Raw genomic sequence first — 52,948 nt, forward strand, 5'->3', positions numbered from 1 at the left:
CTCGGAGATACTTGTGGTCCAGGCCGTCCACCCGTTCTTCGGACTGTAGCTCGTCCCGTCGTGCTTATAGCCCTGCGCGCGGTTGAACTGCCAGTACCATCCGGCTGATGGTTCGGTATTGTCGTTTACGGCAGCTGCCTGGCGGTCGGAGCCCAAATTCTGAGCTAACCAGCACATCAAAGAGCCAGATATCTCTGTACTGATAGCCTCATATTTAACAATCTTATTCTCCGGTGCTCCATTGAGGCCGGCAACATGAATCGCATCTATAGGTTTGCAGATTTTGAACCTTACCGAAAGCGCGCTATATCCTGTACCGGCACTATTTGTCGCAAACGCCCTTACATAGTATGTCCTCCCATCCTCCAACCCATTTATTGCCGCCGTAAAATCTCCCAGGCCGGTCGTATCAACCTCCACGACATTATCGTTGATCGTTGGATTCCCGGTAGCATTCCATACTAATCCTCTCTTAGTTACAGGAGCGCCGCCATCTGGCGTCACAGTAGCTGTTCCAACAGCAACACTGTCGGTCATTTTAATGATCGTAACATTGCTTACCGCGGGCGGTGTAATCACAATATCCTCTCTTATACATCGTAAAGACCACCCCCTGTCAGCTTTACTGTAACTTGCCACTTTAGCAGTACCTGTTGCTGCACTAAACTCCAGATACGAGCCTGTAGTTGCGCTGGCCTGAGTTGCACTCCAGAACATTCCATAGCTTCCGCGGTCTACCAGTGCTCCTGATTTCAGTTGACCGCCATAATGCAGTTTTAGTTCAGAAGTGTATGCATTTTTAGCCCCCCATCCGCCACTAGCTACCGCGTTCGTCCATTCTGTTGCTGTCGGTATTCTCCAGCCCGTACTCAAAAGCGATCTGCATGGATCAGAGACAGACGTCCAGTTCGAATTTTCATTGATTGCTGCAACCCAGCCGACATTCGGAGTCAATATGGAACCATCGTGTTTGTACCCTTGAATCCTGTTAAACTGCCAATACCATCCTGCGGAGGCTTCAGATGTATTAGTTGCAGCATCTGCTACCTGATCGGCACCCAGATTCTGAGTAAGCCAGCAACTTGCCGCTCCTGAAAGTGTACTGTTAACAGAATGATATTTGATCTTTTTAGTAACAGGAACACCATTGAATCCTGCACTGTGCAGAATTTCAAATTCCTGGGGACAAATCCTGAATGTTGTTACCTGCGGACTATAATTAAGGCCAATGCTATTCTCAGCATATGCTCTTACATAATATGTCGGACCCTCTTTTAAGCCTTCTATTATCCCGTTAAACGTCGAGTCTGTCGAACCAGATGGTATCCTGTTATCATTAATAGTAGGATTGCCTGTCGTATTCCACACAATGCCTCGCGCAGTTACCGGCGATCCTCCATTAGTTACTATGGAGGCGATCGCTTCTGCTGTACTATCAGTCATTGTAGTAGTGGAAATAACCACATTACTCAATGTCGGCGGCATCTTCACTGCTGCATCTCTTAAGCATCTGACCGAGAACCCATAAGCCTTATCATGAGCAACCATTGCGCTGCCCGCGTTGTAGAACTGAAGATCCCAGCCAGCCGTTGCACTGTTCCTGGTACTGCTCCAGTAGTTACCCTGAGTACCGCGTCCGCCAAGTGCGCCGGTATTGTAAGCAAGATATCCGGCATTATGTAGTTTTAATACGGAATTATAAGCGTCATTGTGAGTATTCCAGTTCTGCGGCGCAGCATCTGCATTCAGCCATTCTGTATAAGTTGGCATACGCCAGTCGACACCCAGCATATTATTACATGGATCATTAACAGGAGTCCAGTCACTTGCCTCGTTGATGGATGTGAGCCATGCAACAGGGGTACGGACACTTCCTGTATGCTGATATCCCAGCATCCTGTTAAACTGGAAATACCACCCGGCAGAAGGTTCAGTACCATCTGTTGCTGTTGTTGCTTCCCTGTCAGCTCCCAGATTTTGGGTGATCCAGCACCGGGCTGCGCCGGTCATATAAGTACCGGTAGCATGATATGTTACTTTCTTTGTCACGGGCGCTCCCTTCACTCCTGCAGTATGCTGAATGTCAAAAGAAGCCGGGCAAATAACAGTCATCACCGCATTGAAACCTGTACTGTCACTATAAGCAGTCCCGGCGCTGTTTGTTGCATACGCCCGGATGTAGTAAGTTTCTCCTTCCTTCAATCCGGTAACTTTCCCGGTAAAGGCGCCCGTTCCACCGTCTGTATCGGTCATCACATGATCTGCCAGTGTCGGGTTTCCTGTTGTATTCCAGCAGAAGCCACGGGCGGTAACCGGCGCGCCGCCGTCTGACCCAATTGCAGCTGATGCATTTGCTGATGTAGCGGTCATCGTGAAAGGATCAACCCTTACATCTCCCACAGAAGGGATTGATATTTTAATCGAATCACGGAGACATCTTACGCTGAATGCATATGCCTTGTCATGACTTAAAACCGGATTAGCAGACGAATAAACGGGAAGATCATACGCTGCCGTAGTATTTGTTTGAACACTGCTCCAAAAATTACCTTGCGTACCCCGGCCGGCCAATACCCCGGTAGTATTATTAAGATATCCTGAATAATGAAGTTTAAGAGGAGAGGTTGCAAAAGGAAGTCCCCCGTTACTAATCACATTTGTCCACTCCGTGCTGGTCGGGATGCGCCATCCCGAACCCAGGAGTGAAGTACATGGGTCTGTAGCGGATGTCCAGTTACCGGTTTCATTTATAGAGATCCAGCCGGTAAGAGGCGTACGCAGGGTTCCGTCATATTGATATGCCTGTGTACGGTTGAATTGCCAGTACCAGCCAGCTGATACATCAGTCGCATCTGCAAGTGAGGCCGCCTGCTGATCGGCCCCCAGATTCTGTGTCAGCCAGCATGCTGCCTGGCCGGACAAGGTACTGCTCACCGAATGATAGGTTACCTTTTTGGTTACAGCAGCTCCATCGATACCTGCAATATGCTGAATAGTGAACTCGGGAGGGCAGATCTTAAAGCTGCTTGATTCCGGGCTGTAACCGGTACCAATGCTATTCGTTGCATATGCCCTGACATAATAAGTCGGGCCTTCTTTCAGTCCGGTCAGCGTCTTAATGAATGTTCCCAGGCTATCTCCTGCAGCTATCTTGTTATCGCTTGTCGTCGGATCACCAGTAGTATTCCAGCAAAATCCGCGTTCGGTGACCGGCGATCCTCCATCAGGGGTCACGGTTGCTGTTGCATCGACCGTGCTGGAAGTCATTTCCGAAAAGGCCACTTTACTTACGGATGGTTTCGACAGAACAACGGTATCCCTTAAACAGCGGAGTGTAAACCCGTGCCACTTATAGCTGCTATAGTTGGCATTTGCACCGCTGCTGAACTGCAGATAATTAGCGGTAGTCGGAGCAGTAGCCGTGCTGCTCCAGAAAATCCCGTAAGTTCCCCTGCCTGCAAGTGACCCGTCTGCATAGTTGAGGTAGCCAGAGTAGTGCAGTTTCAACGGAGTAGTAAACGGAATCCCGCCGTTGGCAATAACATTGGCAAACTCTGTTGATGTCGGGATGCGCCAGCCAGCTCCCAGCAGGAGATTACATGGATCATTTTCCGGCGACCAGTCGCTTGTCTGCGTTAAGCTCGTCCAGGCCGTTGCAGGGGTCCTGCCGGTGGCATACTTGTATCCCTGCGATCTGTTGAACTGCCAGTACCAGCCAGCTGAAGCTTCTGTAGCATCATTGACAGCAGTCGCCTGCTGATCAGCCCCCAGATTTTGAGTAATCCAGCATCTCGCCGCTCCCGAATACATGGCGCTTACCGAGTGATAGGTAACCGTTTTAGATACAGGAGCACCATTGAGTCCCTCAACATGCTGAACCGTAAATTCAGGCGGACAAATCTTAAAACTTGTCACAACCGGGCTGTAGCTCGTTCCCTGGCTGTTAATGGCATATGCCCTTATATAATAAGTTGGTCCTTCCTTCAGTCCATTCACCGGACTTATAAAGCTTCCCGTTCCGGCGCCCATTGGGATCTGGTTATCGGTCATCACCGGATCACCAGTCGTGTTCCAGCAAAAGCCCCGCTCCGTTACTTCTGCCCCGCCATCTGGAGCCACCGTGGCTGTAGCGTTAATTGATGAGTTCGTCATATCAGAAATCACCACATTGCTTACAGAAGCAATGGTAACCTCAATCGAATCTCTTATACACCGCAGAGAGAATGCATATCTTGCCTTTGGATTACTATGGACGTAACTGACCGTTGAGTTAAATCCTATATTACCCCCGTTGGCAGTACTGGCCTGGTTACTGGTCCAGTACTCTCCGGTAGACCCTCTGTATACAAGTCCGCCGTTATCGAGATAACCTGCGGCATGCAGCTTCAATTCAGAATTGAATGTATTAGTATAATTATTCCAGTTTTGCGGAGCCCCGTCTGCATTTGTCCATTCCAGAGTAGTCGGGATCCTCCATCCTGTGCCGATAAGCATTCTGCATGGATCATTTTCCGGTTTCCAGTCACTGTCTTCTGTTATGGAAGAAACCCATGCAAGCGGATATCGTGCTGTTGTATACTGATATCCCTGTATACGGTTGTATTGCCAGTACCAACCAGCCGCGGATTCTGTTGCATCAGTCGCTCCTGTAGCCAGCTTATCAGCTCCGAGATTCTGCGTCAGCCAGCAGGCAGCCTTACCGCTGATATTGCTGCTTACAGAATGATAGGTGACGGTCTTGGATACAGGGGCGCCATTTAAACCTTCTACGTGTATCACATCAAAAGCAGACGGACAAATCCTGAAACTTGTCACTACCGGGCTATATGCGATCCCGGCACTATTGATTGCGTATGCCCGGACGTAATAAGTAGACTGGTCATTGAGGCCTTTCAATGGTGTTGTAAAGCTTCCCTTGCCGGCTCCCGCCCGGATGGTATCGTTAGCAATTGTCGGGTTACCACTTGTATTCCAGCAAAGCCCCCGTTCGGTAACTTCAGCCCCGCCGTCGGTCACCACAGCGGCAGTTCCGTCACCGGAGTTGTCCGTAAGGTTGGACATGACGACATTGCTTACCGTTGCACGGACTGCTTTGGTCACCAGGCTGTCGAGATTACCGTAGGCCGTTCCTTTATTATTAACTGCAAAAGCTTTTACATAATATTTTGTACCCGGCGATAATCCGGCAAACTGATTTGTATAGTATCCTGTATCACTTACGCTGTTCGTCAGCCTGGTCAGCGTATTGATATCAAGGTTTTTACCGATCCCCCAAATGATCCCCCTGCTGAGAATCGGCATTCCTCCGTCATCCGTAATATCACCACCACTGGTGGCTTTTACGCTATCAACCGCAAAAGGAGGTACAGTTATCAATGTTGGAAGCATAACAGGAAGTGTAGTAAACTGTACCTGGCTTCCATAGCCGGTACCCACAGCATTGGTAGCATACGCCCTGACATAGTAAGTTGTGTTCGGGCTCAGTCCCTTCATTTTAGCGAGGAAGCTCCCGATTGTATGAACAGTAGTGTCCACAGTCTTTGTTGAAAGTGAAACATCCGGATTACTATAGATGCTCCAGACTATCCCGCGTGAAAGGATCTTTGAGCGACCGTCATCAGTCACTTCGCCTCCACCTGTTGCAGTAGTTGCAATAATATCCGTAACAGGGCGCGTTGCCGTAAGTGTCGGGATCCCATTCGTCTGGAAAGTGCGTTCTATTCCGTAAGCTGTACCGATCTTATTAACGGCGTAAGCTCTGACATAGTAAAGCGTATTCGGTTTAAGTCCGGAAAGAGTAATCTTCCATGTATCAGTCCCATCGCCGTTATACGTGCGGCTGTCGTCGACAGTTGGATTCGTGTGCGTTGCCCAGCACATCCCTTTAAGTGTAACCGGAGCTCCGCCGTCGCTGGTAATTTCCCCCCCGGTTTTAACCGAAGTCCCGGTCACATCTGTCAGTTCAATGGTATTCAGAACCGGCGCCGTCGGAAAGATGGTAATGGTCACCTGGTTGCCGTATGCAGTACCAGCGCTATTTGTGGCATATGCCCGGATGTAATAGGATATGCTCATCGTCATATTAGTGACAGTACTGTTGAACTTCCCGGTTCCTGAGCCGTCAACTGTTTTGTTTACCACAACTGTATCCGGATTGAAGTTTGGATCTGTGCTCCAGATCACCCCGCGCTGAGTAACAGCAGCTCCGCCATCCTTCATTACCTGGCCTCCGGTAAGGACACTTGATTTGGAGATGGCTGTGGCATAAGACGTAGTAACAGTAGGTAAGGCCGGAGGGGTAGTAAAGCTGACCTCATTCCCATAAGCCGTCCCCTGGTTATTGACAGCATAAGCTCTGACATAGTATTTTGTAACAGGATCGAGCCCGGTCAATGAACTGTGGAAGTTATTTCCGGACCAGTTATCGTAAGTAGTTTTTGTATAGAGCCCGGTCGTTGGATTTGGACTTGTACTCCAGCAAACACCCTGATTAGTCACTGATGTCCCGCCATCGCTGAGCAGCACACCGCCCGAAGATGCAGAATACCCTGTTGAAGACGGCAACGCCGGCATAGTGGTAAGTTTGGGCAGGTCGAGTGTTGTAAAGCTGATCTCATTGGAAGCATAAGCGATGCCGACACTGTTAACAGCATAGGCCCGAACATAGTAAGTAGTCCCGCGGCTAAGACCTGTCATTCCGCTTGTAAAGTATCCAATGCCGGCTCCGGTCTGGATCGTTTTGTTATTCACCACAGTATCAGGCCTGAAGCCTTTTGTTGTACTCCAGACAACACCGCGGGTAGTAACGGGTTCGCCTCCATCATCGGGTATGTGCCCTCCGCTGGTTGCCGTCAATCCGTATACATTCCATGCTTCACGTGTTGTAAGAGTAGCCAATGTTGGAGGATCCGTAATGAAGCTCAACAGGTTCCCATAACTCACTCCGGCAATATTCCTGGCGTATGCCATTATATAGTAAGTAGTATTTCCCTTAAGTCCGGTTAATCTGCTCACAAAAGAACCGGAACCACCACCGTCATTTGTCCTGTTGTAAACAACTGTATCTGGATCGAAATTCGGATCTGTGCTCCACAAAACACCCCGCGAGCTTATCTCCGCTCCTCCGTTATCTGTTATATTCCCCCCGCTGGTAGCCTTAGTTGGTCCGTTGGCAGAAGCATAAGCGGTTGTGATACTTGCTAATGTCGGGGTCTTAAAGCTCATTTCCTCCCCATAAGCAACACCTACCCCATTGACCACATATGCCCTGACATAATACACAGTAGCAGGTGTCAGTCCCGTCATGTCTGCAGTAAACTTTCCTGTGTAATACCCGGTCTGTGCAGTCCTGTTCTGTACCACAGTATCCGGATTAAAGTTGCGTTCTGTACTCCATACAATCCCCCTGGTGGTCACCGGAGATCCGCCATGGCTTACGATCGTACCCCCGCTGTTTGCCCTGGTCGAAGATGTTGCAACGGGCTGTGTAGTGACAATTGTTGCAAGTACCGGAGGCCGTGTAGTGAAGCTTTCAACCTGACCGTAAGCAGTGCCGACGCTGTTGGTTGCATAAGCCCGTATATAATACGTAGTGCTTCCCATCAGTTCGGTAATAGTTCTGGTAAAACTGCCCGAGCCCGGGCCATTGGAAAGGTGTTCTCCGGCTATTGTTGGTGTATCACCCGTACTCCAGCAGATCCCGCTTTCGATAATGTCCGTTCCTCCATTTGAAATAATACTTCCGCCGGTCTTCACCCCCACACTTGTAATGGTGGATGGATCGGGAGGCAAGGTTGTCACAACCGGGATATCAAAGGTGGTAAAGCTGACTTCATTAGAAGCATAGGCAATACCGGCACTGTTAATAGAATAAGCCCTCGCGTAGTAGGTTGTTCCCGGCTTAAGATTTTTGAGGGTAGAGGTGAAATTGCCAGATCCGGACTGGACGGTTTTGTTAGTAACCACTGTGTCGGGTATAAATCCGGAAACAGTACTGTAAACGATCCCTTCAGTGGTAATGACGGCACCTCCGTTACTCACAATTATCCCACCGCAAATAGCAGTCGTTCCACTCACACCGCTCCTTCCCGATGAAGTAGTAAGCGTTGGAATGACAGGAGGTGCAGTTATAAACGTTTCAACCTGACCATAAGCTATACCAGCATTATTTATGGCATATGCCCGTACATAATAAGTGGTACTTCCCATCAGGTTTCCTATAGAATGCAGGAACTGCCCGATACCAACACCTCCGCTCGTATGCAAGTCATAGACGTTGGGGTTGCCGGTTGTATTCCAGCAGATCCCGCTTTCGGTGACTAAAGCACCGCCGTCACTAATAATATTCCCGCCGCTTCTGGCATTTGTACTGGTAATCTGATCGGCAGGCAAAGTCAATATTGTCGCAATAGTGAAGGTCGAAAAGGTGATTTCATTCCCGTAAGACACTCCAACATCGTTTATTGCATACGCCCTCACATAATACTTCGTGTTGGGCATCAGTCCGTAAAGAGTCCCGGAGAAAGCGCCTGTTCCCATACCATACGCAGCATGAGCGCCGGAAGTATCCGGATTCCCGGTTGTATTCCAGCAGAAGCCCCGTTCGGAAACCAAAGCACCACCGTTTCCGGTGACATTCCCTCTACCCAGAGCAGATACCCCTCCTATATTGATAACATCCGTCGTTGTGACAGTCGGAATAACCGGAGGCGCTGTTTTAAAGCTATCAAGGTTCCCATAGGCTATCCCGACACTATTGATAGCATACGCTCTTATGTAATATTTGGTACTTCCCATCAGTCCGGACAGCTTTATAGCATACGAACCGGCTCCTGCCCCATTGCTGATATAACTGTCTGCAATTGAAGGACCTGGAGAAGTGCTCCAGCAAACACCCCTGCTTGTTACAGGCTGACTGCCATCATTGGCGATATGGCCTCCGGTCATAGCTGTCGTATTGGTAATACTTGTAGCCGGAGTAGTCATGATAGACGCTGTCGACGCCGCGACGAGGCTGTCGAGATTACCGTACGCAACCCCGAAACTGTTGATCGCATATGCCCTGATGTAATATTTTACGCCTGGGGTGAGCCCGGTAATGTGACTGGAGTAAATTCCCGTTCCTACACCGCTCAAAGCTTCGGAGGTTTTTGTAGGCAGATCCACTGCAGGATTCTTCTCTGTACCCCAGCATACCCCTTTCGCTTCGATCACGTCATCCCCGGTCGAGAAAATTTCGCCTCCTGAATAAGCGTCAAAGCCTGTAACATTCTCAGGAGGCAGCGTTCTCAGGACAGCAAGAGAGGTTGTCCGAAAGCTATTCTCCGCGCTTAGTCCCATTCCTACGGTATTGACAGCATAAGCCTGAGCATAATAGGTAGTATTAGGAGTAAGCCCCGTCAGTTTTGCCATAAATGTTCCAATATCTGTCGGGTTATGATTTGGAGCAACTACGTAAATGTAATTGACACGATCTGTAGTATAGCGGATGCCCCGTTCCGTTACCGGATCCCCTCCATTATTTTTTACAAGGAACTCTCCGTCTGCCGAGGTATTGGTAATACTACCAATATCAAAAGAGGGAGGGAATACTGCCGGCAGGATTGGCGGAAGGGTAGTAAAGACTTTCAGATCACCAAGTGATTTCCCATACACATTGGCGGCATAAGCGCGTACATAGTATGTCGTATTCCCCAGCAGGTTATCCATCTTACTTGGAAATATCCCTTCACCTGATCCGTCATTCGTCACAGTACGCGCATCCGGATCTGTTGCCGGATCACCCTTACTGCTGAACATGATTCCCCTCATGGTAATCACCGCTGACCCGCGGCTTGTGATATGACCTCCGCTCACTGCAGACATGCTGGTAGTATCGGATATATCAAGAGTGATGATAACCGGAGCGTCCGGATTGATCATAAAAGACACATCCTCTCCATATCCAACACCCACACTGTTCCGGGCATAGGCCCTTATATGGTAAGTGACATTAGGAGTAAGTCCTGTAATCAGGCTTGTAAACAGTCCAAGCCCATCGCCATCGGAGGTATGACTTCCCGAGACTACCGGGTTGGCTGACTTGCTCCAGCAAATACCTCTTTCTGTCACCTGTGCTCCGCCATCACTCAGTACATTTCCGCCCGTAATAGTAGTGTTCTGATAAAAAGAGGCAGCAGAGGTTTTTACCTTAGGTACATCGGGCATCACCAGGCTGTCCAGGTTACCATAAGCAGTACCTGCAGCGTTTACAGCATATGCCCGAACGTAATAAGTAACTCCGGGAAGCAGATTTACCATCCTGCTGTTATAAGAACCGGTGCCGTCACCAGTTACAGGATCTGATGTCCGGGTGGCAAGGGTAACTGTCGGCGTCTTTGTTGTATCCCAACAGATTCCCCTGGCAGTTATAAAAGAAAATCCTGCATTTGAGATATCGCCGCCGCTCATGGCTGTGCTGCCTGAAATATTTCCTGGTTTCTTTGTAATAATTGTCGCGGAAGAAGCGGTGATAAAGCTTGTTTCACTGCTATATCCAATCCCGGCAATATTCTTGGCATATCCCTTTACGTAGTAGGTCGTACCCTGAGCGAGGCCAGTGAGATCAGTGACAAATGTTCCTATATCTGTGGGTGTAACGGTAGACGACGGAACATAGGTATAATTCACTCCATCCGTGCTGTAGCAAATTCCCCTTTCCGTAACAACAGCCCCGCCATTATTCAGGATAAGGGCGGTTCCGGTCGCTGAACTCCCGGTAATACCGGTGAGCGTAATGGCAGGATTAAGCACCGGGGGTACCGGAGGAGGAGTTGTGAATTCCACCAGATTGCCGTAAGCCTTTCCGGCGGCATTAACCGCATAAGCTCTGATGTAATATGTTGTATTCCCAAGCAGCCCGTCAAGAGTACTCGGATATATGCCTACGCCTGAGCCATCATCTGTTATAATATGCGAAGGATCGTTTACAGGATCCCTTGAGTCGCTCCAAATGATTCCTCTTTTTGTAACAGGAGCCCCGCCATCAGAAGTAATATCTCCTCCGCTTCTCGCCCTGATGCTTGTAATACTGTCAGCAGGGAGAGTAATGATCGTTGGGGGCGCTATAGGAGTTGTAAATACAATATTTTCCCCATAAACAATTTCCTTGTCGTTCACAGCATAAGCACGCACATAATATGTCGTTTTTGGCAGCAGGTCAGTAAGCTGAGACGGGAATACTCCCAGCCCCGGACCGGTTGTGGTGATCCGCGTTTTACCCAGTGCGGAAGATGTATCAGGATCAGAATTCGTACTCCAGCAAATACCGGTGAGAGTTACCGGGGAGCCGCCGTTTGCCAGAACTTCGGATCCACCCATCGCCGTATAAGCAGCCAGATCAGAGACAGGTAACGTTTTCACAACAGGATGACATTCTACATCCTTCCAGCTTGTGCCGTCATAATATTTCAGGGACTTACTGCTACTATTCAGATATATCGCACCAACCGACAACCCTACAATAATGGGAGCATTCTTCAGTACAGGGAGCTTACAGGTCTTCACTCCGAGGCCAGTCGTAAAACCACTGCTTTCGGTGAAGTTTCCGGTTACCAGCTCCGCCAGTTTGTTCCACCCGCCCCCATTATATACCATAAAGGCCTTCATGTCTACTGAGTAATACACAGTCCCCGGTTTCAGGGATCCCATAGGAGCATTATTCAGTGAAGGAAGACAGGGAATGCCTTTTTTTACGACAAAGTACTCTTCGCTTGAAGTTGCATTAATCGTATTTGTACAGAAGCTATCCCATCCTGTACCTGTATAAATCATAGGCTTGAAATCCGTTGTGCTGTAGATGAGCATCCCCGGCTCAGGAGAAACAACAGAAGCAGGATCTCTTACAGGAAGATGAGGGACGCCATCAATGACACGAAAATAGTTCTGTCCTGATGCTGAACTGAAGCCAGCAAGGAGTAAAACTATAAATCCGGTTATGTGAAGAATACGTCTCAAGATTCCCGATAAAAGCGCTTATTCCAGTTTTTTGAGAATAGAGTTAATTTGCTGCTGCTGTTTATCAAGGCGCGATTTCAACTCATTTATTTCCAGCTGCTGATCTTTCATTCTCTTCTGCTGTTCTTTCACAGCCTCTATCAGAACAGCCGTCAATTGTGTATAGTCAACCTTCAGATAACCATCTTCCCCTTTTGTCACCATGTCTGGATAGACATTTTTCAACTCCTGTGCAACAACCCCGATCTTAGGGCCTTTAGCATATTTTTTCTGATCCCTGTATTCAAAAGTCACCCCCCTCATCTGCTCAATAGCCTGCAGCACATTACTCAGAGTTACTATATTTGTTTTCAGCCGCTCATCAGACGGTGTATACAAGTTCCCTTTAATGGTTACATCCTGTGCGAAGACACCACTTCCGGAAGACTCAAAACTTAATCCTCTGCCGTCCTGCCCGTCACCGCTGATTGAATAAGAAAGGGTTTTAATATTCTGACTTGCGGTATGATTTCCGAGGTTATCTCCAGGAACGGTAATATTTGACGAACCGTCAAAAGAGATCCCGTTAATAGTGATGGGGGTGGTCAGCTTAGTTGCTGAATAAACATTTTTAGTTGCATCTGCTGTATTATCGACGTTATTAAGAGCCAGCAAAGCCTTCACCTGGGCGGCAGTTAAAGCCTGTGGAGCAGCATCAGATGCAGTATTGTTCCCAAGTAGAGTATTTCCACTGACAGGCGCAGCCTTCACGTTCAACACCTGCGCATCTACGTATTTCTTTGTAGCGGCATCCTGAGCAGCAGTTGGATCGGCCAGCGCAGTGATCCTGAAATCAGAAAGAGGTAAGTCTTTATTGACAGAACCAAATTCGCTTAGGGAAATGACACTTTTTTCAACTGCTGCTGCGTTTCCGGAGGCATCCCCTACATAAACCTGCCCCGTTGGCAACTGGCTGTTTACAGGGATCCATTTTGTTCCGTCATACACATAAAGCTTTTTCTCTGTGGTATTATAGTAGGTATTCCCCGGGGTGGGTGTGGTTGGCGGGGTTACTGAAATTGAACCGATCTTACCATCTACATATTTCTTGTTAACAGCATCCAGATCAGCAGTGGGCTCTGCAAGATTGATGATCTTGTAATTATTACTTCCCGTACCCATAGAAATATTCGCTTCGGCGTCGCCAAACCCACTCAGGGGAATAGCACTTTTTGCCACCGAAGCAGCCTTGCCGGCAGCATCACCCACCAGCATGTTCCCTTTGGGAAGGGCAAGAAGGGTATTTATCCCTGCAAAAAGATCGTCTACATATTTCTTATTGGCAGCGTCAAGATCAGCGGATGGTGTCCCTAATCCGGTTATCTTAAAGTTAGCGAGAGGAAGATCTTTATTAACAGCGCCGAACTCGCTTATAGAGATGGTACTCTTTTCGGCAGGAGCTGCATTTCCTGATGCATCTCCCACATACAACTGCCCAGTCGGTAGCTGGCTGTTAACTGGGATCCACTTGCTGCCATCATATACATACAATTTCTTTTCTGTCGTATTATAATAAGTGCTTCCCGTAGTTGGAGTTGCAGGCGGCGTAGTAACAACCGATCCGACCTTGCTGTCAACATACTTCTTTGTCGCAGCATCCTGATCGGATGAGGGATCCGCAAGGGTGGTAATTTTAAAATTCCCAAGAGGAAAGTCCTTTGTAACCGCTCCGAATTCGCTCAGGGAAATCGTACTTTTTTCAACCGCTGCTGCATTTCCGGATGCATCCCCTACATAAACCTGACCCGTTGGCAACTGGCTGTTGACAGGGATCCACTTTGTTCCGTTATAGACGTAAAGCTTGTTCTCAGTTGTATTATAATAGGTGCTGCCTAGGGTTGGAGTCGCAGGAGGAGTAACCGTGATTGTCCCCGCCTTACTGTCTACATATTTTTTATTTGCAGCATCATGATCGGCCGTAGGATCTGCCAGATTGATAACCTTGTAATTATTACTCCCTGTTCCTAATGATATGTTAGCCTCTGCATCCCCGAAACCGCTAAGAGGAATAGCACTCTTTGCAACAGAAGCCGCTTTACCTGTTGCGTCTCCAACCAGCATGTTTCCTTTTGGAAGCAGAAGCAGGTTATTGACACCAGCCAAAAGATCATCGACATATTTCTTATTTGCGGCATCGAGATCAGCGGACGGTGTTCCTAATCCGGTTATTTTAAAGTTTGCCAGGGGAAGATCCTTCGTAACATTACCAAAGTCGCTGACAGATATTGTATTCTTCGCAGCAGGAGCGGCGTTTCCGGAGGCATCTCCTACATATAACTGACCGGTTGGCAACTGGCTGTTTACCGGAATCCATTTCGTCCCGTCATAGACATAAAGCTTCTTTTCAGTCGTGTTGTAATAAGTGCTCCCGGCAGAAGGGCTTGTTGGCTGAGTAGTTGGAGTGGTTCCTGTTTTCCCATCTACATAGTTTTTTGTAGCAGCGTCCTGCGCAAGACTGGGGTCAGCCAGATCTGTGATCTTATGTGCTCCAAATGAAATATCTGCCTTCGGAGCACCGAATTCATTCAAAAACAAAGAGCTCTTTGTAGTGGCTGTAGCTTTATTTGAGGCATTTCCAACAAACAGCTGACCGGATGGTAAAGCAAGAAGACCACTCACAGCTGAAAGCTGGGTGGTCAGATACTTTTTATTGATGGCGTCGCCATCATTTACCGGATCACGCAGATCCGTTATATTGAAGTTGCCCAGAGAAAGGTTCTGGGCAGCAGCCCCAAAATCGGTAATCGGGACACTGGTCTTGGCTATCGCTTCAGCCTGGTTTGCTACATTCCCGACAAGAATATGGCTGTTCGCTAATGTAATAGATGACGGATTCGCGATCTTTAAATCAACATAAGCTTTTGTCGCAGCATCCTGAGCGTCCAGCGGATTGGCAAGATTACTGATGGTAAATTGAGAAATGGCATCTCCCATGTAAACAGGTGCTGTGGCTTTTCCGAAACCGCTTACCGGAATAGCATTTTTAAGTGTTGCTTCAGCCTTTCCGGTTGCATTACCTACAAAGAGATTCCCGGAAGGAAGTGCCAGAGTGTTACTGGGTGATTTTAGAAGATCTTCTATATACTTCTTATTGACCGCATCATTATCTCCTGCCGGGGGGGCGAGGTTTGTGATCTTATAGCTACCTAACGAAACATCTGCTGTTGCCGCTCCAAAGCCGCTTAGAGGAATTAAACTCTTGATAGTTTCTACAGCTTTACCTGAACTGTTCCCAATGAGGAAGTTTCCATTACCCAGAGCAATGTTTGTTGATGGGAATATCTTGTTGTCTACATAATCTTTATTTACCGCATCAGTCCCCAATGCTGGAGCTGCCAGATTTGTAATCTTGAAAGCGCCAAGGGAGACATCTTTTTTTGCTGCACCGAAATCACTCACAGGGATATCGAACTTCTCAACCATTCCGGCCTGATCCTGATCATTTCCAACCAGCACCATGTTTCGGCTAAGATTGATATTTATAGGAAAAACAGTTTTGTTAGAAACAGCATTATCCACATAGTCTTTGGTTACCGCATCTGAACCTGCACTCGGAGGATTGGGAAGATTGGTAAGCCGAAAGCCATTCATGGAAATATTAGCAGCCGGATTACCAAAGCCACTCAGTGGAATACTTGTTTTAGGGGTGGCCACTGCTTTATTCAGTGCATTCCCGACATAAAAATTGTTATAAGCAAGAGTTAAGCTGCCCGAATTGAACAGACCGTCTACGTAAGCTTTATTTACAGCATCAGTAGCGGCTGAAGGTGTTTTCAGGTTGGTTATTTTATAATTGTTGCTTCCGTCTCCAACGGATACATCTGCCACCGGATTTCCAAAACCACTGAGCGGAATATTAGCTTTGTCCAGCTTTGAATCTGTTACTGCCTTGTCATTAATGGTAAGCTTTCCGGAATTATTAATGGATGCATCGCCAGACACGGGAACCGCAACCGCAACATTAGAACTGTTGCCTACAAAGATCTGCCCGTCGCCTAACTTATTTCCAACAGGCACCCAGTCGCTGCCATTGTAAACAAAGAGCTGCGTTTCTGCTGAGTTGTAAAACAGCTGCCCTTCTTTGACATAAACAGCCATAGGGTCTGGATTACTATACCCTGTAGGAGTCGATCCATTGGTTGACACTTCAACCCATGCATAAGTGGCATCAAATAAATACAAGGTATTATTATCTGTATTGAAGAAAAGATCGCCAGGCTTGGGATCTGTAGGGAAGTCACCGGTTCCTCCTCCGGCAATACCGGAGCTTGTAATAGCCATCCATTGAGCTCCCCCGCCAGTAGTCCCCCCGTCCGCTAACATATATAACTTCTTCTCGCCAGTCACGTAAAAGACATCCCCAAACTGAGGGATCACAGGAAATGATGAAACTGAATTCACCAGCACCCAGTTAGTTCCGTTTGAAACATAGTAATTACTGTCTTTATAGAACTTGATGACAGTTCCAACCGCAGCAACAGGTACGTCAGTGATAACACTATTGTATTTAGTTACAATGCCAGAAACCTGGCTCCAGCCTGTAGATTGAAGTTTATATACCTTAGAGTCAACTAAGTAAAGTACAACATCTCCTAATTTATAACCAATTGAAGGTAAGGACATTCCTGCACTAAAATTGGGAAGGTCCGAATTAATGGAAATAGTTGCAGTATTGAGTGCACTACTTAAAACAGTGCCGGAAGCACCCGTAGACACTAGCGGATACTTGTTATAAGTAGGCCTGAAAATCATTCCAATACCCATAACCGGATATTTTCCTCCGGCCAGGTCGGTCGCTACCGTAGTAATCTTGACTCCGGTAACAGAAGATATGGTTGTCACTTCATAGGTATTGCCTGATGGATCGATAATACGATCCCCGGCTAGTGCCTGCGAAGCAGTAAACGAGTTGCTGTTATCAGTAAAGTTACCTACAATTTCATACTGGTTATTACCAAGAGACTTAATTGAAGTAATAGTAAAGGTCCCGTTAAATTGTCTTATTGTTTGACAAAACGCGTAATATCCTGAAAACAGGAACAGTAGACAAAAGAGACATAATTCTTTTGTTCTCATGTAGTTTAATAATTTAGTATTACATAGTAACCCGCCGGCTCATTCCATGTCAGGTTTGCAATTTCAATAACAATTTTACCATTTGAACACTCTTTTATGATTGGATCTGCTACCTGCGTTGGCCGTAAATAGGGATTAGGATCAGTCGTTGCCGTCATCAAGCCCAGGACATCTACCATAGGAGGCATCATGTCGGTAAATTTATCAGTGTTTACAAGACTTGAGTTGTCTGTAACTGATACTGTTAAAACATCTGACCCTACCGTATTATAATCCGTTTTGATTCTTATATAATCGACTATTGCATCCGATGGGATTACAATGTTAATGTTACTTCCCGTCTGGGTACATGTTATCGCTGTTCCCGAACCCTTCACAAGTACTTTCTTACTATTTATGAAGTACACCCTCCTCCCGTCTGACCCACTTCCGCCCCCTGAAGAAGTCTTCCACTCCGCCGAACCATCTGCTTTTGAAGTTAAAACCAAGCCGGCAGTCGAAGGAGCCGGTAACGTATTGTTCAACTTAAATTTATCATTAGCGTTCAAAAGACCAGCAGTACCGTCTGTGCCTGTTATCGTTGTAGAAGCAATAGCCTGAGGCACTGTGACTGAGTAATCAGCACTTCCTAAAGAAAGCTTAATCCCCCCTGATGCTGGGGCTGCCGTATAAGACAAAGCAGGAGTCTGCCAGGCTGATGTAGTCCCTCCTGCACCCGACACAAGAACCTGGCCTATACCTGAAGAAGAAGCACTTATCGTGGGAATCCGCATAAGCTTTACTTTATCCGTTTTTACAAGGAGACCTGGGTCTGTAGTCACATTCGCGTCTGTCAGAACGGGGACGGCTGCTTTATAGCTGGTGCCACCTAAACTGATATATGCATTATACTGGTCGTTTGCTGATGTATAATTATATCCAATCCCGGTGATACTGCTACCTCCCGATGCAGCCTGCCATGTTGCTCCTGACGTGGTACTGGTTAATACAAGTCCGGCTGTACTGGTTGCCGGAAGATAATTTGTGAGCTTGGTAAAGTCCGAACTGGCCATCAGCCCGGGGTTGGATGACGTGACAGCAGGAATAGTTTGAGAGCTTCCGCTTATTGCAGAACCTCCATTAGTAAGGCCTATTACACCAGAGGATGCTGTATATGATAACTTCAATCCACTCAAATCTGCTGAAGCTGCCTTCCAGGTACCATCTCCCGCGAGGTAAACACTGCCGCTGGCGGGATAATTCGTAATATTTGATGGTTGAATCTTCGCGTTGAGTTCCTGGGTGGCGAGATTATATGTAAGGGCTGATGTCACCTGCTGCGGCAAATTTCCGGTCGTAGCCGACACGAATGTCGGATATACTGTCCCTGATGTTCCGGCGGCTGTTATTGCTGTATTAGTAGCGTTCGTAGCGGTAGTCGCTGACGTTGCAGTAGATGCATTTCCGCTCAGAGATCCAGAAATAGTTGCGCCGGTGATAGTAGGATTAGTAGCCAGGACAACTGATCCTGTACCTGTCGTAGTTGCCGCCGAAATTCCTGTTCCGTTACCCTGCAAAATTCCATTAACGGTAGTTTTTAAAGTTATCTGAGGAGTAGAAGTGGCATTAGCGACATCACCTGCGAAACCGTTAGCCGTAGCTACGCCCACAGTTGTCACTGTTCCGCTTCCCCCTCCCCCTGTCGCTGTCAAAACGCTGCCACTCAAACTCAGGCCACTTCCTATTGTGATTTCTGAAACGGAAGAGCCACTCGAGGATGAACCGACCAGCTTGCTGGTGCCACTCAGGCTTTTTAGCTTCGCCAGAGTAATAGAACCATCATTCAGACTGACATAAGAATTACCAGCACCGGGAGAATTTGGAGTCACCGTAATTTCAGGGCCTGAGATTCCGGTAACAAATCCGCTAGTTGTTGAAGCATCCACTGACAATACTCCGGAAGTCATCTTCAACCCATTTCCAATTTTCACCGTTCCCGATGTACTTGCAGAGGCAACAGGTAATGTTGAGGGATCCAGAGCGAGGCTCGTACCTGAAAACGCCAATCCGGAACCTAACGTTATTGCCTGGGGGGAAGCCGATGAACCTGTTGAATTTCCAAGCAGTGTATGTGCTGCTATCGTCTCAATCTTCGACAAAGTTACCCCCCCGTTCAGGATCTTTGCAGTGGTTATGCCGTTATCAGCAACTCCAACTGTAACATTCCCGGTTGCTCCCGAAACGGATATACCGTCACCTGCTACCATGCTGTTCACCACGCCGGTAAGTGCAGACGAATTCACGGATAGCTTCCCGGCACTGAGGTTCAGTCCTGAGCCTGATTCGACGATCACACCTCCCAGGGTTGTAGACGTTGCTGCCGGAAGAATATAACTACTTAAGCCATCGAGTTTCGTTTTATCTGTACCGGACAGTAACCCCGCCACAGAGGTAGTGGCTACAGGAATTGCATCCGTTATTTTTTTATTCACCCATTTCGTGCCGTTCCACTGAATAAGATCATTCGTGGCCTTGCTGGTAATGGTGACATTAGACAATCCGTCAAGAGCCAGGGATGGCGATACTGCCGCCACCTGGTCATCAACATATTTTTTGGTTGCTGCGTCCGAAGCACTTGAAGGTGCACCGAGATTTGTCAGTTTAAAGCTCCCCAGACCGATATCTGTAGTTGGCGTTCCAAACCCGCTGAGGGGAATCAGGTTTTTAGCCGTCGCTTCTGCTTTATTGGAGCTGTTTCCAACGTAGAACTGCCCCTGACTCAACGTAAGCGTAGAAGGATCGGCTGAAACTCCACCACTTAAATTAAACCATCCAAAAGTACCGTCTCCGTTTGACTGAAGAACGTAGCCTGAAGTCCCGGCCCCAAGCGCCGTGTTACCCATGCCCTTTAAATTGGACGCTCCCACCCCGTTAGAGGCAAGGCTAAGAGTGATGTTGCCTGTTGTGCCTCCGCCCGAGAGACCTGATCCGGCAGATACACCGGAAATAGAACTGCCCGCTTGACTTTCGAGGGCGGTTAAAGCGTCCTGCACATTTGTCTTACTCAAAACTGGTGTACTAAGAGAAACATTTGATGCAGGCAGAGTACCTGTTACAGCAGTGCCTGAAAGATCAACAGCGCCGGCTGCGAGCTTGGCAGCTGTTACCGCACCATCCTTAATCTTCGCAGACGTCACCGCGTCATTGTTTAGAGTAAGAGTTGGAGTCAGCGATGTCCGGCTTGAAACCGGAGCGGCAGTGGCAACGTCCCCTCCTGTAGTTTGAAATGAAATTGCCTGGTCTGCACCTGTATTAATCGCCTCCAGCGCTTCCTGAACATTATTCTTCCCCGCAACAGGTGAAGTAAGCCCAACTCCTGATGCATTCTGGTCACCTGTATTGCTGCCTGAAACCGATGATCCGGCAGCAGCAGTAAGCAAAGTAGTCCCGTTTGAAGCATCTTTGATCGTTATCCCTGTACCGGTATTAGTGAGGGTGAGGCCATTGATATTCTTACCTGTTCCGAGGTCAGCAGGTAAACTGCCGGAAGGTAATGTCCCTGTTACTTTTGTACCTGAGAGATCTACTGCTCCGGTTGCAAGCTTAGCTGAAGTAACGGCGCCATCCGCTAATTTAGCAGTGGTTACGGTTCCGTCGATGAGCTTGTTCGTTCCAATGACTCCGTCTCTTATTGAAAGAACCGGAGTAAGCGCCGATCCGGATACGGACGGTGCAGTTACATCCCCGGTATTGGACGGGCTGAATGTGACAGACCCGCTACCGGTTGGGATTCCGGCGGCGGCGAGCGACCGGCTTAGCCATTGACTTCCGTCCCATTGAAGGATATCTCCTGTCGCAGATCCGGAATTTAACCCTAAAGTCGTTCCGGATATAGCAAGGCCGTTTCCAATTCCTATTTTCTCAGGTGTCCCCGAACCGGAACCCGCTTTCCCGATCAATGAAGGCCCTGTCATATCAGCGAGCTTACTGAAAGAAACTGCTTTATTAACCAGATAAAGAGGAGTCGTCTTCCCATCTCCGGATATCGTTGAACCATCAGTTGTGACACCGCTAAATCCACCTCCTGCAACTGAAGCGGGAACATTTACCCAGCTCGTGCCATTCCACTGAAGGATGTCATTGACAGACTTCCCACCTGTAATTACATTTGACAAACCGTCCAGTGCATGATTATGCGTTGATGAAGCAAGTCCGCTAAAATCAACACTTAGCTTTGAATCACTCCCGAATACAAGTCCGCTTCCGATTCCGATCGGCGCTGGCGTCCCTGTCCCGGAAGCTCTTCCTAAGAAAGACGGACCTGTAATGTCAGCGAGTCTTAGCGGGTCGGCAGCTGTGCCCTTACCCTGCAACATAGACCCGGTTCCAAGTGTAACCTGGGTAAGAGCACCGGCAGGCACTGTACCTATTTTGCTGTTCAGGCCTGTAATTGCATCCTGAACCGTATTTCCCAATCCGGGTGCCAGGCTGTTATCAAAGGGTACTTCAGCAGCTGACTGGTCATCCGTTGAAACCGGCAACTGTACCCAGGTGCCCTTTCCGCTCAGATAATAGTCTGAGAGGTTATTCCCGGCAATAGCTGAAGCAGGAATGGAGCCTGTCTGAAACCTTGCGGCAGGAATGTATCCTGATGAAAGATTAGCGGCATTCGTCTGATCCACATTCTTTACATTGCCGAGGCCGACATCTCCGGCACTAAGTGCCAGCATAGCTTTTAAATCACCAATGGATAAAGCCACCGGGGTAGCGTCAGCTCCTGAATTATTGCCCAGTATCGTTCCGCTGGCTATAGGAGACAATCCCCCCTGATCAGTCCACTTAAACCCGCCCAGTCCGTCGGACGACAATATTTGTCCGGCGCTGCCATGACTAGTGATGCTCTTTAATTTTACAGCCGTAATTCCCTGGTCGTTTACTGAAAGCTTCGATGACGTCTGGCCTGTACCCACTAGTGTTTCATCATGATAAACGATCCCGGGCACTCCATTCCCCCCGTTTGCCAGCGCCAGGATCCCTGAAAGGTCGACATGACTGTTCCTTGGCCCTGAGATGGACAGTACCGTCCCGGCAAGACTTAATGACTGGTACAAGTCGGCAAGGCTAACCGAATTCCCTCCTTTAATCGAGAGATTTTGTTCATTGTCGAGGCTCAGCGTGGGCTCAAATTTAGTAATAGATGAAGCGACAAGGTCATCAACATATTTCTTATTGGCAGCGTCCTTGTTATTTGTCGGTGCTGCAAGATTAGTTAATTTAAACCCTCCCATCGAAACATTGGAGGCTCCCAGCATTGCCGCACCTGTTGCAGGCCATGCTCCGTTTGCCTTGGGACCATATAAGGTATACGTACTGGTGTTGATATAAAAATCCCCATTATTCCCAACGCCCGTTGCAGGGTTGGAGCTACCGTTCAGCAAACTGTTCCCTGAAGAACCGTTTCCGGCACCTGTTTCCGTTGAGCTGGCAAGCCGTTTCCATTCCCCGGCATTATAAAAATAAAAGCCCGGCGTATTATCCGTCTGATAAACCAGCAATCCTGTAGCGGGACTGGCAATGCTGCCACGTTGCGCAGAGGAGAGTCTGGGGATCAGCAATCCCTTCGAGATTGAATAAACTTCAAGCTGAGCACTCGCATCCGGGGTAGTCGTTCCTATCCCCACCTGGGCCCTTGTTTGCAGTGAGAAAAATACAGCGATAAGAATAAGGCATATAAATCTTCTATCCATGTGAAAGGCTCGAATTACTGTTAAAATTTGATATACAGGCTACTACACACATATTCATTAGTATTAGTATACGTTACCTGTGGGGTAATACGCCAGCTATTGGTGAATGTTACCGACACACCGTCAATAATTTTTTAAGGGTTTTCAGACCGGTTATCCTAGATGACACAGGCTGGCTTTAAACTCTTTTTAATAAAAATCGTAGCAACGTCTCCCCGAATTCTGATGCCTGTACCGGGAAGCAGCCGGGTTCCGGTTAGGGAATGTTGTCTCATAACTCAAGGCGCCTTCCGTAGACCCGGAAGTGTTCCCGTACTGAAGTTTAGACAAAGTAGCATCATGGCTCACCCCCATTCTGACTTTATCGTACATATCCTTCCTTACAAACAGATCAAAGATGAGTGAAAGAACCACAGCATCCCCTTTTGTTGCAGCCTCACTGCGGTACCATAATCCAAGATTTACCGCCCTGTACTTATACTGAAAGCCTGTGCTCAATGACTTTGAATTGCCCTGGTGATAGTATACCAGGGAAGGAATGAGAGCCGGCCCCGATTCTTCATCGTAAGGATCAAGCGCCAGCCTGTAGCTGGCATGCCCGTTTACCCTCACAGGCAATGTTGCACTCGCCCCGGTGAAGGATTCATTGGGTTTGTTAAGATGCTGGGAGGCTATGCCCATCATGAAGTTTCCGGCAACAAGATTAATTCCGGCTCCCGCGTCGAAGAAATATTTATTGTTCATGGAGGGAACCGATGCCTCTGATACCGCCCCCGGGATAATTCCTGTCACCGGATCGATCTGATCGCCAAATACGATCTGGCTGTAATCTATTTTGCGCCGGGTAAGCCCGGCCTGGACACCAAATGACAGGATCGCGTTATCAAATGAAACGCTGTATGAATATATCCCTGACATATTAAGCTTTCGGAGATACGCAGTTCCCTCATTCGAGCTGGTGACCAGTAAACCAACTCCTCCGTTCAGCTTTGGAACAGTGTAGTCTGCCGAAAAAGTAAAATAATTGAGACCACCAGGTACAGAACTCCACTGGTTCCTGTAAATCATATTCGCACGCAGGTCGCCTTCGAACTGACCGTTTAAAGCTGGATTCAGATAATTCGGGGCATTAAAAAACTGCGAATAAATATGATCCTGGGCCGACACACGGCCTAAAGCCAGACCCGTTAGCAAGAATACCGGAAATAAGCGTTTCATTCTATTTATCTTATAAGGTGTACCGGCCCAACTGTTTTCCTGGACCCTCTCTCGTATTTCATTCCTTTCCATTCACTTCCGTCAAGGAAGGTGGCGGTAATTTCCCAGATATAAACTCCCTGCGGGGCTGGTGAACCACCTGCCGTACCATCCCATCCTTCTGCTGGAGCACCAGTCTCATCCAGCTTGTCGGTCTGCCAGATCAGCGTCCCCCATGTATTAAAGACCTTCAATGAATATTTCGCTATTCCCGAGCCTTTTGGCTTAAAGGTCTTTAACTCAAATTTAGAACTCCCCGGTTCAAAGCCGTTGGGAACGTACAGGAAGCCCGGCACACCGTCGATCCGGAGATCTTTAGTGGCGAAATCTGTACATCCCTCTGCATTCGTCACGGTTAGTTTCACCGTATATGGCCCATGATAGGTATACGTGTGAACAGGGCTTTCTTCCTCTGAAGTGGTGCCGTCACCGAAATACCATTTGTATTTCAAACCAGCACCCTCACTCTTGTTTTTAAAAGAAAAGGTGTAGTCCGGCACCTTTATAACCGGGTCAGGTAATACATCAAACCTCGCCGATGGAGGTGCCGACACGTATACAATCTGTACAGCAGATTCTTTACAGCCGTATTCTCCAGTGACTGTCAACCGTACTGTAAAGGGAGATCCGATATATCCGAATGTATGTGAAGGGTTGCTCTCTGTTGAGTATGTACCATCCCCAAAATCCCATTCATATCTGTTGGCATGAAGGGAAGTATTTTGAAATGTTACATTCAGCTGCGTACATCCTCTGTTCACACTCGGCACAAATATGGGCTGTGGCGGAAGAGCGATGAAAACAAAACGGGTAAGGGTATCACTGCACGTATTGTTCGAGGCGATCAGCCTGAGCTTATATACCCCGGGGGCCCCATACAGATGCTGCGGAACAGTTTGCGCAGACAAAGGACTGCCATCCCCGAAATCCCATGTATAGCTGGTGGCCCCGGTGCTGGTGTTAGTTACCGCAATGTCCAGTTTGCCGTTACAGCTGATGCTGTCTGCTAAGGTAAACCAGGCCTTCGGCTTCATATAGGTACTGATACTTCTTTCCAGACTGTCCATGACACAGCCATATTTTCCTGCTACCTTAAGCTTGATGGTATACGTCTTCCCTGCGTCTGGCAAAATGATATCAGGGTCCTTGTCTGTCGAAACCAGCACACCGTCAAGATACCAGAAGGCAAAATCTGCGTATGCTGACTTGTTCTCGATATCTATCTTATAGGGGGCACATGCAATGGCTGATTTCAGGACAAAGTTTGCTTTCGGAATAGGATTAAACTGAATAAGATGCTTTACGGTATCAGGACAACCAAGGGTACTGGCTGTGACCAGAGTCACTTCATACCGGTAGGGTAACATTGCATTCGATGGTACCGAAAAGGGATAACTCATGTCCTTTTGAACAGAAACCGTTCTGCCATCGATTAACCACTTGTAAGCTACAGGATCCGTTCCGGCATATGCTGTTTCATTTTTGAAATGTATCGTGGCCGATGTTCCGCAGATCATTGTATCTGTTGCCGAAAAAGCAGCAGCCGGCCTTGGCTGGATCTTTATGGACTTGACAACAGTGTCGGAGCAGCCCAACGCATTATGGGCTATCTCCTTCACAATATAAGTGCCGGGCATTGTAAAGGTGTGCTCTGCGGTATGTCCCGTCATCCTGTTATCCGTACTGCCCGGATCTCCGAACTCCCACTCTACATAAGGTGCATTGGCAGGCGTTGTTGATACCACCAGCTTAAACGGAGCGCAATTGACAGACGTAGCATTGCTCGTAAATAAAGCTACGGGCAAAGGCTGTATCTCAACCTGCTGAGTAGTAGAATTACTGCAAACAGAACCGTCAGGGTGAGACTGGAGTACCGTTAACTGAACATTGTATTTTCCCGCCCGGGCAAAAGCATGACGGGGATTTGCATCTGTGCTGGTGCCTCCGTCATCAAAATTCCACATACAGGAAGCTGAACCCGATAGCTTGCTTAAGAACTGAACAGAGTCTTTCAAACAATACGTACTACTGTTAAATGTAAAGCCAGCATCGGGAAGGGCATATACGGTGATCGTTTTCGTATCAGTGGCAGAAGAACAACCGTTGGTTGCAAACAGCGACACATCGTAAGTACCGGGGACGGTAAATGTATGAATATTGGATTCAGGAGCAGACGTAGTATTGGCAGTGCTTCCATCCTTAAAATCCCAGAAGAAACGGTTTGCTCCTTCGGTATGGTTGTCAAACCTCACGGTAAGGGGGGCACAGCCAAATCTCCTGTCTCCATCCACAATAAGCCGCGGAACAATTGTATTGGGGTAAATCACAATATTATAGCTGGCAGTGTCCGTACCACATTCATTTTCCGCTTTCAGCCTGACCGTAATCGTATCTGTTTTGGCTGAAGAGAAGGTGTGGCGTACCGAAAGGGTATCGTTCGTAACATAAGTTTGGCCATCGCCAAAATCAAATGTATATGTAGACGCCCCTCCCTTCGATTGGTTTCTGAAAGATATTTCCAATGGAGAGCAACCCCATGTTTTGTCTGGAGAGAGAACAGCCAGCGGCTTCGGACGTACTACAACCGAATCGGTAAAGACAGTCTCCTTACAGCCGGTAGAGGCTTTTAGGGTGATAACATACGTGGTATCTTTACCTGCCGGATCAGGATCAAATACCATTGTTCCGGGATGAACGGATGTGGAAGTTTGTCCGTTACCAAAATTCCATGTATATGTTCCTCCGCTTAACGGAGTTGAAGTGTTAACAAAGTTTACAGACAGGGGACCACATCCCTTCACCTGATCTTTAGTAAAAGAGGCGGTCACATCTTTTACAGTCTCAAATGTGAACTTTGTTGTATCAGCACCACATCCGAATTTACTTGCAGTGACGAGCTGGATGGTCACCGATGCCCCGTCATGAGACAGAACGTAACCAGGAAAGGTCTTTCCTGTTCCGATGCTAACACCGTCAGCAAACCATTCGTAGTTGCCATTCCTGTCATCATGCGGGACAAGGGAGATCACCTGGCCAAGATCGAAAGGAACGCACGACTTCAGCCTGGCAACATTCACCTCTGCTTCAGGCAAAGGATTGATCACAATGCTAATTTCATTACTTACATTTTTCTGATCCCCGGAACACAGAGCCGTTGTTACAATTCTTCTGAACCAGGTTGTCTGTGGTAAGGTACCAGGATCCAGGGATGCGGAGTTTGCTCCCGCCATATCATTCCAAACAGTCCCATCCGTACTTCTTTGCCATTGGTAGAAGTAAGTTCCGTCGCCTCCGAGAGGAACACTGCCAGTGAGAACCGAAGACGGCTGACCTGCGCACAAAACCTGGTCTGCCCCGATAGTATTATTCGTAACAGCAGGTTGTACAGTAGTGAAAACAGTGTTGCTGACAGCGGAACATGGCCCGGATTCAACAATCCTTCTTACCCAGGCTGAAACAGTAAATATGCGGATCAGATCCTTTCCTGTTTCCCCCGGCAGATCTGACCATGAGCTATTATCGCTGCTGATCTGCCATCGATAAACATAAGTCCCATCCCCGCCTGAGGGAGCATCGCCCTCGGCTTTAACAGTCTGCCCGGAACAGATAGTCGTGCTTCCTGTAATATTATTTACCAGAGGGGCATAATTATAGATGGTGACGTCGTCTGTGCTCGCATCACAAATACCATTACTGATTTCCCATCGGAAAACATACGTGCCCGGCACAAGCGCACTCACGGTCGTGGTTGAAGAAAGGGGATCGCTGATCACAGCAGCCGGGCCACTTTCCTGCTTCCATTTTCCTGTTCCGGCAGATGGGCTATTCCCGCTTAGAGTGACAGTGGTTTCATTACACAAGTACTGATCCTGTCCTGCTACTGCTGCTGTAACATTAGGCAGAGCCTGGATATGAGTAATAGTTGAATATACTTCTGAACAGGCTCCATTCCGCACCACTGCACGAAACCACATATCTGTGCTAAGATTATGAAAAGTACAATTGGATGAAGTCACTGGTACATTAGCCCATGTACTGAAATTATCAGCGGATTGCTCCCATCTCACGACAGTTCCCTTTTCTCCGGAGAGTGAAACCGTTACAGCATTTCCTCCTATACATACCCGGGAAACACTGGCAGAGGTAGTTCCTCCTTCAGCAGGCTCGTCGACCTGCACCTTTACCGGATCCGAATAAATAAAGCCGGCACATCCCGAAGCCTGAGTGGCCTTTACCCTGTACCACATGGTCTGGATGAGAGCGCCGGGATTGTAGGTATCATTTACAGCACCATTGATATCTGTAAAGTTCACGTTATCGGCAGACGATTGCCACTGGATCTCGTCCGTCATAGAATACGAGGACAAGACAAGGGTTCCGGGGCCGGTTCCCTTACAGATTGCAATATTGCCCCCGTTGATGGTTCCCTTTACAGGAAAGGCAATCACGTTCACCGTTAAGATTGCAGCACTTTCTTTGCATGCGGCATCTCCGCTGGTTGCATCATTCTTTATCTTCCATTCAAACTGATATGTCCCCGGTTGCAGACCTGTAATACTGGTATTGTAAAGAGATGGATTGGCGATGAAAGCTGTCGGCCCTGATAACTTTGTCCAATGCCCGGTTTCCCCGTTAGAGGCCAATGGCTCATTTCCCGTCAGTTGAATAAAATTATTTGTAGCCGCACTGTTCAGGCAAACCTGTAAGGGTGAGCTGACTACAGCAGTAGTTACCGGTTTTCTCACAATGACCTGTACAACAGATGTCTCGTCCGGACAGGGCGCCACTCCTTTTATCCGCCACTCAAGCTGATAACTATTTCCCGGCTGAAAATTGCTGACCGTTGCTACAGGATCCGAAACAGAGGAAAATGTCAGTGAACCTCCGGGAGATAGTTCTTTCCATTCTCCGGAGAAACCGGCTCCGGGATTATTTCCGTCAAGCTTGTAACTGGATGAATTGCATAATATCAAATCAGCCCCTGCATTCGCGACAGGCGTAGTTGCGTTTACAAGGATCTTGAGAGAACTACTTACAGCCTCACAACTATTATGACTTCTCACAATCCTCCGGTACCAGGTTGTTGCAGTTGGGTAAACAGTGAGCGTTTCCTGACCGGCACCTCCGATAGTAGCCCATGACACGTTATCGGGTGAAGATTCCCATGAATAAGAATATGAAGGGGCAATAAAACCGTTATCACCGCCGGACAATGCATCTGTCGACAAAACCACAGCTTCTCCCGGGCAGGAAATCGTTCGGTCTGCTTTGACAGAATTTGAAATATCGGTCAGAACATCGAGAATCATTTGATCCGGAACTCCCGGGCAGGTACCATTGCTTATGGTCCAGAAGAATTCGTATCGCTTGCCTTTTTCGAGGTTGCTAATGACGCTATTGTAATGACCGGGATTATTTATCAGAGCCGTCTGCCCCCAGGGCTGTGTCCAGCTTCCGGTTCCAATCAGGGGTTGGTTACCATCTAGCTGCCATAAAGCGGCTGCGTCAATACATATTTTCGCATCTGAACCGGCATTTGCAGGTGTGGGCTTGGGATCAACAGTTATTATGAAAGGATCTGATTTCGCGACCGAACATTCTCCGCTTTTAACAACTGCCCTGAACAATGTAGAGACAAGAAGAGTATTGTATGTATAAATTGCGGAAGCAGTTCCGGCAATTGAAGCCCAGATATTGCCCCCATCTTCAGACTTCTCCCAACCGGTGATCGTGCCTACATAGTCAGTAACTTTAATCTTACCGGTAAAAACGGACCCTTCGCAATATGTAGTCGGATCTGTACTGTTAACGGTACCTCCTACAGACAAAGGATCAACAGGAAGCTTAAGTAGATTAGAATAAGCTACATTAGAGCATCCATCCCCCTTTCCTTTGCTTGCTACCACAGAACGGAAATAAGTTGTTTGCTGGATATTATTGAAAACAATACTGCTTGCTGCGCTTCCAAGCGAAATGTAATCTGCATCCCCTGGAAGAGAACCCTTGTCAGGAGCATATTGCCAGTCAATTAATGTTCCGGTAGCGCTGTTAGCTGCGGTAAGAGTGATGTTTGAGCCAGCACAAACAGATGCGGGTTTTCCTGGTTGAAGGGCTTCTGCACATGAGATTGCTCCGGCAGCAGGCACCTGGTACACCTTTAAAATCATCTCATCGTATTCTTCACACCCACCGGGATTTGTTACGGTCCATCTTAAAGTATAGGTACCCGCTTTGAGATTGATTAACTTAGCATTATGAGTATTAGATATGCCATTTTCAAATGAATAAACCGGACTACCCGGCAGTACAGTCCATTTACCTGTTTCATAGTTCTTAGGCTTATTCCCTCTTAATTTGAAATATGTATCATTTGATGTAAATGGAACATTTTTACAGAGTACCGTGTCCGCTCCCGCATCCACAACAATCTCATCATAAAACGTCACATTCTGACTGCTGCTAACTGCCGTTCCGCATTCATTATTATATGCCACCGATACGGTGTATTTCTTTCCCGGTTCCTTAAATTTGATTTTAGGAAATGCTTTTGTGTCCGACCCGTCTATAAATTCATAGTCCCCTCCGCTTACACTCCACTGATAGGTCTTATTCTTCCCAAATCCTTCATAAGCTGGCTTCAGTCTTGTCTCGGCGGAAAAGTCAACATCAACAGGAACTCCCAGGCATATCTTAGCCTCTGATGGTTGTGTGACCGCAAGTCCTCCTGCCACCACAAAAGGCTTGTCGAGCACCACATCGTCGCAGGAATTAGAAACCGTAAGCCTGAGAATGTAATTTCCGGGCTTGTTAACCTGGATCACGGGTGCTTTACTGGTATCCTGATCAAGAAAAACAATCCCATCCGTAACCACCACCCCGCTTACAGAATCCAGCACCTGCCATAAATACTTTTTGTTGCACAGATTAGCAATGCTCGTCTTATTAACCGTGGTTAAAGTTGCCGAATTACAGGGTGCGGACTGAGTAAATTCGAAATCGGGAACCGGCAGATCCGATATACAGATATCGTGGATCATTTCTGTTGGTTCACAGGTATTGTTACTTGCTACCAGTTTGATATTGTAAGTCCCATGTTCGTCAAACTGGTAAATAAGGTCCTGCGCTTTCGATTTAAGACTCCAGTTCGTGTCTGTATTCTTTTTAACATACCACTTATAGTTCGTCATCTTATCACAAGCATCCCCCGTAGCAGTAGGAGACTCCCCCGGTATGGTCGTATTCATAAAAGATACCATCTTTCCCTTACAGCCGCCTTCCACTGGTACCTCAAACTCCGCGGCGGGCATCATGAACACTTTTGCATAGGTGGTGATCGGAACGGAAGAGCCTGTGCAAAAGTCTGAAGACAGAAAAATATTGGCCTGAAATGCATTATAAATAGGCGTTGAAAGCAATATCGGGGGCTGTCCGCATGAGGTCGATTTATACTGATGGACTGCTATCCCACTTTGAGCAAGCAGCTCATCCTGGGTAAAGGAGTCAATCATCCCATCGCCCCAGTCGAAAGAATAAACCAGCCCCGGATAGTTCGATACAATACCATTCCCCGCGCTGGTATTAACAGAATAGGTGACTTTTTCATTCTCGTCGTTTGAGTGATCATTCGGATCAATTTTTTGCTTTAAACAGATAGTCGGATTACCGCCTGACTGCAAACTCAGGTTAAAAGTGGTATTCAGAATGATATATCTCCTGGTAGAGATCACCCCGTTCAATTCGGCTTTTACACTTGCTGTATAATAGCTTTTTTTCAACGGTACCTCGTATAGGTTCCAGGCAGGAAAATCAAAAGATTCAGCGGGCACAGAAGCGTTGTAATTATCCTGGATTGACACATTCACTTTTGCCCCGCCTGTACTCTGATTCTCCAATGCAAGCAGGTTCCCGTCTTTTATCACATCGCAAAACCCGTAAATGAGGTCAGCTTTCAGTAAGTTCTTTTCCTCAGCCGGTATCACTCTAATTTCAGGCCCGTTTTTATCGGTAATAGCGATGGTGGCATGAATTTCCTTAAGAACGTAAGGATTTGAAGCTACTATCCGGACTGTAAAATTGGTCCCCGGCTGCACCGTTGCAGGAAGTACTCCGTTGATAAATGTCGTATAATGACCGTCGAACGTACCCAATGGGCTGCCTCCGGAAAGAGAGCCCCCGGACGAATCGTACATCCACAGTTCAAATTTATTCCCCGCCTTAAATCCGGTGACACTGATGGGAATACTTATATTACTTCCGGGGCCATATGCCCCGGGATCAATAGTCCCAAACGTAATCTGCTGTGCTTTACTGTCAGCACTCCAAACCAGAAATAAAACAATAACTACAGCTAACAGTCTCTGCATAAAAAAATATGAAATGCAGATTCAATAGTTTTTGTAAAAATTTACTGTATTGAAAGAGCATTTTGATAAAATCTTAGATTAACTGAAAGCTAATACGCCCGCTACCAGAACATGTTACCGGTGCAAACAGATAAAAATGAACGGGTGAATCAGAAGGAGAAAAGGTCAGGTTCGTACCGGCCGGCTACTGATAGATCAAATATTTCTTACGCATTTGTTTATAGGCACTTAATCCGGGTTCCCAGCTCTTCCGGATTTGCTCCTCACTTATCCCTTCCTTAATTTGCTGCTCAAAAAGATCGTTTCCGATAAGCCGCTCTATCCTCCCTATAGCTGTACTTTGCGTATGATCGAAGAATTTATCCTTTTCGGGATAAGCTTGATACAAGTCCATCAGCCATTTAATATTGATACGTCCTGCACTATGCAGTGCTTTTGTATCATAATTCCGGAGATCAAGCCCATAACATTCCTGTCCTTTGTGCAAGGGATTTTCCGACATACCGGATATCGGCTTCGGGGTAAAAGAAAAATCATAGAGGCCCTTCAATGCCGGGCTTCCAAGAACCGTAAAGGGCATATAGGTTCCTCTCCCCTGGCTGATAATCGTACCCTCGAATAAACAAAGGGAGGGATATAACAAGACGGATTGCGGCGTATTCAGATTCGGCGAAGGCGCTACTGGCAATGTATACATCATATCGTGCCGATAATTCTTTAGCGGAATGATCCGGATCCGGCACTTCATTTTCCCGGGCAGCCAGCCCTCGCCGTTGACCATTTTCGCAAACTCTCCTATGGTCATACCATGGGTAACAGGTATAGGAAACCGGCCTATACCCGACTTAAACTTCATGTCGAGCACCGGCCCGTCAACATACGCGTTCGGATTAGGCCTGTCAAGGATGATCAGTTCCTTTCCTGTCTCAGCGCAAGCTTCCATGATATCAGCAAGTGTATTAATATTGGTATAAAACCGGCAGCCTACATCCGCAATGTCGAAAACCATTACATCAATAGCCGCCATATCTTTTGCCGAAGGCTTGCGTTTCTGTCCGTATAGAGAAATGATCGGGATCCCTGTTTTAGGATCTGTCTCATCCGCAACATGTGCTCCATTGCTGGCATTTGCCCTGAAACCATGCTCAGGCCCAAAGATCATCCGGATATCTACTCCAAGTGCCCGAAGGCTGTCAACGCTCAGAGTATGACCAATAACCGACGTCTGGTTAACAAGCATTCCAACTTTCTTTCCTTTCAAATGTGGCAGATATTCGCCCGTCTGGTCAGCTCCGGTTATGACAGGCAAGCCATCATTGTCCGAATGAGTAGATCTGGCTGAAATTCCGGATGAAATCGCCATGAGTGATAACAGGGAGAGAAAATAAATGAACTTCATACGCCAGTAATTGATTAATTCAAATTTAAACAATTGGCTGAGAAACGCAACAAAACGCACATACAAAAAACATATCAGCAACAAAACGCAGATTAAAGTACCCCGTCTAACTATTTTTACTTTTTCCTTGAACTATTTCAAAATAAAACGCAACTTTGCTGCAAAATTGAAAAGAACAGTAAACATATCATCATCCGTTTTTCACCAGGCACTGGCACTGTTGCTGACGTTTGTATTTATATTGAATGTCTCTGTTCAGGCCTTCCATCATCATTCATCTGATGCAGAGTTTAAATCCCTTGGGGACAAGGAACAGGTAGGGAATGCCGGCAAGTGTGCTGTTTGCGACTATATTGTTCATAAGCAAAGCAAGCATACAGTGCTATCTTATCCTCCGGTAATGACGTCTCCCGTAACCAAACCAGTTACGCTGCTGAACAGGGTCTATGCCGGTGTATATAAATTTACACTTCAGGGCTTCACCAATAAAGGCCCTCCCCCATCTTCCTGCTAAACGCGATCTCCGTCTTCTTGTTCCTGGTAAAGAGCACACCCTGCCTCTAGCGTGTATTGTAACGAATTTTAACAGGCTTTCTTCTGAGATAATTCAGAGCTTGAAAGACACATATCGCATCAGTCCCGACAATCATCATTTGACTCCCGTTTAAAGAGCGGAATTCGCGATGCTCTGCAAACCACTCACTTTAATGAAGAAAACGATCCTTTTTTTGGGTTGGATTTTATTATCCGCTCCCTTGCATGCACAGCAATTTGTTCTTTCCGGAAGTGTTCTGGATACGAAGAACCACCCCCTCTCCGGGGTGTCTGTTTACATTGACGGAACCACCCTTCATTCTCACACTGATTCTGCCGGGCGTTTTCATTTTTCGGGGCTCACTGAGAGAAACTACCAGTTGCTGGCAGTAAAACCCGGATTCCGGAATTCGAAGCTCTCTGTAAATGTAAATGGGCATGTACACATACGCATGATAATGTCTCCACTAAAAGAACAGCTCGAAGAAGTAGTTGTAAAAGACAGGCGCCTGGAGATCAGAAAGCAGGAAGAATCGCTTAATGTGGAGACGATAAACAGAGACTTCATCCACCGTAATCTGGGGGGAAGCCTGATGGAAAGCCTGAAGCGCCTGCCGGGAATAAAAACAATCGGCATCGGCTCCGGGCAGTCTAAACCTCTCATACGGGGGCTGGGGTTCAATCGTGTGGTTGTAATCGATAAAGGAGTAAAGCATGAAGGACAGCAATGGGGCGCTGACCACGGCCTTGAACTTGACCAGTTTGCAGCGGGAGAAGTGGAGCTCATAAAAGGAGCAGCCTCGTTCATTTACGGATCTGATGCCATTGCAGGCGTTATCGATGTTAAATCAACCTCTGTACCGGCAGCGCATAGCCTTGGAGGATCGGTTGACCTTACGGGGAAGAGCAAAAATAATCTGTATGGAGGCTCCATCAATCTGTACGGCAGGAATGAACGATGGTTCTTTGACTCAAGGTTTACAGGATTAAACTATGGAGATTATAAAGTCCCTGCCAGCACATTGTACATATACGACTACGCCGTAAAACTTCACAATAATCAGCTTCGGAATACCGCCGGTAAAGAGAACGGCATCCATTTCAGTTCCGGCTACCTGGGAAACAGGTTCCGGTCAGTCTTCTACATGAGCAACACCTATTCAAAAAGCGGCTTCTTTGCAAACGCACGCGGACTGGAGCCTCGCAGAGTAGATGAAACCCTGCACGACAAATCCGACAGGGACATCCAGCTGCCGGGTCAAAAGGTCAGGCATCTGAAACTGATCAATAAGAGTTCGCTTAATCTGGGCAGCAGTAAACTGGAGGCAGAACTGGGGTATCAGCATAATTCCAGGGAGGAATACAGCCACTACATCGGTCACGGTTATATGCCTCCTGCTTATCCCGATACTATGCAGATCCCTCAGCACCTTGAACGCAGGTATGACAAGCATGTATATTCATTAAACCTGCGAACGCAGTTTCAGGCGGGTGCTCACACGATAACTGTCGGAGGGAACGGAGAATACCAGGATAATGAGATCGGAGGATGGGGGTTCCTGGCACCTTCATTTAACCAGATTATGACCGGGGTTTTCGTGTACGACAAGCTAAGGCTTAATGAAAAACTGCTGCTTCATGGCGCACTGAGATACGATCATGGCAGCTTACATATTTTCCCGTATGCAGACTGGTTTCCTTCCGGTTCCCCAGGCGAAAAGCTCGTAAGGGCTGAGGATATGAAACGCAGCATCAACAGCCTGGTGTGGTCCGGGGGCCTCAACTATAATGCAGAAAGCGGCTTCAACATGAAAGTGAACGTGGGAAGAAGTTTCCGTATGGCTATTGCTAAAGAGCTTGCGGCAAACGGAGTCAACTACGATTATTTCAGTTATGAAAAAGGGAATGCCGGCCTTTCTCCCGAAAAGTCATACCAGGTAGATTTAAGCACGGGATGGACAAATGATAAATGGACTGTACAGCTGAGTCCCTTTTTTAACTACTTTCCTAATTACATTTATCTGAACCCTACATCTGAATTCGATCATGCTAACGGTGCCGGGAACCAAATATTCCGGTATGCGCAAAGCCGCGTCAGACGTTACGGAGGAGAGGTTCAGCTTAAATATAAGGTCAGCCGGACGCTGGCTGCAGAAATGCTTGGAGAATACCTGCACTCCAAACAGCTTTCAGGAGACAAAAAAGGCTATACACTCCCGTTTTCACCACCACCCTCCATCCTTTTTAATCTGACATATTCACCAGATATCAATGACTGCCTCAGAGACACTTACTTTTCCATTGACTACAGGCTGACTGCAGAACAAAACAACATAGTTCCCCCGGAACGAAAAACACCCGGATATAAGGTCATGAACGTCCAGGCCGGAACCAGGATCCATTTATATCATCGGCCGGTGATCGTAAGCCTGCAGGTGCAGAATCTTTTTAATACCCGCTATCTCGTTCACACCAGTTTTTATCGCCTGATCGGCCTGCCGGAAGCGGGAAGGAACTTCGTTTTATCGGTCAGGGCACCATTCGGAAAGAAAACACAGAATTAACAATAAATATAATCACTATGACACAAACTATTAAACTAAGTCGAATGAAAACAATGAAACAATTCTTATGCTTGCTGATCTTCACAGGAACATTCTTCACCGCCTGTAAAAAAGATGATCCGGAATATATGCCGCCGGTAATCGATGGCCTGGAAGTGGGACTACGCAATAGTAAAATTGCTCATCCCGGCAGCGACCTGCATATTGAAGCGCAGATCTCAGCTCCCGGTACCATAAAAAGCGTTGTTCTGAGTATTCATCCGGAGAATGGCAGCGGGTGGGAACTGAATACCACCTATACAGAGGATCTGGAAGGATTAAAGAACGCCGAATTCCACAAACATGTTGATGTCCCGGCTGAAGCACCGCTCGGCGATTATCATGGTCATTTGAAAGTGACGGATCAAAGCGGACAGGTAACAGAAGTTGAATTCGAGCTCGTGCTTGTTTCAGATCCGACACTACCTTCGGTTACTGGCTTTGAAGTAGGGTTAAATGCCGCAGGAAATGACCTGCACTTGGAGGCAATGGTTAATGCTCCTAATAAGATCGCCGACATTGAGGTGGAGATACACGGCAACGGTTGGGAAAAAGAAGTAAGCTACACCGATCAGGCTATGGTTGGACAATCCACTTACAATTTTCATAAACACATCAATGTCGCAGAAGCTCCCGCCGGCCACTACCACGTTCATCTGAAAGTAACAGATCAGTCAGGTAAAGAAAATGAGTTTGAAGAGCATTTTGATAAGCCCTGACAACAAGATATCCGTTTCAGAACGATAGCTCTGGAGCGGGTAATCAGCCATTACAGATCATACTCCGGCTTTGCGGGAATATGATCTTTTAGTACTTATTTTAATAAAGAACTCTCATGCAGATCATTAAAACATCCTTTTCTTTTATTGCTATTATTTTACTCGCTGCCGGTTGCAGCAAGGACTCGGGCGAAGATATTGACACAGAATATCCGGTTATTAACATGGAGGCCCCAAATGCATTTCCAGGCCAGTGCAGTACCGTAAAACGGGGAGAAACATTCGTCTTCAGTGCAGAACTCAGCGACAACAGGGAACTTGGTTCTGTCGGAATTGATATACATCACAACTTCGATCATCATACACACAGCACTGAAACAGAAAACTGCGGCCTTGATCCCGTAAAAACACCTGTGAAACCATATGTCCTCATACAAACAGACCCTTTGCCAGCCGGGTTAAAAAGTTATTCCATCCAGCAGCAGATCACCATCCCGGCAGATATCGACCCGGGAGACTATCATTTCATGGTGAGATTAACAGATAAGGAAGGCTGGCAAACTATCAAAAGGTTGAGTATAAAGATCAATTGAAGCCGGCAGACACAAAATAAACGCCGATGTTTTTCCTATATTTGGTTCAGGCATCTGCAACTATGATATAAGAATATGAATAAGCCCGAAAACAATCAAAAGCAGTTAACATCCGAACAGAAGGAAGAATTATTCCAAACCCTGCAAACCCGTTTTGAGAAGAACATGAACCGTCATGAACGCCTCGAATGGGCCAGGGTACAGATGAAACTGGAATCTGATCCCGGCAAACTATGGTCTCTCTCAGAAATGGAAAGAACCGGTGGAGAGCCCGATGTAGTAGCTTATGATTCAGAGACAGACGAATATATTTTCTACGATTGTGCAGCGGAAAGCCCTAAAGGCCGCCGGAGCCTTTGTTATGACCGCGAGGCGCTGCAGTCAAGAAAAGAATACCGGCCGGAAGATAGCGCTATTGAAGCTGCAGCGGCGATGGGCATCAACATTTTAAATGAGGACCAATACCACGAATTGCAAAAGCTCGGAAAGTTTGATATGAAAACGTCGACCTGGCTCGAAACCCCTGCCGCCATCAGAGAGCTCGGCGGTGCTATTTTCGGAGATCGTCGTTATGAACATGTTTTCATTTATCATAACGGCGCCCAATCATACTATGCAGCGAGAGGATTTCGCGGTGCATTGAGGGTTTGACGATCACGCCCTCTGTCTGAGTCGTTCACTCCACCCCCTTACGCGCATAAATTCACCAAAGTGCTTTGAATGCCAAACTCCCGGTTAGCAATAACCAGGCAAGTGTCTTTCTACGAAAGAGATCGAAACACATTAGTGAGAAACCGCTTTTAGCCCGACGATCGAGCCAATAAGGGTAGCGATAAAAAACAATCTCAGGAAAGTTGCCGGCTCTTTAAATATTAATATTCCAACAAGTGCTGTACCGACAGCACCTATACCTGTCCACACAGCATACGCAGTACCGATAGGTAAGGTTTGAGTAGCTTTCATTAACAACAGCATGCTAATGATTAACGAAACCAGGAACCCCGTAAACCACCAGTACATTTCTGCGCCGCTCGTTTCTTTGACTTTACCTAAACACGATGCAAAAGCCACTTCAAATAAACCCGCTATAACTACGATAATCCAGTTCATCTCTTTCTATTTCCGGCAAAGATCAGAAACTAAATCCTGTTAAAACTTTACAAATGTTAAAAAATGACAGTTTCCCTATATCGCCCTTTCTGCTGATACTTAGGTATTCAGCCACATAGGTTGCTGCTGCAACACTTGCTTGCCTATCGGACAATTATCTGCATGTGCTCCTTTTAGAAAGCCAATACTCATAAGGAATTCGCCCACTATTTCACCACCTGTAAATCTGAAAGTCTTTTTGAATATCTTCACCCATTCCTCTTTGGTTTTAGGATGATGAGACTCAAGCCATTTTTCAAAGCTGCCATATTCTTTCTGTAATAAAAGAACGGTCTTTGCATTTTCAATGGCAGCATTAATCTTCAGCCGGTTTCTGATAATTCCAGGATCACTGAGCAGCCTTTCCCGGTCATTTTCATCATACGCTGCAATCTTACTGATGTTAAAATTGTCATAGGCTTTTCTGAATCCATCTTCCTTTTTCAATATAGTTTCCCAGCTCAGGCCAGCCTGGTTGATTTCCAGGATGAGGCGGCCAAAAAGCTCGTTATCATCGTGTATTGGAAACCCATAATGATAATCGTGATATTTTTGATGCAAACTCCGGCTGGGCTCAGCCATATTCGGTATATAATTACAATAACTCATAAGTCAAATATTTAGCAGGATCCTATCCCGGAGGAGCTTTTTCGTTCATTTTCCTCCTTTACAAAGTTACATAAGGCCTGTGACAACCCTATGTCAGGAACGCTGCCGGGCTTTACCCGCATAGTTGTTATCCTGTATAAGTGAGAGAACAACCTCATAAGCTGTTTTTTTGTCCCAGCGCGCTATCAGCCAGGCGATGAAGCTCAACGTGAAGATATCCTCATTTTCCATCCCCTTCAGCAGGCTTATAACCGCTTTTCTATACGCCTCTTCAGAAGTCACATCAGGTTTTTGCAGGTATTTCTCCACCAGCCTCAGATACAATAACACGCGTTCCTCCGAAGTTTTCAGAAGATACTTTTTATACCGCCGCCTAAAGCTGCTTAGCCGCGACATGGCGAGCTCAATGTTGGAGGACTGTATCTGAACCAGAATTTCCATCAGATTCTTCCGGATAGTCCATAACATACCCATCTTCTTCTCATACCAGGCATCCGTGCGTGTTAGCAAAGTCAGTTGTTTCAAGCTTCCACGGTCACTACAAAGAGCCAAAAACATGGTCAGGCATATCCGTAAATCCTCGATATCTTCCGGTTTTGACGTTTGCTTTGTGCCAGAAAGCGACCTTTGTAATACCGAGATCGCATCGTCAGCAAAGCCTGTATAGAACATGTTGAGTGCAGACAGCAACTGATGACGTAAATAAAACAGCTTATAGTAACGACTATCCGAGTCCATCAAATCCATCATCTCATTAAGATACGATGTACTCCTTTCGAAGTCCTTGCTCCTGAGATGAAAGTTCGCCAAAAAATACAGGATAGATATATGATAAAAAAGATAAGGCTGCTTTTTATAGGCATGGCTCTGTATAAATTGATTCGTCCGGTGGATATAGCGCTCTATCAATCCATAATTCTGTTGTATCGCAGCATACTCATTCGCGATGAAAAGAATCTGGTAAATGGACTTATAAGTCATCAGATCCTCCAGAGAAATTTTGTATTTCCGGATTGTCGTAAGCATCAGGGCTTTCAAATTAACAATCTTTCCTTTCAGGTGTATTTCCTGCAGTTCCTGCCTCAAAAAGGCATATGCCATATTGAGCTTAGCTTCGCGTTGCATATCCGACTGGTTGCGCAGGAAGCGCGCCGTCAAAGCTTCGAACTCTTCTGCTCCAGGCAGATGGGCATACTGCATTTTTAACAACAAGAGCTCGTTCAACAAATTAAACTGCTCCAGATGTTCAGCCAACCGCTCTGCTTTATCAAGGCATTTGAATGCGATCCTAACCACATCATTCTCTAACAAAAAACGACTCACTACGAGCAGCCGCAGGGCGTCATAAGAATCAGAATGATTGCTCTCGAATGTTTTCTGCGACAAGAACAACAGCAAATTATCCTGCAGCCTTTTACGCAAAGCATGGTATGCATCCTTATTTCTTTGCTTGCTGTAGAGCTTATTTACACCATCTATATCGTCAGCTTCAATCAATTCGAACAAGTGCAGATTCTTTACATCTTCGCGCTTGTTTTTCCTTTGCAAAAACTGCCTGAAAAGCTTTTTATCATTATTATTAAAGAGATTGATTAACTCCGAAAGTGGATCCATACAGTATATCAGTGCCTATAAAGATACAATAAACGAAAATTATATCGTCAGTATTTTAACAATTCTATCTTCCTCAGATCTGTTTCACCGCCGACATTTGCTTTCATATTAATCACTAAAACAAATTAAATATGGAACCGCTACAACACAGAACAGACGAAAATTCACCTATTGTAAAACACACCGAAAAGGTTAGAAACCCGTTTAAACCCACCGGTGCATTTATCGGCGCCTCATGGCTTGCCTTATTAACGGGAGCAGTGGGATACTGCATCGGCTTATGGAATGCAAAGTATGGAGCTGAACGAAAAAGGCTATTATTTCACGGTTCTGTTATTTGGCCTTTTCGCAGTGATCTCAGTACAAAAAAGCGTCAGGGACAGAGCTGAAGGCCTTATCGTTACAGATCTTTACTACGGACTGAGCTGGTTTGCCACTATTGCTGCAATGACCTTGCTAACGATTGGACTATGGAATGCAGACCTTACCTTAAGTGAAAAAGGATTTTACGCGATGGCATTCTGCCTGAGCATGTTTTCAGCCATTGCTGTACAAAAGAACACCCGCGACACAAAGATATTCGAAGATAAAGAGATGTAACGTAGCGGTTGCTGCCCCGCAGAGCCTTGCCTGGCAAGTCTGCGGGGTTTATTTATTCTGCGGAAAGGGGGATTTATTGCGCCCCAGAGCTTCCATACTCTTGGCCGCGATGAGAGAGTTCGAACCCTGGCCCTACGCTTCTGTTCGATCCCTTTCCCAAATCAAAAGGGGATGAAGTGAATCCATTAAAACACATAAACGCTCTTTTGGCTATAATTAGGAACGTTTAATAGTAAGAAGGGAACTGGTTTATACTCGTGCTCGCAAATAGATGTTATTGACCACTTTCACTTTACTTGACATAAAAACCAGCTAAGAGTTGAGTACAGATTGAAAATAAAAAATGCCAACACAGATCGCGGCAATCTTCTCGTTAAAGGGTTTAACTCACACCGTAAGAGCTCTTTCCAGCACGGCCCTGTTGCTTTCACCCCATGCCTCCAAATTTAAAATGACAGGGAGTAAACTTTTCCCTAAATCTGTAAGTTCGTATTCTACTTTAGGAACTTTGGTATCGAAAATGACTTTACTAACAAAACCGTGCACTACCAATTCATTCAGTTGATTAGCCAGAACACGCCTATCCGCGGTGCAAATTTTTCGTTGTAATTCCCCTGGCCTTTTAAATCCTGTTGATATATAGTAAATCAACATGAGCTTCCATTTTCCGTTCAATAATTCTTTGAATAAATGAAGCCCGCAGTCCTTCCGCATCGGAATCTTCTTCTCATATTTCATATTTGATATGTATATGCTTCAACCTTATAGGGATTAATTTATGCGTACTTGCCCTAAGGCATGATTTGAAATAGTTTTGATGTAAATAAATAAAGATATGATTAAGTTTTCATTTTTAATTAAAAGACTTCCTGAGATGAGCTTTGAACAATTTGTGGATTATCACAAAAATAAACATGCTCCTTTATTCGCTTCCATACCCGAGACGAAGCAATACGTACGCAGATATGTTGTAAGTCATCCGGTAGAAGCACCGGGTTTTCCCGCACCTATGTATGATGGTGTAACAGATATATATTTTGATTCATTTGACGATTATCAACATTTTTTTTCGAGTGAAAACTTTTTGAACAAAGTAAATCCCGACCATATAAACTTTTTTGATACGGACAATATTGTAATAATGGTAGCTAATGAGACAATAATTAAAACCTAAAAATGGAACTACAAAATTGTTAAAGCAACGAATTCAAACGTTAAAGCCTCTAAGAAGGTCTTTAACGTTCTTTGTTTTCCAACCTGTGGTTAAGAATATTACCTCTCATACGGAGAGTTTGCGATGGAGGGCTTTGAGGCGTCAGTGACTGATTACGTGTTAAAACCTCTTCCGCATTTTGTACGGGCCACCGAAAAAAGCAGTAAGTAAAGTACACTATGCTTTACTTACATTCCAAACAGCTGACCATGAATATTTTATCATGGTGAAATCTGATAAAACCTTAACAAAATATCCTATGTAAGATATTTTGCGGAGAGAGAGGGATTCGAACCCCCGGTACCTTTTACAGTACACCTGATTTCGAATCAGGCACATTCAACCGCTCTGACATCTCTCCTTAATGTTTTGTTGCGGTCCGGATCGGAAAGGAATGGTCAAAAATATAATTTTTAATAAAATCCAGACATCAAGACAAGAAGTTTTTTTCAATCACCGCTTCATTTGCTCAAAGCCAGCATTTCCGTTCCAGTTCAATTATCTTAGGGTTGATGAAGACAGCGAGCTATGTTACTTGAGATATAACACCGTGAACACCCTTGGGAATTTCTGCTTTTATCAATACCTTACAACTGCTTTCACGAAGACAGATTCCTATGAAAGAACCATTAAGTAATCCGTTTATTCTCGCCCTTACAGCACACAATCTTACCGTCGAGATCCATAAACATTCGGCCTATCAAATTGTCCTGTCGAATGATTCTCCGTTTACTTCAACCATTAACGGGCAGTTGCACCGGGATATCCAGGGCTTTCTGATCAAACCGCAAGTCCCTCATCTGTGTGTCGCCGAAAAGGGCACATTAAGTGTCCTTAATATAGAACCCTATTCTAACGTAGGTTTAGAACTTTCAAAAAGCTTCAATCCTGCCCAAGCCTGTATCCTATTCCATTCCAGGGCTGAAATACTGAACTATTTTAAAATAGAAACCGATCATTTTGACATCCGCTCTGTCATCAGTGCATTACTTCTGAAGACGCCGGAAAAACAATATGATGAACGGGTAACAAAAATGGTTGAATATATCAGAACCAATTTTTTTGACCGGGATATCAATCCGCAAACCTTCTCTGACCTGGTTTTTCTTTCCCCCTCCCGTTTAGCTTCATTATTTAAAGAACAGACGGGGAGTAGCCTGTCCAAATACTTGCTGTGGACGAGATTACGGCAAGCTATTTATGTTACTCTTTCGGAGAAGGACAAAGGCCTTACAGAAATTGCATATTATACCGGGTTTTATGATCTCCCTCAATTGAATAAGTATATGTATGAAATGTTCGGCATGCCCCCAACAGCACTGAAACACAATAGTGATCTGATACAAGTCTATTAGGTTGCGACCGGCCATCTTTGTAGCATAGTTTATTTATCAAATTTTAAGGAAAAGAAAATGAAAACAATTGCTTACAAAGTGTTTGGTGATACAGGGGTATTACAAACCATTGATGAACAAAAACCATCTATCCAGCCAAACCAGGTTTTAGTAAAAGTAAAAGCGGTTTCGATCAATCCCCTGGACTGGAAAATCAGGAAAGGCGAAATGAAACTCATGTCGGGATCAAAGTTCCCAAAGCACACAGGGACTGATTTTGCCGGAGTTATTGAAGATGCCGGGGCATCAGTAGCTAATTTCAAAAAAGGCGACGAGGTCTTTGGAATGGTAAAAAATAACATGAAAGACGGAGCATTAGCTGAATATGTTGCTGTCCCTTCAACATCCATCTGGAAAAAACCTGCCGGTATCAGCTTCGTTCAGGGCGCCTCCATTCCTACTGCGGGTGCTGCCGCAGTTACCGCTTTTCAAAAAATGGGCAGGATTAATCCGGACTCCCGGATTTTAATAAACGGAGCCACAGGCGGTTTCGGCATGTTCCTGCTGCAACTGCTGAGAGATACTGGAGCCAGCGTTACGGCAGTTACCGGCACTGACGCATTGGCTTTCGCAAAAGAATGGGGAGCTGGTTCTGTAGTGGACTACAAAAAAGATAATGTACTCTCTCAAAAGGTAGTTTATGACATCGTTATCGATTTATCCGCCAAGATGAGATTTTCAAATGCCAAACGGATCATGAAACCCGGTGCCTTGTTTTTAAATCCGGTCCCGGGGCTCTCTGATATCATCACGTCGCCCGTCAGAAATTTATTCAGGAGTAAGAAGCATGTCGCTTTGCTCACCGCCCCTTCTGAAGAAAACATCCCTATGCTACTAAATGCAATCAGCAAGGGGTTGACAATTGAAGTAAGTAAAACATTTACGTTTAATCAGGCCAAAGAGGCTTATAAATATGCTGAGAAAGGCGGGTACCCAGGCAAAATAGCCATAGAGGTTAATTAGCAATTTTTAAATCAAATTTATCCACAAACAGAAACTGAATCTAAAATCATGAAATTACTTGATCAAATCAGATTAGGAAATCTGACACTAAAAAATAGCATGGTGATGTCTGCCATGACAAGAAGCCGTGCCGATATCAACGGAATTGTCGGTGATCTGCACATTGAATATTACACACAGAGAGTGAGCGCGGGGCTCCTGATTACCGAAGCTATCAACATTAGTGAACAAGCGATCGGAAGTCCTTTTACACCTGGTCTTTTCACGGAAGAACAAATTAAAGCATGGAGAAAAGTTACCAGGGCAGTTCACGATAACGGTGGAATTATTGTCGCCCAGCTCTGGCACACAGGACGGGCAGGACACTCGGTTGACCGGAAAGGAGTACTGCCTGTTGCTCCTTCAGCGGTTCCGATCACCGCGATGAAACATTTTACATCTCAGGGGCTCAGGGATTATGAAATCCCACGCACGCTCACCTCTGATGAAATCAAACAAATAATAAAAGATTACGGGCAGGCGGCAAGAAACGCTATGGCTGCAGGTTTTGATGGCGTTGAGCTTCACTCCGCAAACGGATATCTGCCCAATCAATTCTTAGCTGATAACGCCAATATAAGAACTGACGAATATGGTGGAAGCATCGAAAATAAAAGCAGGTTTGTTCTGGAAGTGATGCAGGAACTGATCGACGCTGTTGGAGCTGATAAAGTTGGCGTTAAGCTCTCCCCTTTCCATCCTTATGGAGACATTCTGTTTGATAACCCCACCGCCACCTTTAGCTATCTGATCGGAGAACTTAACAAATTGGATTTTGCCTACGTAGAGTTAATGAAACGCAGTCCGGCGTTCCCTGTTCCAGACTATCCGGAGGATGATGAAATTGAATTGTTTGGAAAGCAGCTCAAGCAGGTTGTGATAGCCAATAGCGGGTACAATAAATCATCTGCCGGGGCTGAACTTGAGAAAGGTATTGCCAAACTCATCTCCTTCGGTACTCTATTTCTGGCAAATCCGGATCTCCCGCGGCGATTTGACAAGGATGCGCCGCTAAACGAGCCCGACAGAGCAACTATGTTTGGAGGCGGAGCGGAAGGATATATCGACTATCCGTTTCTGAAATGGTAAAGAAAAGCAACTCTGGTGAGGTTTTCATATTCGGAATATGATTGTTATTTCAATCACATTCCGATTTTTTTATTTATAAATTTAATGAAACTTATCGCCATCCTAAACCCGGAGCCACATGCTCCAATATAGAAGACAGAACATGCACATTGTAGTCAACTCCTAATGTATTGGGTATCGTTAAAAGGAGTGTGTCTGCCTCCTGAATAGCTTCATCATGAGCCAGTTCCTTTATGAGTTGATCAGGCTCCGCAGCATAGCTTCTTCCAAAAATGGCGCGTTTATCACTTTCAATAAAACCGATTTTATCGGCACCGCTTCCCTGCCCCCCGAAGAAATACCTGTCCTGGTCGCTTACCAGTGCAAAAATCGACCTGCTTACCGAAACCCTCGCCTCTCTTTGATGCCCGGCTTTCTTCCAGGCTTCTTTGTACAGCCTGATTTGTTCGGCCTGTTGAACATGAAAGGGTTTGCCACTTTCGTCATATTTCAGTGTAGAGCTTTGCAGGTGCATGCCGTTCTCAGCTGCCCAGACAGCTGTAGCATTGGAAGCAGCGCCCCACCAGATACGATCCCGCAGCCCTTCGGAGTAGGGCTCTAAACGTAATAAGCCAGGAGGATTAGGAAACATCGGATAAGGATTAGGTTCGGCAAATCCCACACCTTTTAGCTTATCCAAAAACTCCAGTGCCTTACGCCGGCCCATGTCTGCCTCAGTTTCTCCATCAGCCGGTTCATAACCGAAGTAACGCCAGCCATCGATCACCTGCTCAGGCGAGCCTCTGCTGATGCCCAATTGTAATCGTCCTCGGGAAATCAAGTCAGCAGCTCCCGCATCTTCTACCATGTACAATGGATTTTCATAACGCATGTCGATTACACCGGTGCCAATCTCTATGCTGCCCGTTTTGGCGCCGATAGCAGATAGCAACGGAAAAGGTGATGCTAACTGAGCAGCAAAATGATGTACCCGAAAATATGCACCGTCTAAACCAATTTCTTCGGCGGCTACAGCAAGCTCAATAGACTGAAGCAGCGTGTCACCCGCTGTACGGGTTTTATAAGCTGTATGATTGGACCAGTGTCCGAATGATAAAAATCCAATTTTCTTCATAAACTTCTCCGTATTGCAAAATACCCTTGTAAATATAGCGATTAAGCCAGAGCATTGAATTAATCAGCATGTGTAAATCCCGGCGATGAGCCTTAACTCATTTATGGAAACTTCTATAAAATCTTACATCTTTTTCGTCTTCGCCTTATTTTATATTAAAAAGTAAAACGATTTAGTAGATTCTTAACGGAGATTTCTCATATTTACATCTTATAACCAGAGTGATGAACCAAAAAAGAATAACCAGACTATTGCTATTCCTGGTGGCAGGTATTGTATATACGAACAGTTACTGCCAGGTAGCCTCCCCATTTAAACCCCGCTTAACTTTTAGCGAAGCAGATACAAAAGCCGAGGAAATCTTGCGCAAGATGACTCTGGATGAAAAAACAGAGTTTATTGCCGGGGACGATATGCTTATCAGGGGCTTAAAGCGCTTCAATATTCCGCCCGTAATTATGGCGGATGCGACTGGCGGCGTGCGCCTGGCATTTGACGACTCCGGAAATCCAAAATGGGGAGTAACCGCGAAGAAAAGCACAGCATTTCCGAACCCGCTCTCACTTGCTGCAACATGGGACCGCGAACTCGCATACAACTATGCAAGAAGTATTGGCGAAGAATGCCGGGCGGGAAACATCCATATTTTACTTGGCCCCGGCATGAATATATACCGGATCTCGCAGTGCGGCAGAAATTTCGAATATTTAGGAGAAGATCCTTTTCTCGCGGGCAGAATCGTCGAAAACTATGTAACAGGACTTCAAAGTACAGGCACTATAGCAACATTAAAGCATTTTCTGTGTAACCAAACGGAGTTCAAGCGAAGAAGGAGTAACGCGATTGTCGATGAACGCACCCTGCACGAAATCTACATGCCTGCTTTTGAAGCCGGAATTAATGCCGGCGCAATGGCGGTAATGACAGCTTACAACCAGCTTAACGGCGAATGGTGCGGGGAAAGCAGCTATGTGATAAAAGAGCTCCTCAGAAAAGATCTTGGATTTAAGTGGCTCGTTATGTGCGACTGGTGGGGTATATATGATGGAGCGAAAACAACCAGTGCAGGACTTGACCTCGAAATGCCCTGGGCTACAGCCTTGAAAGACGTCAAAGGAAAAATTGCTGAAGGTAAAATAAAGGAGTCCGACATAGACCGTATGGTAAAAAGCATCCTGAGAACCTGCTTCGCTATGGGGATTTACGATGATATAAACAGCCGTACAGAGACTGCGGTTGATTTCAATCAGCATGAACAAGTTGCCCTGAACACCGCAAGGGAAGGAATCGTTTTACTCAAAAATTCAGATGCAATTCTCCCCTTGTCGAATGAAAAGAGCAGGAAGATTCTCATCACGGGAAAATATGTGACAAAACTTGCGAGAGGAGGAGGTTCCGCATATGTAAACGGTTATAACAACATTAACCTGCTGGACGCACTCAGAAATGAGTTCGGGGAACAGGTCAATTATATTGACAAACCAGATGCAGAACAACTGAGAAAGGCAGATGTAGTATTAGTCAGTACCGGAACCTTTGACGAAGAAGGAACAGACAGGTCCTTTTCTTTGACACCAGATGAGGAAAAAGAAATATCAAGATTAGTTTCGCTAAATAAGCATACAGTTGTCCTCGTCAATGCAGGTGGAGGTATCAGAATGACAGGCTGGGCTTCGGAGGCAGCAGCGATACTCTACGGGTGGTACCCGGGGCAGACAGGAAATGTTGCAATGGCTGAAATTCTTTCGGGTAAGACGAATCCTTCAGGTAAGCTTCCCATATCAATTGAAAAACAATTTGAAGACACTCCCGGGCATACTTATCTCCCTGAAGGCAAGAATGTAACCGATCAGACGCCAGAACACGAACATCCGGTATACGATATACATTATAATGAAGGAGTTTTCGTGGGCTACCGCTGGAACGAATCCCAAAAAACAGATCCCCTATTCCCCTTTGGATATGGTCTTTCCTATAGCCGTTTTTCTTACAGCAAACTTAAAACGACACCTGGTACGTTCTCTGAGGGGGATAGTGTCACAGTATCTTTTGAGATAAAAAACACGGGCAAAGTTGCCGGGACTGAGATTGTACAGGTATACGTATCCGATCCTGAAGCTAGTGTACCCAGACCGGAAAAAGAGCTAAAAGGCTTTTCCAGGGTATTCCTGAAACCCGGGGAGTCAAAGCGAGTGGAAATCATTTTAAATAAACGCTCATTCGCTTTCTGGGATGTCAACACGAAAAGCTGGAAAGCAGAGCCCGGCGTATACAGGATACTGGTCGGACGCTCATCAAGAGGTATTGAACTTAGCTCCGCTATAAATATGAAGTAGGGGAATTCTCTTTCCTCAAAAACAAAAATACCTGCAAATTATTCGTTTGCAGGTATTTAATATTTTTGATACTAATTCTGGCGGAGAGTGAGAGATTCGAACTCTCGATACCCTTTTGAGGTATACACACTTTCCAGGCGTGCTCCTTCAACCACTCGGACAACTCTCCTCTAAGAGGTTGCAAAAGTAATAAAATCTGCAAGATTTACAGAACTTTTATTTTTAAAATACAGACTTGGAAGGTACAGCCAAAGGCGTCTTACTCAGTTCACCCCGCAGGTTGGTTTCCAGGAGATGGCTGATCCTCTCGGCGGAATATCCACGTCCCAGCAAAAACATCAACTTGGTGATTGCAGCCTCGTAAGTCATATCGTAACCACTTGTCACCCCCATATTCTTCAGAGGACGACTGGTTTCATATCGTCCAAGCTCTACAGTCCCAACCTTACATTGTGATATATCAAGAACTACCTTTCCCTTGTCAAGGGCTGTCTGAAGACAGCTGAGAAACCATTGATCTGTATTCGTATTTCCTGCACCAAAGGTCTCCAATATAATAGCATCAGCCTTGGAATTCACTATAGCTGCAACTGTTTCCTCGCTGATGCCAGGATACAACTTCAATACGGCTATAGAATTGCTGAGCTTTTTATGTGCTTTAAATTTACACTCATCGCATTTGCGGATACTGGCATCGTTAAATCTCAGATGTACGCCCGCCTCGGCAAGAACCGGGTAATTGGGTGATCTGAATGCTTCGAACTTAGCTGAATTATACTTAAATGCCCTGTTTCCTCTGAAAAGCTGAAAATCAAAATAGATACAAACTTCAGGAACCCTTGCCTTTCCGTTTTGCTTTGCTGTTGCGATTTCGAGCGCTGTAATCAGATTTTCTTTTGCATCTGTTCTGATCTCCCCTATCGGCAATTGTGATCCTGTGAAGATTACCGGCTTGTTCAGCCCTTCCAGCATAAAACTTAATGCTGAAGCCGAAAATGCCATAGTATCAGAACCATGCAATATGACAAAGCCATCATAAAGCTCGTAATTCTTGTCTACAAGATCCGCAAGCTCCACCCATATCCGCGGATTCATGTTAGATGAATCAATAATATCTGAAAATGAATGAACTGTTATTTCGTAATTTAATCGCTGAAGCTCAGGAACATTTTCCGTGATCAAATTGAAGTCGAGAGGCTTCAAGGTACCCGTTACTTTGTCCTGAACCATACCTATTGTCCCCCCGGTATATATTATCAGTACCTTTGTCATCCTAAACTTCTATGTAATATTTTTGATAAAGATATAAAAGGAATACATTACTCAAATACCAAAAATTCTTTTTGAGTTATTTGTCGTAATCTTTGCCACTTCCTCCATGGAGAGATTTTTAACCTCCGCCACTTTTCCCGCTACATACACCAGGTAACTGCTCTCATTGGGTTTACCCCTGAAAGGCACCGGTGTAAGATATGGCGAGTCTGTCTCTAATACGAGATTTTGCAGGTCAAGGTTCGCTACAACTTTATCAAGTCCTGAGTTTTTATATGTAATCACGCCCCCTATTCCCAGGTAAAACCCGAGCTCTATGATTTTCTTCGCCTGTTCTTCTGACCCGGTAAAACAATGAAAAATCCCCCTTAATCTTTCATCCTTCAATTCGTAAAGAATTTCATATACCTCCTCAAAAGCCTCCCGGCAATGGATCACGATAGGCAGATTCTTGTCCTTAGCCCATCCAATCTGGATCCTGAATGCTTCTTTCTGAATCTCCAGCGTAGTTTTATCCCAATAGAGATCAATACCGATCTCCCCTATCGCCCAAATCTTTTGATCCTCAATCACAGAAAGAATAGTATCAAGCTCTTCCTGGTAGTTTTCCCTGACATCGCATGGATGCAGCCCCAGCATGGGGAAACAATTTTCAGGATATTCAGATGTTAGCTGATTTACAAGTTCTATAGATTCGGAATTGACATTTGGCAGAAATAAGCGCGAAACATTGTTCTCAAGACATCGCTCTATCAGCTGTTTTCTCTTTTCCGGTTCCTTTTCGTAATAAAGGTGCGTATGCGTGTCGGTTAAAATCATTCCTGCGGCAAAATTAAGTATAAATAACAAAAAAGCCGTCTCTGTTTAAAGAAACGGCTTTTCTATAGAGATATTACCTTACTTATTTTACTTCTTCGTAATCTACATCGGTAACAGTATCACCATTATTATTAGCAGCATTCCCTGCCTGGCCACCCTCAGCATTAGGTTGACCCTGTGCTCCAGCCTCTTGTGTTGCTTTGTACATATCTTCGGAAGCAGCATTCCATGCATTCTGCAATTCAGCCTGCGCGGCGTCAATCTCTGCAAAATTCTTCGAAGCATGAGCTTCTTTTAACTTCTTCAAAGCACTTTCAATAGGATCCTTCTTGTCAGCAGGAATCTTGTCGCCATACTCTTTCAACTGTTTTTCAGTAGAGAAGATCAGTGCATCGGCAGCGTTCAGCTTGTCGATCTCTTCTTTGGCCTTCTTG

General features: G+C 46.0%; 25 protein-coding genes and 2 tRNA genes. 11 read left to right on the forward strand and 16 right to left on the reverse strand.

Going from position 1 to position 52,948, the window contains the following annotated elements; translation table 11 throughout:
* The 6 genes from DDR33_RS16650 to DDR33_RS16675 all read right to left on the reverse strand — a co-directional run.
* On the reverse strand, positions 1-11,994 hold an 11,994-nt coding region (locus tag DDR33_RS16650), incomplete at its 3' end, for a fibrobacter succinogenes major paralogous domain-containing protein (RefSeq protein WP_146198795.1).
* Positions 11,995-12,012: 18 nt separating this feature from the next.
* Positions 12,013-17,109 (reverse strand): tail fiber domain-containing protein, encoded by a 5,097-nt coding sequence (locus DDR33_RS16655; protein ID WP_109416945.1) that lies wholly within the window; start codon positions 17,107-17,109, stop codon positions 12,013-12,015.
* A gap of 5 nt (positions 17,110-17,114) precedes the next feature.
* Entirely contained in the window at positions 17,115-22,835 is a 5,721-nt protein-coding gene (locus DDR33_RS16660) for a beta strand repeat-containing protein (protein ID WP_109416946.1), read from the reverse strand.
* A gap of 189 nt (positions 22,836-23,024) precedes the next feature.
* The gene (locus tag DDR33_RS16665) at positions 23,025-24,053 is read right to left on the reverse strand and encodes a PorP/SprF family type IX secretion system membrane protein (protein WP_109416947.1); all 1,029 of its coding nucleotides are present in this window, start codon (positions 24,051-24,053) and stop codon (positions 23,025-23,027) included.
* 5 nt (positions 24,054-24,058) lie between these two features.
* Entirely contained in the window at positions 24,059-32,455 is an 8,397-nt protein-coding gene (locus DDR33_RS16670) for a PKD domain-containing protein (RefSeq protein ID WP_109416948.1), read from the reverse strand.
* Between the two features lie 184 nt (positions 32,456-32,639).
* Positions 32,640-33,854, reverse strand: coding sequence for an exo-beta-N-acetylmuramidase NamZ family protein (locus DDR33_RS16675; RefSeq protein ID WP_109417053.1), 1,215 nt, complete (start codon positions 33,852-33,854; stop codon positions 32,640-32,642).
* A 166-nt stretch (positions 33,855-34,020) separates the two neighbouring features.
* Here DDR33_RS16675 and DDR33_RS16680 point away from each other — a divergent pair, with 166 nt between their 5' ends.
* The 5 genes from DDR33_RS16680 (at position 34,021) to DDR33_RS16700 (ending at position 38,954) form a co-directional block, all read left to right on the forward strand.
* Positions 34,021-34,368 carry a hypothetical protein gene (locus tag DDR33_RS16680; protein WP_146198796.1) on the forward strand — a complete coding sequence of 116 codons (348 nt, stop codon included), beginning with the start codon at positions 34,021-34,023 and terminating at the stop codon, positions 34,366-34,368.
* Between the two features lie 193 nt (positions 34,369-34,561).
* Positions 34,562-36,952 carry a TonB-dependent receptor gene (locus DDR33_RS16685; protein ID WP_109416950.1) on the forward strand — a complete coding sequence of 797 codons (2,391 nt, stop codon included), beginning with the start codon at positions 34,562-34,564 and terminating at the stop codon, positions 36,950-36,952.
* 44 nt (positions 36,953-36,996) lie between these two features.
* Positions 36,997-37,710 (forward strand): DUF4625 domain-containing protein, encoded by a 714-nt coding sequence (locus DDR33_RS16690; protein ID WP_158280778.1) that lies wholly within the window; start codon positions 36,997-36,999, stop codon positions 37,708-37,710.
* A gap of 116 nt (positions 37,711-37,826) precedes the next feature.
* On the forward strand, positions 37,827-38,303 hold the full coding sequence (locus DDR33_RS16695) for a DUF4625 domain-containing protein (protein WP_109416952.1): 477 nt from the start codon (positions 37,827-37,829) through the stop codon (positions 38,301-38,303).
* Positions 38,304-38,378: 75 nt separating this feature from the next.
* A complete protein-coding gene (locus DDR33_RS16700) occupies positions 38,379-38,954 on the forward strand; it encodes a DUF4256 domain-containing protein (RefSeq protein WP_109416953.1) in 576 nt (191 codons plus the stop codon).
* A gap of 132 nt (positions 38,955-39,086) precedes the next feature.
* Here DDR33_RS16700 and DDR33_RS16705 read toward each other — a convergent pair whose 3' ends face one another.
* The 3 genes from DDR33_RS16705 to DDR33_RS16715 all read right to left on the reverse strand — a co-directional run bounded on the left by DDR33_RS16705 (position 39,087) and on the right by DDR33_RS16715 (position 41,675).
* Positions 39,087-39,413 (reverse strand): DMT family transporter, encoded by a 327-nt coding sequence (locus DDR33_RS16705; protein ID WP_109416954.1) that lies wholly within the window; start codon positions 39,411-39,413, stop codon positions 39,087-39,089.
* A 99-nt stretch (positions 39,414-39,512) separates the two neighbouring features.
* Positions 39,513-40,034, reverse strand: a complete 522-nt coding sequence (locus DDR33_RS16710) for a DNA-3-methyladenine glycosylase I (RefSeq protein ID WP_238387835.1) — start codon at positions 40,032-40,034, stop codon at positions 39,513-39,515.
* A gap of 120 nt (positions 40,035-40,154) precedes the next feature.
* Positions 40,155-41,675: a hypothetical protein gene (locus DDR33_RS16715; RefSeq protein ID WP_109416956.1), complete on the reverse strand. Its 1,521-nt coding sequence runs from the start codon at positions 41,673-41,675 to the stop codon at positions 40,155-40,157.
* A 294-nt stretch (positions 41,676-41,969) separates the two neighbouring features.
* Between DDR33_RS16715 and yiaA the strand changes: the two genes are divergently transcribed.
* Positions 41,970-42,275, forward strand: a complete 306-nt coding sequence (yiaA, locus tag DDR33_RS16720) for an inner membrane protein YiaA (RefSeq protein ID WP_238387836.1) — start codon at positions 41,970-41,972, stop codon at positions 42,273-42,275.
* A gap of 387 nt (positions 42,276-42,662) precedes the next feature.
* Here the strand turns inward: yiaA and DDR33_RS16725 are convergent, their stop codons facing one another.
* A complete protein-coding gene (locus DDR33_RS16725; protein ID WP_109416957.1) occupies positions 42,663-43,013 on the reverse strand; it encodes a winged helix-turn-helix transcriptional regulator in 351 nt (116 codons plus the stop codon).
* A 97-nt stretch (positions 43,014-43,110) separates the two neighbouring features.
* On the opposite strand from DDR33_RS16725, the gene DDR33_RS16730 reads away from it, so the two are divergent.
* Entirely contained in the window at positions 43,111-43,449 is a 339-nt protein-coding gene (locus DDR33_RS16730) for an EthD domain-containing protein (RefSeq protein WP_109416958.1), read from the forward strand.
* 313 nt (positions 43,450-43,762) lie between these two features.
* On the opposite strand, the gene DDR33_RS16735 is transcribed toward DDR33_RS16730, so the two are convergent.
* Positions 43,763-43,849, reverse strand: a tRNA-Ser gene (locus DDR33_RS16735).
* A 256-nt stretch (positions 43,850-44,105) separates the two neighbouring features.
* Here DDR33_RS16735 and DDR33_RS16745 point away from each other — a divergent pair.
* From DDR33_RS16745 to DDR33_RS16755, 3 genes are read left to right on the forward strand one after another with little or no spacing between them, the layout of a single operon-like run.
* Positions 44,106-44,843 (forward strand): helix-turn-helix domain-containing protein, encoded by a 738-nt coding sequence (locus tag DDR33_RS16745; RefSeq protein WP_109416960.1) that lies wholly within the window; start codon positions 44,106-44,108, stop codon positions 44,841-44,843.
* A 57-nt stretch (positions 44,844-44,900) separates the two neighbouring features.
* Entirely contained in the window at positions 44,901-45,845 is a 945-nt protein-coding gene (locus DDR33_RS16750) for an NAD(P)-dependent alcohol dehydrogenase (RefSeq protein ID WP_109416961.1), read from the forward strand.
* A gap of 48 nt (positions 45,846-45,893) precedes the next feature.
* Positions 45,894-46,973 carry an alkene reductase gene (locus DDR33_RS16755; RefSeq protein ID WP_109416962.1) on the forward strand — a complete coding sequence of 360 codons (1,080 nt, stop codon included), beginning with the start codon at positions 45,894-45,896 and terminating at the stop codon, positions 46,971-46,973.
* Between the two features lie 91 nt (positions 46,974-47,064).
* On the opposite strand, the gene DDR33_RS16760 is transcribed toward DDR33_RS16755, so the two are convergent.
* On the reverse strand, positions 47,065-48,087 hold the full coding sequence (locus DDR33_RS16760; RefSeq protein ID WP_109416963.1) for an LLM class flavin-dependent oxidoreductase: 1,023 nt from the start codon (positions 48,085-48,087) through the stop codon (positions 47,065-47,067).
* Between the two features lie 224 nt (positions 48,088-48,311).
* Between DDR33_RS16760 and DDR33_RS16765 the strand changes: the two genes are divergently transcribed.
* A complete protein-coding gene (locus DDR33_RS16765; RefSeq protein WP_109416964.1) occupies positions 48,312-50,423 on the forward strand; it encodes a beta-glucosidase in 2,112 nt (703 codons plus the stop codon).
* Positions 50,424-50,501: 78 nt separating this feature from the next.
* Here the strand turns inward: DDR33_RS16765 and DDR33_RS16770 are convergent.
* The 4 genes from DDR33_RS16770 to DDR33_RS26730 all read right to left on the reverse strand — a co-directional run.
* Positions 50,502-50,592 (reverse strand) — tRNA-Ser (locus DDR33_RS16770).
* 53 nt (positions 50,593-50,645) lie between these two features.
* Positions 50,646-51,695, reverse strand: a complete 1,050-nt coding sequence (locus DDR33_RS16775; RefSeq protein ID WP_109416965.1) for an asparaginase — start codon at positions 51,693-51,695, stop codon at positions 50,646-50,648.
* Between the two features lie 51 nt (positions 51,696-51,746).
* Positions 51,747-52,514, reverse strand: coding sequence for a TatD family hydrolase (locus DDR33_RS16780; protein WP_109416966.1), 768 nt, complete (start codon positions 52,512-52,514; stop codon positions 51,747-51,749).
* 82 nt (positions 52,515-52,596) lie between these two features.
* Positions 52,597-52,948: Hsp70 family protein (locus DDR33_RS26730; RefSeq protein WP_238387837.1), on the reverse strand; the 352-nt coding region annotated here is incomplete at its 5' end.

Origin of the sequence: Pararcticibacter amylolyticus, from assembly GCF_003130405.1 — a bacterium.
In the GTDB taxonomy this organism is placed as follows: domain Bacteria; phylum Bacteroidota; class Bacteroidia; order Sphingobacteriales; family Sphingobacteriaceae; genus Arcticibacter; species Arcticibacter amylolyticus.

Excerpts from the sequence above, each read along its gene's own strand:
- DDR33_RS16655 (WP_109416945.1), bottom strand. The coding sequence starts at position 17,109 with ATGAGAACAAAAGAATTATGTCTCTTTTGTCTACTGTTCCTGTTTTCA.
- DDR33_RS16660 (WP_109416946.1), bottom strand. The coding sequence starts at position 22,835 with ATGGATAGAAGATTTATATGCCTTATTCTTATCGCTGTATTTTTCTCA.
- DDR33_RS16665 (WP_109416947.1), bottom strand. The coding sequence starts at position 24,053 with ATGAAACGCTTATTTCCGGTATTCTTGCTAACGGGTCTGGCTTTAGGC.
- DDR33_RS16670 (WP_109416948.1), bottom strand. The coding sequence starts at position 32,455 with ATGCAGAGACTGTTAGCTGTAGTTATTGTTTTATTTCTGGTTTGGAGT.
- DDR33_RS16675 (WP_109417053.1), bottom strand. The coding sequence starts at position 33,854 with ATGAAGTTCATTTATTTTCTCTCCCTGTTATCACTCATGGCGATTTCA.
- DDR33_RS16685 (WP_109416950.1), top strand. The coding sequence starts at position 34,562 with ATGAAGAAAACGATCCTTTTTTTGGGTTGGATTTTATTATCCGCTCCC.
- DDR33_RS16690 (WP_158280778.1), top strand. The coding sequence starts at position 36,997 with ATGAAAACAATGAAACAATTCTTATGCTTGCTGATCTTCACAGGAACA.
- DDR33_RS16695 (WP_109416952.1), top strand. The coding sequence starts at position 37,827 with ATGCAGATCATTAAAACATCCTTTTCTTTTATTGCTATTATTTTACTC.
- DDR33_RS16700 (WP_109416953.1), top strand. The coding sequence starts at position 38,379 with ATGAATAAGCCCGAAAACAATCAAAAGCAGTTAACATCCGAACAGAAG.
- DDR33_RS16705 (WP_109416954.1), bottom strand. The coding sequence starts at position 39,413 with ATGAACTGGATTATCGTAGTTATAGCGGGTTTATTTGAAGTGGCTTTT.
- DDR33_RS16710 (WP_238387835.1), bottom strand. The coding sequence starts at position 40,034 with ATGGCTGAGCCCAGCCGGAGTTTGCATCAAAAATATCACGATTATCAT.
- DDR33_RS16715 (WP_109416956.1), bottom strand. The coding sequence starts at position 41,675 with ATGGATCCACTTTCGGAGTTAATCAATCTCTTTAATAATAATGATAAA.
- yiaA (WP_238387836.1), top strand. The coding sequence starts at position 41,970 with ATGGAGCTGAACGAAAAAGGCTATTATTTCACGGTTCTGTTATTTGGC.
- DDR33_RS16725 (WP_109416957.1), bottom strand. The coding sequence starts at position 43,013 with ATGAAATATGAGAAGAAGATTCCGATGCGGAAGGACTGCGGGCTTCAT.
- DDR33_RS16730 (WP_109416958.1), top strand. The coding sequence starts at position 43,111 with ATGATTAAGTTTTCATTTTTAATTAAAAGACTTCCTGAGATGAGCTTT.
- DDR33_RS16745 (WP_109416960.1), top strand. The coding sequence starts at position 44,106 with ATGAAAGAACCATTAAGTAATCCGTTTATTCTCGCCCTTACAGCACAC.
- DDR33_RS16750 (WP_109416961.1), top strand. The coding sequence starts at position 44,901 with ATGAAAACAATTGCTTACAAAGTGTTTGGTGATACAGGGGTATTACAA.
- DDR33_RS16755 (WP_109416962.1), top strand. The coding sequence starts at position 45,894 with ATGAAATTACTTGATCAAATCAGATTAGGAAATCTGACACTAAAAAAT.
- DDR33_RS16760 (WP_109416963.1), bottom strand. The coding sequence starts at position 48,087 with ATGAAGAAAATTGGATTTTTATCATTCGGACACTGGTCCAATCATACA.
- DDR33_RS16765 (WP_109416964.1), top strand. The coding sequence starts at position 48,312 with ATGAACCAAAAAAGAATAACCAGACTATTGCTATTCCTGGTGGCAGGT.
- DDR33_RS16775 (WP_109416965.1), bottom strand. The coding sequence starts at position 51,695 with ATGACAAAGGTACTGATAATATATACCGGGGGGACAATAGGTATGGTT.
- DDR33_RS16780 (WP_109416966.1), bottom strand. The coding sequence starts at position 52,514 with ATGATTTTAACCGACACGCATACGCACCTTTATTACGAAAAGGAACCG.